At 31.9% G+C, this 40,598-nt stretch carries 38 protein-coding genes; 33 read left to right on the top strand and 5 right to left on the bottom strand.

Annotated elements, in window-relative coordinates:
* On the bottom strand, window positions 1-292 hold a 292-nt coding region (locus HALSAC_RS15930; protein ID WP_051412220.1), incomplete at its 3' end, for an FxsA family protein.
* Between the two features lie 250 nt (window positions 293-542).
* On the opposite strand from HALSAC_RS15930, the gene HALSAC_RS0112200 reads away from it, so the two are divergent.
* The 8 genes from HALSAC_RS0112200 (at window position 543) to HALSAC_RS0112165 (ending at window position 8,740) form a co-directional block, all read left to right on the top strand.
* The gene (locus HALSAC_RS0112200; RefSeq protein WP_027340485.1) at window positions 543-1,484 is read left to right on the top strand and encodes a hypothetical protein; all 942 of its coding nucleotides are present in this window, start codon (window positions 543-545) and stop codon (window positions 1,482-1,484) included.
* A gap of 38 nt (window positions 1,485-1,522) precedes the next feature.
* Window positions 1,523-1,789 carry a cupin domain-containing protein gene (locus tag HALSAC_RS0112195; RefSeq protein ID WP_027340484.1) on the top strand — a complete coding sequence of 89 codons (267 nt, stop codon included), beginning with the start codon at window positions 1,523-1,525 and terminating at the stop codon, window positions 1,787-1,789.
* A gap of 225 nt (window positions 1,790-2,014) precedes the next feature.
* On the top strand, window positions 2,015-2,833 hold the full coding sequence (locus HALSAC_RS15925; RefSeq protein ID WP_035571893.1) for a sigma-70 family RNA polymerase sigma factor: 819 nt from the start codon (window positions 2,015-2,017) through the stop codon (window positions 2,831-2,833).
* Window positions 2,834-3,021: 188 nt separating this feature from the next.
* The gene (locus tag HALSAC_RS16625; RefSeq protein WP_051412219.1) at window positions 3,022-3,516 is read left to right on the top strand and encodes a protease complex subunit PrcB family protein; all 495 of its coding nucleotides are present in this window, start codon (window positions 3,022-3,024) and stop codon (window positions 3,514-3,516) included.
* Window positions 3,517-3,604: 88 nt separating this feature from the next.
* The gene (locus tag HALSAC_RS0112180) at window positions 3,605-3,838 is read left to right on the top strand and encodes a hypothetical protein (protein ID WP_027340483.1); all 234 of its coding nucleotides are present in this window, start codon (window positions 3,605-3,607) and stop codon (window positions 3,836-3,838) included.
* A 193-nt stretch (window positions 3,839-4,031) separates the two neighbouring features.
* The gene (locus tag HALSAC_RS15915; protein ID WP_051412218.1) at window positions 4,032-4,763 is read left to right on the top strand and encodes a vWA domain-containing protein; all 732 of its coding nucleotides are present in this window, start codon (window positions 4,032-4,034) and stop codon (window positions 4,761-4,763) included.
* A gap of 73 nt (window positions 4,764-4,836) precedes the next feature.
* Window positions 4,837-7,587, top strand: coding sequence for a UPF0182 family membrane protein (locus HALSAC_RS0112170; protein WP_084804526.1), 2,751 nt, complete (start codon window positions 4,837-4,839; stop codon window positions 7,585-7,587).
* Between the two features lie 115 nt (window positions 7,588-7,702).
* Window positions 7,703-8,740, top strand: a complete 1,038-nt coding sequence (locus HALSAC_RS0112165; protein WP_027340481.1) for a hypothetical protein — start codon at window positions 7,703-7,705, stop codon at window positions 8,738-8,740.
* Window positions 8,741-8,784: 44 nt separating this feature from the next.
* Here HALSAC_RS0112165 and HALSAC_RS16620 read toward each other — a convergent pair whose 3' ends face one another.
* The gene (locus HALSAC_RS16620) at window positions 8,785-9,684 is read right to left on the bottom strand and encodes a VanW family protein (RefSeq protein ID WP_051412217.1); all 900 of its coding nucleotides are present in this window, start codon (window positions 9,682-9,684) and stop codon (window positions 8,785-8,787) included.
* Window positions 9,685-9,850: 166 nt separating this feature from the next.
* On the opposite strand from HALSAC_RS16620, the gene HALSAC_RS0112155 reads away from it, so the two are divergent.
* The 23 genes from HALSAC_RS0112155 (at window position 9,851) to HALSAC_RS0112045 (ending at window position 36,722) form a co-directional block, all read left to right on the top strand.
* Window positions 9,851-11,374, top strand: a complete 1,524-nt coding sequence (locus HALSAC_RS0112155) for a UDP-N-acetylmuramoyl-L-alanyl-D-glutamate--2,6-diaminopimelate ligase (protein WP_027340480.1) — start codon at window positions 9,851-9,853, stop codon at window positions 11,372-11,374.
* A 77-nt stretch (window positions 11,375-11,451) separates the two neighbouring features.
* Complete coding sequence (locus HALSAC_RS0112150) at window positions 11,452-12,504, top strand: M42 family metallopeptidase (protein ID WP_027340479.1); 1,053 nt, start codon at window positions 11,452-11,454, stop codon at window positions 12,502-12,504.
* Window positions 12,495-13,532, top strand: a complete 1,038-nt coding sequence (locus tag HALSAC_RS0112145; RefSeq protein ID WP_027340478.1) for a M42 family metallopeptidase — start codon at window positions 12,495-12,497, stop codon at window positions 13,530-13,532. Before HALSAC_RS0112150 ends, HALSAC_RS0112145 begins: the two co-directional genes overlap by 10 nt.
* Entirely contained in the window at window positions 13,516-14,523 is a 1,008-nt protein-coding gene (locus tag HALSAC_RS0112140; RefSeq protein ID WP_027340477.1) for a M42 family metallopeptidase, read from the top strand. The genes HALSAC_RS0112145 and HALSAC_RS0112140 overlap by 17 nt, the downstream gene beginning before the upstream one ends.
* A gap of 440 nt (window positions 14,524-14,963) precedes the next feature.
* Entirely contained in the window at window positions 14,964-16,922 is a 1,959-nt protein-coding gene (locus HALSAC_RS0112135; RefSeq protein ID WP_027340476.1) for a UvrD-helicase domain-containing protein, read from the top strand.
* Between the two features lie 232 nt (window positions 16,923-17,154).
* A complete protein-coding gene (locus tag HALSAC_RS0112130) occupies window positions 17,155-19,386 on the top strand; it encodes an ATP-dependent helicase (RefSeq protein WP_027340475.1) in 2,232 nt (743 codons plus the stop codon).
* 232 nt (window positions 19,387-19,618) lie between these two features.
* Window positions 19,619-20,428 (top strand): PD-(D/E)XK nuclease family protein, encoded by an 810-nt coding sequence (locus HALSAC_RS0112125; RefSeq protein WP_027340474.1) that lies wholly within the window; start codon window positions 19,619-19,621, stop codon window positions 20,426-20,428.
* A gap of 54 nt (window positions 20,429-20,482) precedes the next feature.
* Window positions 20,483-22,780 (top strand): single-stranded-DNA-specific exonuclease RecJ, encoded by a 2,298-nt coding sequence (gene recJ / locus HALSAC_RS0112120; RefSeq protein ID WP_027340473.1) that lies wholly within the window; start codon window positions 20,483-20,485, stop codon window positions 22,778-22,780.
* 152 nt (window positions 22,781-22,932) lie between these two features.
* Window positions 22,933-23,919, top strand: a complete 987-nt coding sequence (locus HALSAC_RS0112115; RefSeq protein ID WP_027340472.1) for an asparaginase — start codon at window positions 22,933-22,935, stop codon at window positions 23,917-23,919.
* 46 nt (window positions 23,920-23,965) lie between these two features.
* Window positions 23,966-24,238 carry a hypothetical protein gene (locus HALSAC_RS0112110; RefSeq protein ID WP_027340471.1) on the top strand — a complete coding sequence of 91 codons (273 nt, stop codon included), beginning with the start codon at window positions 23,966-23,968 and terminating at the stop codon, window positions 24,236-24,238.
* Between the two features lie 200 nt (window positions 24,239-24,438).
* Window positions 24,439-25,398 (top strand): sulfurtransferase, encoded by a 960-nt coding sequence (locus HALSAC_RS15905; protein WP_035571888.1) that lies wholly within the window; start codon window positions 24,439-24,441, stop codon window positions 25,396-25,398.
* 140 nt (window positions 25,399-25,538) lie between these two features.
* Window positions 25,539-26,831 carry a PucR family transcriptional regulator gene (locus HALSAC_RS0112100; RefSeq protein ID WP_084804501.1) on the top strand — a complete coding sequence of 431 codons (1,293 nt, stop codon included), beginning with the start codon at window positions 25,539-25,541 and terminating at the stop codon, window positions 26,829-26,831.
* Window positions 26,818-27,471 (top strand): YeeE/YedE thiosulfate transporter family protein, encoded by a 654-nt coding sequence (locus tag HALSAC_RS0112095; protein ID WP_035571887.1) that lies wholly within the window; start codon window positions 26,818-26,820, stop codon window positions 27,469-27,471. The genes HALSAC_RS0112100 and HALSAC_RS0112095 overlap by 14 nt, the downstream gene beginning before the upstream one ends.
* 22 nt (window positions 27,472-27,493) lie before the next feature.
* Window positions 27,494-27,712 carry a sulfurtransferase TusA family protein gene (locus HALSAC_RS0112090; protein ID WP_027340468.1) on the top strand — a complete coding sequence of 73 codons (219 nt, stop codon included), beginning with the start codon at window positions 27,494-27,496 and terminating at the stop codon, window positions 27,710-27,712.
* Window positions 27,681-28,232 (top strand): YeeE/YedE thiosulfate transporter family protein, encoded by a 552-nt coding sequence (locus HALSAC_RS0112085; RefSeq protein ID WP_051412216.1) that lies wholly within the window; start codon window positions 27,681-27,683, stop codon window positions 28,230-28,232. Before HALSAC_RS0112090 ends, HALSAC_RS0112085 begins: the two co-directional genes overlap by 32 nt.
* Window positions 28,233-28,449: 217 nt before the next feature.
* A complete protein-coding gene (locus HALSAC_RS0112080) occupies window positions 28,450-30,258 on the top strand; it encodes an FAD-dependent oxidoreductase (RefSeq protein WP_027340466.1) in 1,809 nt (602 codons plus the stop codon).
* A 1-nt stretch (window position 30,259) separates the two neighbouring features.
* Window positions 30,260-31,030 carry a heterodisulfide reductase-related iron-sulfur binding cluster gene (locus tag HALSAC_RS0112075; protein WP_027340465.1) on the top strand — a complete coding sequence of 257 codons (771 nt, stop codon included), beginning with the start codon at window positions 30,260-30,262 and terminating at the stop codon, window positions 31,028-31,030.
* Window positions 31,031-31,048: 18 nt separating this feature from the next.
* Window positions 31,049-31,756, top strand: a complete 708-nt coding sequence (locus tag HALSAC_RS0112070; protein WP_051412215.1) for a TVP38/TMEM64 family protein — start codon at window positions 31,049-31,051, stop codon at window positions 31,754-31,756.
* 93 nt (window positions 31,757-31,849) lie between these two features.
* The gene (locus HALSAC_RS0112065; protein WP_051412214.1) at window positions 31,850-33,094 is read left to right on the top strand and encodes an ABC transporter substrate-binding protein; all 1,245 of its coding nucleotides are present in this window, start codon (window positions 31,850-31,852) and stop codon (window positions 33,092-33,094) included.
* Window positions 33,095-33,186: 92 nt separating this feature from the next.
* A complete protein-coding gene (locus tag HALSAC_RS0112060; protein ID WP_051412213.1) occupies window positions 33,187-34,053 on the top strand; it encodes an ABC transporter permease in 867 nt (288 codons plus the stop codon).
* Between the two features lie 148 nt (window positions 34,054-34,201).
* Window positions 34,202-34,789 (top strand): CDP-alcohol phosphatidyltransferase family protein, encoded by a 588-nt coding sequence (locus tag HALSAC_RS0112055; protein WP_027340461.1) that lies wholly within the window; start codon window positions 34,202-34,204, stop codon window positions 34,787-34,789.
* A gap of 17 nt (window positions 34,790-34,806) precedes the next feature.
* Window positions 34,807-35,607, top strand: coding sequence for an ABC transporter permease (locus HALSAC_RS0112050; protein ID WP_035571883.1), 801 nt, complete (start codon window positions 34,807-34,809; stop codon window positions 35,605-35,607).
* 47 nt (window positions 35,608-35,654) lie between these two features.
* Window positions 35,655-36,722, top strand: a complete 1,068-nt coding sequence (locus HALSAC_RS0112045; protein ID WP_027340459.1) for an ABC transporter ATP-binding protein — start codon at window positions 35,655-35,657, stop codon at window positions 36,720-36,722.
* A 40-nt stretch (window positions 36,723-36,762) separates the two neighbouring features.
* On the opposite strand, the gene HALSAC_RS0112040 is transcribed toward HALSAC_RS0112045, so the two are convergent.
* The 3 genes from HALSAC_RS0112040 to HALSAC_RS0112030 are packed head-to-tail and all read right to left on the bottom strand — an operon-like array spanning window position 36,763 to window position 38,706.
* Window positions 36,763-37,329, bottom strand: coding sequence for a class I SAM-dependent methyltransferase (locus tag HALSAC_RS0112040; RefSeq protein ID WP_035571881.1), 567 nt, complete (start codon window positions 37,327-37,329; stop codon window positions 36,763-36,765).
* A gap of 24 nt (window positions 37,330-37,353) precedes the next feature.
* A complete protein-coding gene (locus HALSAC_RS0112035) occupies window positions 37,354-37,932 on the bottom strand; it encodes a 5' nucleotidase, NT5C type (RefSeq protein ID WP_245579474.1) in 579 nt (192 codons plus the stop codon).
* Between the two features lie 15 nt (window positions 37,933-37,947).
* Window positions 37,948-38,706 carry a DUF1385 domain-containing protein gene (locus tag HALSAC_RS0112030; RefSeq protein WP_027340456.1) on the bottom strand — a complete coding sequence of 253 codons (759 nt, stop codon included), beginning with the start codon at window positions 38,704-38,706 and terminating at the stop codon, window positions 37,948-37,950.
* 211 nt (window positions 38,707-38,917) lie between these two features.
* Here HALSAC_RS0112030 and HALSAC_RS0112025 point away from each other — a divergent pair, with 211 nt between their 5' ends.
* Window positions 38,918-39,988: an IS30 family transposase gene (locus tag HALSAC_RS0112025; RefSeq protein WP_027338586.1), complete on the top strand. Its 1,071-nt coding sequence runs from the start codon at window positions 38,918-38,920 to the stop codon at window positions 39,986-39,988.
* A 230-nt stretch (window positions 39,989-40,218) separates the two neighbouring features.
* Window positions 40,219-40,598: aminotransferase class V-fold PLP-dependent enzyme (locus tag HALSAC_RS15900; protein ID WP_035571875.1), on the top strand; the 380-nt coding region annotated here is incomplete at its 3' end.

Genomic DNA, 40,598 nt, shown 5'->3' with positions numbered 1-40,598 from the left:
AGGTAAAGCCTCCAATATCAGTTAAGACTCCTGGTGTAATCAGTAAAACACCACCAATTAACACCAATAAACCATTCATTAAATTATCTGCTGGCAATTGATTTTGAGCTAATGAATCATTAATTTTATTGATAGTCTCTTTACCTTGGTGTTTGGTAAGTGCTCCTCCTAAAAGACCTGTTATGGTTACTAAGGTTATTATAAAAGATAAGCCAAAGCTATTACTCATTTTTACTAATAGGGCCAACTCTATTAAAGGAATTATAGTGAAGATGAATATCAATTTAAACATACTATCCCTCCTATGTAATTGTAATAATATATATATATTCAAAAGAACAAGAAAATGTGAAAAATAAAATTACATTAATCAACTTTTAATAAGATACTTTAAAAAAATCATTTCTACTTAAATTATATCATATTAATCGTTATTATGGAAAAATAGAGGATAATTTTAGCTTATATTGAATTAAGATTATATAATATTTTAATTAACAATTAGTAAATAAGGAGAAATAGTAGATAAGAGGAGGGAATAAATGGAAGCAATCAAAGGAGAAGGTTTTCTTCAAGACTTACCCAAAGAAGGTTACTTGATTTTTAGGGGAAAATTATGCTATGGCAAGAAGAATAAAATATGTGGATTATTTGATTCTATTATTTCTATTGAAGAAAAAAGAGTTATTAGGTTAGAGGTTATATTTAGTAATAGGGATGAAGTCTATTATATTGACCCAGAAAATAAAGCTTTTAATCGAATTCTAGATAGAGCATCTAATAGCGAGAAGTTACAAGGGCGTAGATTTCGTTTAGATTTAGAGACCACTCTTGATGAAGAGTTTTGTTTGAAAATGATTAAATTTTATGATAATTCGAACCAAAATAGTCTTAAAGAGTTAGTTAAAGAGAAGATAGAAGATGTTATAAAAGAAGCTATATACTTAGATATACATATTGAAAAAAATAGTAAAGAAGAGTTAAAGGGTATATATCCAAAGTTATTTATAGATGAGGATCAGACTGATATTAAAGAAGATTTTTTAGAAGAAGAGGAGGTTAATTATAATCTATTAGAATGCCTTCCAATAATAGCCCCTATTAATGGTAAGAAGATAGGTCAGCTAAAAGAAGGAGAAAAGATTTTTGTTAAGGTTTCTTTAGACCATCTTCAAAAAACTACTGAAGAGGGTGAGGATAAGGGTAAAGAATTAAAAGAAGAAAGTTCTGAGCTTAAGTTAGTAGGAGAGATAAAAGAAATTAACTATGATAGTCAAAGTAGAGTATATAATATTTTAATTGATTTTGATGAAGAGTTTTATGGGATAATGTCCTTTGAAGGTAATGCAGAACTAAAATTGGCTATACCACAAGAAGATGGTGATATTTCTGAACTGTTAACTTCTAAGGATGATTTGTTAATGTATTTTTTTATTGGGCTCTTTATTATTACTTTCATAATTATAACTATTGTTTTAATATAATCTAGAGATTAATTAAAAATGAAGTGGAGGTAGTTTAGATGAAGATCAAGGTTGAAAGTGTAAGTGAAGAAAAGTTAAATACTTTGGGAGTAAAGGATTGGCCAATTTGGGAGAAGGAAAGATCAAGCTTTGATTGGCATTATAGCAAGGATGAAGTTTGTTATCTCCTAGAAGGAAGAGTGATTGTAAAGACAGAGGAAGAAGAAGTTGAATTTGGGGCTGGTGATTTGGTTACCTTTCCTGCTGGACTAAGTTGCCACTGGAAGATAGAAGAGGATGTTAAAAAGCATTATAAATTAGGATAATAGAATTAAGAGAATTCTTATTATTAGGATTCTCTTTTTTTACAGATACTAAGTATACTTAAAACCTAGTCACTTATGAATACACAATTTAAAATTTATTTAAATAAATTTTAAATTGTCATAATTTCGTAAAAATTAACCCTTATAATATATATATAAGCTAAAAACCATATTAAATTATTTCAAAAAACTAAATTATTCGATTATATAAAAGGAGATGAGGATATGAATTTAACAGATATATATTTCAAGGAAAGTAATCACGATCTTTTAACTAAAGTAGAAGAACAAAAGTTAGGTAAATTAATTATGGAAGGTGATCAAGAAGCTAGAGAAGAGTTGATTAATTCCAATTTAAGATTAGTAATAAGTATTGCTAAAAAATATACTGGGCAAGGTTTAGACTTTTTAGATCTAATTCAAGAAGGAAATATAGGTTTAATTATAGCAGTAGAAAAATTTGATTATACTAAAGGCTATAGATTTAGCACCTATGCCACTTGGTGGATAGAACAGAAGGTAAGAAGAGCAATCAAGCGTCAAGGTAGGACAATCAGATTATCTTTTCAAATTCAAAACAAAATTAATAAGCTAAAGAGAGTACAAGATTTTTTAAGAAAAGATTTACAAAGAGAAGCGACTAATGAAGAGTTGGCCCAGGAATTAGAGATGAGTTTAGATGAAGTTCATAATTTAGTAAAATTAAGCCAGGAGATATCTTCTCTAGATAATAAGATAGGTAGTGAACAAGAAGATGATTTATTTGCTTTAATTCCAAGTGATTTTGATTTGATGGATGAAATTTTAGAAGATGATTTAAGGTTATCTATTAACAAGTTATTAACCTACTTACCAGCTAGAGAAGAAATGATAGTTAGATTAAGATTTGGCTTAGAGGATGGTAGAGAGAGAACTTTTCAAGAGATTGCTAAGGTCTTAAATCTCTCACGTGAAAGAATTAGACAACTTCTTAATGTAGCATTAAATAAGTTGAAGAATATTAATTATAATAAGAACTTAGAGGGTTATCTAAGTATTGCTTAAAATGGTATGATTAATATTTTTGCTTTGTTGAAAGATTAATTTTTATATAATATAATAAAGGTAAAATAATAAGTATATAAAGCCTTATAAGATAAGCAGACTATAGTCTGCTTTTTTAACTGCACAGAATAAGGAGGATAATAGAATTTAATCTTAAAACTATAATAGAAGTAGAGAGGGTAATTAATATGAAGATGAAATTAATTTTTATTATTGGGTTAATGTTATTATTGTTAACAGCTTGCAAAGAAGATATCGTTAACCAAGGTGAGCTTCTTTATCGAAATTCTCAAGATTTAAGCGGAGAGTGGCATCAAGAGTCTTACCCAGAAAGAAGTAGGTTTATCTTAATTAATGAAGGGAATATCGATCAATTCAAAGGTGATTTAAGGGGTTTAAGGGACATTAATTTTGATGGGAAGTTAGGTGTTTACGTTACATTAGGAGAAAGACCAACTGGAGGTTATGCAATCAATATTAGGCAGATAAGAAGAAGGAAAGATGATTTAATAGTAGTTCTTAAAGCTGTTGGCCCTGGGCCTGATGATATGGTAACCCAAGCCATAACCAATCCACATCATATTGTTAAACTGTCAGAAGATATTATAGAAGGTGTAGATAGGGTAGTATTTGTTTCTGAAGAAGGGGATATTTTAAATGAAAAAGATTATAACTTATACTAATCTTTTAGTTTAATTAAAGAATTATATCTATTTAAGAGTATAAAATTTACCCATAAAGTAAATTCTAAAATAAAAAAGGGTGAAGAATATGAAACCAGAATATAGTATTGATCTATCCCAAGAAACTTACTCTTTATTAAAAGATCTTTCGTATCAAAATGATATGAGTATTGGTGATTTTATATCAGAAATGGTATTGGAAAAGGATGAGTTATTAGAGTTAGATGTTAATCTAAGCAAGTCTCCAGACCCATTTAAATTATTATACAAAGAGGGTATGCTAACTGAATCGGATGCTTTTAAAGAAGAATATAATGAATAATTAATATAAGTAATAAGAAAGGGCTTACAAGAGAGTTATTAATCTCCTTGGGAGTCCTTTTATTATTGCTATAATTTAACGAAAACAAGTCACTTTAAACTTGGTCATTTATGAACATAAATAAAAAATTAAAAATATATCATATAAAAAACTAATATCACATATTTATTATTAAAAAGCAAAGGAGGAAACAATGGGAATAAAACAAAATTTAACCCTAATAACTCTAATCATTATATTATTATCTATTATTTTTAGCATTAATACATTAAATATTATTTCTATACCTACCGAATCCAAATCTTTTAATAATGAAATTAAAGCAGATAAGATTCAATTACCACAAAACTATGAAAAAATTAACATAAATATTATACTAGATACATCTACAAGTATGTGGGAGGAAATAGACGGAAAACGCAAGATAGATATATCCAAAACAATAATAAAAAATATAATCAATAACTTACCGGACAGTATATACTTAGGTCTAAGATTGACTAATGAAAAAGGCCAACAAACTATCAATCAAAATAATAGTAATTATATAATTAAAAAAGTAAAAGAAGTAAAAGAGAGTGAAAAATTAAATTTAAGTCGTAACTTAGAGAAAGCTACAAAGGATATGATTAATATTAAAGGAAAAAAACATATTCTGTTGATAACTGATGGTCAAGACCAGGGAGATATAATGCCCTCAAAAGTAATTAATCAACTTAAAACTTTAGATATTAACCTTCATATAATTCAAGTTGGTGATATAAATAAATTTAATTATATACAATTAAAGACTTTAGCTGAGATTGGCGGAGGTAATTATTATACTTATTTTGAAAAAGATAGGATTGTTCCTACTATAAATATTAAAATAAATATTTATTTAATATTTCAAAGGATAACTAATATAAAATATAGAACTATTTAAAATAACAAAGAGACTATTATAATTAAATTTAATTATAATAGTCTCTTTTAAATTAGAAAGGGTTGAGATTATGATGATAAAATCCAAAATGATAATAATGATATTGTTTTTAATAGTATTAATTTTTAATGGTTTCTTTAGCTTCTTAACAAATTTTTATACTGAATTTTTATGGTTTAATAGCTTACATTTTTCAGAAGTATTTTTGAGTATCTTCAAGGCTAGAATTGGAATTGGAATTATAGGATGGATGTTTTTTGCATTATTTTTCTTTGTTAATTTAAATTTGAGTAAGAATGAGACTTTAAAATTGATTGATAAAATTAAAAGAAAAAAAGATAATAATGTTGTAGAGTTAAATTCTATTTATGATAATGGAATTTATAGTTTCTTTACTAAAAAGAGAATAAGTTTAACTTATTTTATTATAAGTGCTCTAGTGGCAATACCTTTAGCAAAATACCTTGCTAATAATTGGAGTTATATACTCAAATATTTTAATCATATCTCTTTTGCAGATAAAGATCCTTTATTTAATTTGGACTTAAGTTATTACATCTTTAGACTTCCAATATATAATCTTGTCAATCAAATATTAATAACTTCAGTAGCGATTTCTTTATTGTTAGTTGGTAGTCTATATATATTAACTAAAACAGGTAGTTCTATATTGAAAGAAATTTCAACAAATAATAAAGCATATGCCCATTTATCAATTTTATTAGCTTTATTCTTTGTTTTACGAGGTTATTCATATCATTTGAGTAAATATGACCTACTATATTCGTCACAGGGTGCTGTCTTTGGTGCTGGATACACTGATGTAACTGCCAATTTAATGGGATTAAGAATAATGACAGTAGCGATGATAATTTTTGCTATAACCATATTAATCAATATAATAATCAAAAAACCTAAAATAATAATTATTGGTTTTATTTCTTTAATAGCTTTAAATATAGGGGTTAATAATATCTATCCTCAAATCATTCAAAGGTATAGAGTAGAACCTAATGAGATAGCTATGGAGAGAGAATTTATAGGACATAACATTGAATTTACTAGAAAGGCATATAACCTTGATATAATAGAAGAGAGAGATTTTGAAATTAATAATGAACTTACTTATGAAAGTATATTAAAAAATCAAGGAACTATAGATAATATCAGATTATGGGACACTAGACCATTAATATCTACTTATGATCAGCTACAAGGTATTCGCTCTTACTATTCTTTTAATGATATTGATGTAGATAGATACCATATAAATGGAAAGTTAAGGCAAGTAATGTTAGGAGCTAGAGAATTGGATCAAAGCCGTTTATCTAGTCAAGCTCAAAGTTGGGTTAATAAGAGGTTAAATTATACTCATGGTTTTGGAATAGCAATGAATCCAGTAAATGAAGTAACTGAGGGTGGATTGCCAGAATTTATTATCAAAGATATACCGCCTAAGAGTGACTACTTTAATATAAGTCAGCCCAGAATATATTATGGAGAACTTACTAGCAACTATGTCATAGCAAATACTACAGCTAAAGAATTTGATTATCCACAAGGTGATACAAATCAACATTATAATTATACAGGTAACGGTGGGGTAGAACTGAGTTCTTTTATTAGAAAAAGTGCTTTTGCTTTAAAGTATAATACTTTAAAAATTATTTTAAATGATAATATTACAAGAGAGAGCAGAATATTATTTGATCGCAATATAAAAGAGAGGGCCAACAAAATAGCTCCTTTCTTAAGCTATGATCAAGATCCTTATTTAGTGATCAATGATGAGGGAAGGTTATTTTGGATTCAAGATGCTTATACTACTACCAATAGATACCCTTACTCTAAACCACAAAGGTGGGGTAACTATATTAGAAACTCTGTCAAAGTAGTAACAGATGCTTATAATGGCGATGTGAAATTCTATATAATAGATGAAGAAGATCCAATAGTAATGACTTACAATAATATTTTTCCAGACCTCTTTACATCTATTGAAGATATGCCTGATGATATAAGAAGTCATTTAAGATATCCTGTTGACTTATTTAAAATTCAAGCAGATATCTATACTCGATATCATATTACCAACCCTGAAATTTTTTACAATGAAGAAGATCTATGGGAATTACCACAAGAAAAATATGCAGGAACTTCCATTATAATGGAACCCTATTATACTTTGATGAATCTTCCAGGAGAAGAAGAGGAAAACTTTATTTTAATGCTTCCCTTTACTCCAATTAGAAGAAATAATATGATTGCTTGGTTAGCAGCTAGATCGGATCCAAATAATTATGGCGAATTGATACTTTATAACTTTCCAAAGCAAGAACTAGTATATGGGCCAATGCAAATAGAAACAAGGATAGACCAAGATGATAATATATCTCAACAATTAAGTCTCTGGAACCAAAGGGGGTCTAGAGTAATTCGTGGAAACCTTTTGGTAATACCAGTTGAAAGTTCTATACTTTATGTCGAGCCAATTTATTTACAAGCAGAGCAAAGTGAATTACCTGAATTAAGGAGAGTAATTGTTGCTTATGGAGAAAGGATTGCAATGGAAAGAACTCTAGAAGAAGCTTTAAAATCACTCTTTGATATTAAAATTAATGAAGAAATTAAGATAGCAGAAGATCGATTAGAAGAAAGTAAAGATAAAGTGAACATAATGACAGTAAAAGATTTAGTGGATGATATCAATAGATTATATTTAGAAACTCAAGAAGAATTAAGACGTGGAAATTGGCAAAGTTATGGTGAGTTACTAAGTGATTTTGAAGATAAATTAAATAGATTAAAAGACAAAGTTCAATAGATAAGAGAGGGTTTAACCCTCTCTTATCTATTGAATGAAGGTTTTTTTCAAGGAAAGTAGAATATATTTAGTAATGATTAGAATTTAACTGTAAACTAAAAAAGGGGGTTAATATATGGAAGATAAAGTTCAAGTTATCCAAGAAACATTAGACGTTGATAAAGAAAGTGCCCAAAAGGCACTTCGATTAGCTGAAGATGATTTAAAAGAAGCTTTACAAATGGGAGATTATATAGATAATAAGTATTTGATTGTGCATTTTAAATTTGAATATAAAGAGTATAGTAAAGATTATCTTATATTAAGTTTGATCTGGGAAGCAAAATCAGGAGATTTAATCAAGTCTGATATTGCATTATCTGATAAAAAAGAAGCAAAAGATATAGATTTAGATGTAAGTAATAAAGCATTTGTTAATGCTTTAGAAGTAATTTCTTCTAGAGAAGATCATAAACATATTTATTATAACTTTATCAAAAAATTTAAAGAGAAGTTTAATCCAACTATTGTCTTTAATATATATAAATTAGCTAAAGAAGATAAGATAGGAAAGATCAAGGTACTTATTGAAGAACATCTTCATAATATACTAGAAAATCCATTAGATTTAGAATTAGCTATTAAATTAATGACTAAAGTACAATTAGAAGCATTATATCCTGATATTTTTAAAGAATTAGAAGAAGATAATGAAACAGATGATAATCAAAATAATAGTGATAATAAGTTAAAGATGGATATAAATTTAAATGTTTCTCCTGTTATCTCACCACTTAAAGGAGTTAAAGCAACAAAGTTAGAGTTAGGAGATAAATTACTTGTCAAGATAAGCGATTCTAGGGAGATTGGGAGATATTTAGGAAAGCTTTTAAGCAATAGTAAAGGGGAAACAGTTGGGATTATAGATAAAATCGATTACAATTCAAACTTAAAGAGGTATTCAATAGTTGTAAAATTTGGACCAAATATCTACGGAAGTATGATTATAGAACCAGAAGTTAAAATAATTAATGTAAATGAAGAAAATTTAAATATGGACGATAAAGAAAAAAATATGAAAAATTTTAGAACTAAGAAGAATTACATTTATTTTGGTTTATTCACATTAATAATAATTTTATTAGGCGTAATAATAATGATGTATTATTATTAAATTATTAGTTGCTAAATATTTAGCAACTAATAATTTAATAAGTTTTAATCTAAAATTTCTAAGATATAAATTACAACATAATTATCAATTATATCGGTTAATATAGTTATTGGATGATTTTCTTTGTTTATAAATTTAAAATCTAATTTATCAGGTACTACGGTAGCATCTTCACCTTCAGGTACATAATTAACAGAAAGACTATGATGGTGCCGTTCTGTAATCTCTATATCTAATTCTTTTACTGCATTATAAAGAGTTGAAGATACTTGGCATATTCCTCCTCCGACCTGTGGTACATATCTTTTGTTAACTATAATTGGAGCTTCTTTATAACCTGCTTTAGAAGTTATTGGCCCTAATATATCATTAAAAGAAAATTCTTCTTGAGATTTAATAATAGCCTCTTCTAATCTTCTTAAAGATAAGGATATATTGTTTTTTCGATTTGTGGTACTATTACCTAAATAGGTAGTATAATGAGAGATAACTCTAGCTTTATCTTTGTTAATTTGGCTATCTGTTTCTAAGATGAATTTTTTTCTATTAAGCAACCTTTTTTTATCAATTAATGGTGGTATATCCTTATAAAAAATCTTCACCTTCTCTTCTTCTCTAAAGTTTAAATTCTCTTTTATACTTTTATTGATATTTATTTCTCTTCCTGGCTTCTCAGAGTATAATCTTCCTTTGAAAACAAAAGAATTTTTAGCTTTTTGCTTTTTTTCTTTTGCCAACTGAGTTATAATTTTATTGAGGCTTATGGAATTTAGGTCATCATTCTTTAAATTATCTAAAGTAATAATTTTGTTATTATAATTAACATTATTCGTTGGTTGATCTTTTTGTTCTTGCTCTCCTTTACTTTGATCTGTAAAGGAGTTGAAATTAAATACAACTATTAATAGCAGAAGCAATATTAAAATTAGAAGATTTCTTCTCATAGATTTTTATAACTCCTTTTTATTTTTAGTTTTAGGATAAGCGTGGGTTTATTATGTAAAAATATTAATGGAATAATTAAGAAAGTAAAAAGTTACTAATAGACAATTTGAAAAACTAATCACATTAATCAAAATGAGACATATTATATAAATAGGGGGGATGATAATGTGGATAAATCCATCTTTAGACCAAAAGTCCTTTTACCTAAGTGAATTATTAGATACTTTAGAGACTAAAAAGATAATTAACTTTCATGATTTTGAAATTTATAATATAAGCAATAATTCAAAAGAAGTTAGAGAGGGGAGTATTTTTGTAGCTATTAAAGGTTTTAAGACCGATGGTCATAAATATATAGTTGAGGCTATAAAAAGAGGTGCTACAGTAATTATTGGTGAAGAAGAGATTGAAGTACCAAAGAATATCACCTATATTATTGTTGATGATAGTAGGAAAGCTTTAGCCCAGTTGGCCCTTGAATTTTATGATAATCCAAGTCAAGCTTTGAGAATGATTGGAGTCACTGGAACTGTAGGCAAAACAACGATAACGGCAATGGTTGATGCAATAATTAATAATATAGTTGGTAAGACTGGGCTTATAGGTACCTTACATACTAAAATTGGTGATAAATATTATTTTGATCCTCAAAAATGTACGACTCCAAATTCCTTATTATTAAATGAAACTCTAAGACTAATGAAGAAGGAAAAAATAGATTATGTAAGTATGGAAGTTTCTTCTCATGCTTTAAAATTAGATCGAGTTTTAGGAATAGACTTTGACATAGCTATATTTACTAATCTTTCATATGATCATATGGAGTTTCATAAAACTATAGATGATTACTATAGTAGTAAAGAGAAATTATTTGTAAACTTAAGAGAAGATAAATATGGAGTAATTAATATAGATAGTGATTATGCTAATTCTATAATAGAGAATACTTCTGCTACAATTTATACCTATGGAATTAATAAGGATAGTGATATAAGTGCTAAGAATATAGTTGCAAATAAAAGTGGGATAGAATTTGATTTAGTAATTAATAATAAAATTTTGACTAATTTCACTAAAATAATTGAACCCAATTCAATTAGAATAAAACTTCCCTTACTAGGTATACATAATATCTATAACTCTTTAGCTTCTATTTTAGCTACCTTGTTATTAGGGTTTTCTCTGGAAGATATAAAAGGAGGGTTAGAGAAATTTAAAGGTATCAAAAGAAGAATGGAACTTGTTTATGATGGAGAATTTACAGTGATTGATGATTTTGCTCATAATCCAGTTGGATTAGAGGCTAACTTTAAAACGATTAAAGATTTTGATTATAATAACTTATATATCGTCCACTTTTTAAAGGGCCAACGTGGAATTGAAGCCAATAAAATTAATGCAGATATAATAGGGGACTGGGCAGATAAATTAAGAATAAAAGAACTTATAACAACTAAATGTGAAGATCAGGTTATTGAGAAGAATAGAGTCCTTGCTAAAGAGGAAGAAAGCTTTTTAAATACTATAATGGAGAAAGAAATAAAAACTCAATCCTATACTATGTTAGAACCTGCAATTAAAGAAACCTTATCTAAAGTAAAGAAAGATGATCTCTTATTATTATTAGGAGGTCCGGGGTTGGATAAGGGAGCAGATATTGTTAAAGAGCATATAATAGGTAATAGATAATAAATATTTATTCATTATTAATTTGTGTATACTTATTTAGTTGAAAGAAGATAATAATTTTAGAAGGAGGTAATTAAATGGAGGACAAGATGTTTTTAAAGAAGTTATCTGAAGAGTTAGGTGTTTCAGGTTATGAAGAAGATATTGCTAAGACAATATCCTCTAGCTTTGAGACTTATGTAGATGATATAAGATATGATACTATGGGAAATTTAATTGCTTATAAGAAGGGTCAAGGAGAGAATAGACCTAAGATAATGTTAGCCGCACATATGGATGAGATAGGGCTAATGGTAACAAAGATTGAAGAAGGTGGTTTCTTACGTTTTACAACTGTAGGTGGTGTAGACCAAAGGACTTTAGTAGGCCAAGAGATAGTTATTTATGGCAAAGAATCCTTAATAGGGATTATAGGAGCTAAACCTCCTCATATCCAAAGTAAAGAAGAGCAAAAGAAAGCTTTTAAGGTTAAAGATATGTACATAGACTTAGGTTTGAGTGAGGAGGAGGTCAAATCTTTAGTCCAGATAGGTGACACTATTACTGTAAAAAGAGAGTTCTCTTCATTAAGAAATGATAGAGTAACAGGAAAGGCCTTAGATGATAGGGCTGGAGTATTAATGATTTTAGAGATAATTAAGTTGCTGAGTAAGTTAAAGCATAGAGCTGATATTTATGCAGTAGCTACAGTACAAGAAGAGGTAGGTGTTAGAGGGGCAATCACTAGTACCTATGGTATAGTCCCTGATGTAGGAATAGCAATTGATGTTTGTCATGCTACTATGCCTGGCGTCTCTAAAGAAGATGCTTCTGAGTTAGGAGAAGGACCTGCTATAGGCTTTGGCCCTCATGTTCATCCTCAGATATTTAATCGCTTTAAAGATCTGGCAGACAAATTAGATATCCCTTACCAGGTAGAACCATCAACTAGACCTGGAGGTACTGATGCTTATTCTATTCAAGTAAGCCGTTGTGGAGTTGCTACAGGGCTTATCTCTATCCCTTTGAGGTATATGCATACTTCAGTAGAGACAGTCAGTATGGAGGATATTAGAAGAGGGGCAAGGTTGTTGACCCACTTTATTGGTGATTTAAATGGAGAATTTGTGGAGGGGTTAAGATGCTTTTAAAGAGATTAAGTGAAGCTGTTGGGGTTTCAGGCTGTGAGAATGAGGTTAGAAATATAATTAGAGAAGAGATTAAAGATTATGTTGATGAAATTAGAACTGATGCTTTGGGGAATTTAATAGTTTACAAGAAGGGTAATAAGGACAAGCCAAAGTTAATGTTAGCAGCACATATGGATGAAATTGGATTAATGATTAGCGATATAACTGAAGATGGACTTTTAAGCTTTAAGCCTGTGGGTGGGATAGATAAGAGAATTTTAGTATCTAAAAGGGTACTAGTTGGTAAAAAAAAGATTAAAGGAGTTATTGGGGCCAAAGCTATACACTTACAGAAACCTGATGAAAGAAAGAAGCCTTTAGATTATAAAGAGTTATATATAGATATAGGTAGCAAGTCTAAAGAAGAGAGTGAAAAACTGATAAACTTAGGCGATATGGCAACCTTCGATACTAAATATAAAGAAATAGGTTCTAATATTGCTAAGGGAAAAGCCTTTGATGATAGGATAGGCTGCCTTTCATTAATTAGGATATTGAAGGAAGATTATGATTTTCCTCTTTATGGAGTCTTTACTGTTCAAGAGGAGGTAGGAACTAGGGGAGCAAAGGTTGCTTCATGGGATATAAACCCAGATTTAGCTTTGGTTTTAGAAGGAACTACTGCTGCTGATCTACCTGATGCTAAAGAAGAAGGGTATTCTACAGTCTTAGGTGATGGCCCTGCTCTAACAATAATGGATGGATCAACAATTGTTGATAAGAGAATATTAAATAAGTTAATAGAGATCTGTGAGAAGAAGGAGCTTAAATACCAATTTAGAAGATTTACTAAAGCAGGAACTGATGCAGGGGCTATTCATTTAAGTAGAGAAGGGATTCCTACTGCAATAATCTCTGTTCCCTGTCGTTATATTCATTCACCAGTATCTTTGGTAAATTTAGATGATTATAAGACTGCTACTAAATTGGTTCATAATTTCTGCCAAGAGATTGAAAGGGGAGGTTTTAGCAATGAAAAAATTAATTAAAGATTTAGTGGAAGCCTTTGGCCCGTCAGGAAGTGAAGATAAGATTAGAGAAGTTATAAGGGCAAAGATTGCAGAGAAGGTAGACCAGATAAAGGTAGATAATATGGGAAACTTAATCGCTCTTAAAAAGGGTGAAAGCTCAAAAAAGAGTGTAATGTTAGCAGCTCATATGGATGAAATTGGTTTCATAGCTACCCACATAGATGATGAAGGATTCATAAGGTTCTCTAATATCGGTGGTCTTCCAACCCATACTTTACTGGGAGAGAGAGTAATATTTAATGATAAAACAGTAGGTGTAATCGATAAGGAAGCCAAACTAGATGATATATCTAAATTGAAGTTGGATAAAATGTATATAGATATAGGGGCCAAAAATAAAGAAGAAGCTCTAAAAAAGGTTAAGGTTGGGGATACTGCTTCTTATTATAGAAGAATGGATGAGTTAGGAGATAGAATAGTTGCCAAATCATTAGATGATAGAATAGGAGTAGCCTTCTTAATTGAAGCCTTAAATAAATTAAAGGGCCAACCTACCTATGATACTTACTTTGTCTTTACAGTACAAGAGGAGGTAGGTATAAGAGGGGCCAAAACATCAGCTTATGGTATAGAGCCTGATTTCGGAATTGCAGTCGATGTTACTAGGACCGGTGATACACCTGAAGCCAAGAGGATGGAAGTATCCTTAGGTGAAGGGCCAACAATTAAGGTTAAAGATAGTTCAGTTTTAGTACCACCTAAGGTAAAGGGAATGATGGTTGAGATAGCTAAAGAGAAGGGTATACCCTATCAGCTAGAGGTGTTAGAAGCAGGTGGTTCAGATACAAGTGGAATACAGCTTAGTCGTGATGGAGTCTTAGCAGGAGCTATATCGATACCGTGCCGTTATATTCACTCTCCTTCAGAGATGATCGATATCAATGATGTTCAAAATGGAGTCGAGTTGTTAGTAAGTATCTTAGAGAGCGATTATAAAGGAGTTATTTAAGTACTGATAATAGATAATAGTAAACAAACAAGAGGGCCCTTGGCCCTCTTGTTTGTTTAGGTAGTAGCAAGTAGCTATTTATTAGGTGAAAAGCCCATTAAAAAAATATTTGAAGTTGTTTTTAAAAGCCAGCAGTTAGAAAATACTAGCTAATAAAACTAAGCTTTATTACTTGAATGAAGGATTTTATTATGTCGATATGCAAATATATAAAGGGAAATAATTAATGTATGAAGATCAAATAACAAGGAATAATACTAGTTCTGTAATAGTTAATATCGGAAAGTGTTATTATAATATGTTGTGCTAATTAAGTAGTACTATCGTGCCACTAGCTACTTGCTACTAGCTATTAGTTAAACCTTCTGCGTTAAAAGTAGGGTTTAAAGCTTTTAGCTAAAAAGTAGCTAGAGACTAGAAGCTAATAAAGGAGGGCTATTATGTCTTACATATATACCGGGTCAACAGGATCAGGTAAGAGTACAAAATTACAAGAGAAGTATGAAAAACTTGCTAGAGAAGTAAGAACTGAAGAAATTCTTGTCTTTACTAATGACTCAAATAGTGTAAGAAGGTGGAGAAATGATCTTGATCTAAACAAGATGGGTTCTTTACATATTTATAGTTACTTTGGGTTTTTGCAACGGGAAATTCAAAAGTACTGGGATTTAATCGAAGAAGATCTTGGCGAAAGAAAGGCTTTGGCCCCTATCTTTATGACTGTAGAGCCTGCTCACTATCTAATGACTCAATTAGTAGAAAAAGAGCGAGAAAAGGGTTCTTTTAAGGATGTAAGATCTACCTCATCTCAAATTGGGGTACAACTAATAGATAATCTTAACTACAGTGAGTTAAATGGATTGAGTATAGAGGAGGTTGGAGATAGATTAGTATCTTTAGCAGATAATGGTGAAAAAAAATTTACTTATAAGATAGGTTTGAAGGTAATGAAAGGCTTTCGTAAACTCTGCTTAGAAAGGCGCTGTATTGATTATTCACTTCTCTTACACCTATATAATAAATATTTAGTTAAAAGAAAGGGTTATTTAGAAGAATTAAAGGGAAGATATAAATATTTAATTATAGACGATTTAGAGAAGATGGTTCCTGTAGCCCAAGATTTAATAGATGTAATTATGCAAGGGGTTGAGGAAACCTACATTTCATTTAATGAAGAAGGTGATTTTGCTAAATTTTTTGGTTCTGCTCCTCAATTGGCTAAAGAGAGGTTTGTTAACGGTGAAAAGATAATTGAATTAGAAGAGTCATATACCTCTTCTAAAGAGGGACGTGAGTTGGCCCAAAAACTTGGGGATAGAATATTGGACGGAAGAGAGGTTACTCCTACTCCCTTTATTAAAAAGATAATCAAAGAAGAGTTAAGAGGAGAGATGATCTTTAAGATTGGAGAAGAGATATCCTCATTATTAGCAGGAGGTATAAACCCTAAAGAAATTGCTATCATTACTCCTTTTCCAGATAAGGTATTGGAATTTAACTTAGAAAGTTATTTAAAGGAAAATGGACATCAGTTGATAAGCCTAAGTAAGAATCGACTTCTATTAGATAACTCTTTTGCCCAAGGGTTGATAGTTTTAACTTTATTAGTTAAGCGAGAATGGGAGATTGAAATCAGTACTACTGCTATAACCCAAGTTTTAAATCTAATATTAGATTTAGATCCTATTAGATCTTCTCTGTTGGCCCAAAAGGTTAAGGAGAACAAGATGGTATTGCCCAATTTAGACCATATCGGAATCAGAGGGGAGATTGGATTTAGTTTAAGTGAAAAGTATGATAAATTTAGAGAATGGGTTGAAGATAGAAGGGAAGAAGAATTAGAATTAGAGTACTTCTTTCGTTCAGCTTTTGGAGGGATATTATCACCTCTACATCCCCAAGCTGAAGATATCTTATCCTGTCGTCAATTAATTAATTCTTTTGTAAAGTTTAAGAAGGTTATGAAAGAGTTTAAGGACTTTGAGGAAAGAGATTTGGGTCATAGGTTTATTCAGATGATTAACGAAGGGACTTTGGCAGCTGATCTATTGGTTGACTCTCAAGCTATAGAAGAGAAGGTTATATTGGCTACACCATATAGTTTTCTAGCCTTCCCTTATATTGAAAGTGTCAAATATTTATTTTTGCTAGATACTTCTAGCGAATTATGGTACCTAGGGGCTAGTAAAGAGTTGAGTAATCCTTATATATTGGCCCGAGAGAATGAAGAAGGAGAATGGAATGACCTTTATGATAGAAAGGCCAAAGAGGAACAATTAGTATCTTATTTAAAAGGCATTCTAGCAAAGGTGACCCATGGCTTATACCTAGGTGATAGCAAATTAGATAGTAGAGGTTGGGAACAGACTGGAGAGCTGGCTGAAGTGTTTAATATTTAAAAGTGAAATAATTTAAGAAGGTCAAAATCAAAAGCTTAGACTCTGACAAAACCCTGATAAGAGCCGACAAGTTCGCGACAAGAACATAAAAAAAAAAGATCTAGTCAGATTTAAGTCAAAGGTTTAGTCGCTGGTGTTGTCAGAGTTGATGACTTGGATTTAAAGGTTTTGAATATTATTAAGTTGAAAGATTACAATTTATAAATATACAAGTAATTTCGGAGGTGAAGATATGGACTTTAGTAAGATTAAGCTTAGAGATGGACAGACAGAGGTAGCTAAGTATGAAGGAGGTATGATGGCTGTTCCGGCAGTTCCAGGAGCTGGTAAGACCTTTACCCTAGCTTATTTGGCTGCTAAATTAATCGAAGAGAAGAGAATTGAAGATGGTAGAATCTTAATTGTAACTTATATGAATTCAGCCGTCTCTAACTTTAGAAGTAGGATTGAAAACTTTTTAGAGGCTAAGGGAATAGAAGGTAGAGGTAGCTTTGAGGTTAAGACACTCCATTCTTTAGCTATGACAATTTTGAAAGAAAGACCTGATCATCTAATGATAAATAGCGATTTTAAGGTTTTAGATGAGAGTGAAGAATGGAAGATTATTAATAGAATAATATATAAGTGGCTGAAAGAAAATACAGACCAATGGGAGCATATCATTGATTGTTCTAAAGGAAGTAAGTGGCATGATATAGCCTTTGAGAATTGGTCAACTAGAGTTTTTCCAGGCTTAGTAAAATCTATGATTGGTCACCTTAAAGGCCACGGGATGGATATACATAAGGTAGGGAAACTTCATGGAAAGGTCAGTGACTATTCCTATTTAGCTTGGGCTTGTGAAATCTTTATAGAGTATTCAAAGGAGCTAGCTAGAAATGGATGGCTTGATTTTAATGATCTTCTCTTGAATTCTTGGAAACTTTTAAAAGAAGATAAGGAGTTAAGAAAGCGTTTAGGGAAAAGATGGACTTTTATCTTTGAAGATGAGGCACAGGATTCTAATATATTACAAGAACAGATTCTCTTTTTACTCTCTAAGGAGAAAGGTAATCTAATTAGAGTAGGTGATTCTAATCAATCTATTATGGGTTCTTTTACTCTAGCAGAGCCTGAAGTCTTTAGATCCTTTGCTAAGAGAGAAGATGTTAAGAAAGGTGCTATATTATCTTCAAGTAGGAGTACTTTAAGTATAATTGATCTTGCCAATTATTTAGTAACTTGGGCAAACAAAGAACATCCGGTAAAAAAATGCCAAGACGCTTTGGAAAAACAATTCATTGATCCAGTCGATAATAATGACCCTTTTCCAAATCCTAAAATTGATGAGTACGGGATTAAGACAAGAAGGTTTACAACTAGAGAAGAGGAGCTAGAGGGAATAGTTGAAGAGGCAATAAATTATTCTAAAGAACATAGTGAAGATACAGTTGCTATCTTAGTTCCTAATAACTATACTCAAAAAGAAGTGATAGAATTACTTAAGAAGAAGGGGGCTTCTTTTGAAGAGGTAGGGAATATTTCATCTAAGCAAGAAATTACCATATCTACTTTAGAAGACATTATTTACTACCTTGCTACCCCTTATAAAAAGGGCCAACTATTAAAGGTTTTAGATAGTGTACTCTTAGAATCTTTTGGCGGAGAAGAGTTAGCTGGAGTTGAACGACTTCTTGAAAAACGATCAGTAGCAGAGTTAATCTATCCGATCTCTGGTGAGTTATCTCCTTTAGAACTACCAGATGAGGTTTTTGCTAGAGCTAAGCTTTTAAGTGAATTTAAAGGTGCTTTAGAGAAGCTTCGTCAGTGGCTAAAGGCTAGTATGAAATTATCAGCTGATGAATTAATTCTTCATCTAGCCCAAGAGTTAGAGCTACAAGATGATATATTAGCCTTGGCCCAAGGTATGGCACTTTATGTCAAAGATAAATTAAGAGAGAACCCCAGTTGGAAGCTTAAAGAAGTTGTTGATGAGATAAAAGAATTAGAGCCTTCTTTTATCTCTTTAGCTAAGAAGTTATATGATGCTAAAGGGTTTGAACCACAAAAAGGAGTAATTACTGTTTTAACAGCACATAAATCTAAAGGTTTAGAGTGGGATGGAGTCTTTATAATTTCCCTTGTATCTGATGAATATCCATCTACTTTAGAAGATAAATTCAAAGGTGAAGCCTGGTATTTAAAAGATGATAAATCTAATCCAGTGGCAATAGCTAAAGCAGATTTTGACAAGAACTTCAGAGGTAAAATTGTAGGTGATTCTATTAAAGAGTCCAAGATAGAGATAATAAGCGAACGCCTACGTTTACTTTATGTGGGGATAACTAGGGCCAAGAAAAGGTTGACTCTAAGTGGTTATGACAAGAGGAAAAATTGGGATGGAAGCAAGCTAAATGATATCGGTGTCAGCTATATATTCCATGTCTTAGAGCGTTATATAAAGGAAAAGAGTGAAGTTATATAGTAATAAAGCGTAGCTTTATTACTGGTGATGAGTAATCAGTAATGAGTAATGGGTAAAACCTTAAGAAAACAGAAACCCCTTTGTTACCTAAGACTTATAAGAGGTTTTGAGATTTTGACTTTACTCATTACTCTTCACTCATTACCCATTACTAGTGGCACGAAACTGCCACTTTATTACTACAAAGTGTCACTTCTAAAAAATCATACATATAAATAAGGGTGTGAGAAGGATGTTAAAGGGAAATTTAGAGGATATGTACTTTAGTGCTTCGGCTTTGAAGACCTATGAAACTTGTAGGTTGAAGTTTAAACGTCGCTATTTAGATGGCTTATACTGGCCTAGCGATTGGGTTCAAAGCCCTGAAGATAAGAATATATTCAAAGAGGGGCAAGATTTTCATACTTTGGCTCAAAGGTATTATGAGCGTGGTCGGATTGTAGATCCTACCAATCTAATCTCACTTCAAATCGAGAAATGGCTAGAGAATTTAATATCTTTTAGACCTTATAATGATAATGCTAAATTCTACCCAGAGCAAGAGATCAGGGTTAATGAGAGTGGGATTAAATTAATGGCTAAATATGATCTGCTTTATCTTGGCCAAGAAGGACAAGGGATAATTTATGATTGGAAGACTTATAAGAAACAGCCTAAATTAGAATACTGGGAGAACAATTTACAGACTATAGTTTATAGATATCTTTTGGTTAAAGGTGGAGGTAATTATCACCAAAAAGGTAGTTGGCCCTTAGAGGATATAATTTTAATCTATTGGAATCCTCGTTACCCTAAAGATTATCAACCTCTTAATTATACACAATGGCAATTTGAACGTGATGAAGATAGAATTAAGAAATTAATTAAAGAGATAAAAAATTTAGAAATTGATGAGTTTTATCCTACTGATAACAATAAAGCTTGTCTTTATTGTGAATATCGCCCCCTTTGTCATGGTGAGGAAGCATTAAAGGTTGATGTGGAAGAAGAAGATTTGAATTTAGATTTAGATTGGGATCAAATTGAAGAATTTGATTTTTAAATTAGTTTAATTGATTTACCCTGAGAAAACAATGAAAAAAAGGGGAGGTAGAAGATGGATTTAAAAGTGAATTATAAGAAGGATCTAGAGATTCCTAAGTGGCTATTAAATAAGGTTGACGATGATCACCTTTTAGCAAGGGTTATATTAAATAGAGGGATAGATACAATTAAAAAATTAGATGAATTCCTAAATCCAGAAGAACACCTTGGTATAAAACCTTCTTATTTTCCAAGACTAGAAGAAGGTGTTGAGATTATACTTGATGCTATAGCTAAGGATAGATCAATTCTTGTCTATGGTGATTATGATGTAGATGGGGTAAGCTCTACTGCAATTTTGATAAAGACTTTGAGAACCTTAGGGGCCAACGTCTCTTACCACCTTCCTGACCGTTTTACAGAAGGATATGGTATGAATAGGGGGGTAATTAAAAAATTAGCTAAAAAAGGAATTGATTTGATAATAACCTGTGATTGTGGTATCTCTAACTATGAAGAGGTGGAGTTAGCCAATGATTTAGGGCTGGATGTAATCATTACTGACCACCACGGTTTGCCAGATAAGTTACCACCTGCTCGTCTAATATTGTCACCTAAGCTTTTAGAAGAGGATGATTCTGCTTATCACTTACCTGGAGCTGGGATGGCTTACTTTTTAGCTAAAGGATTGCTCAATAAGGAGTCTAAAGAAGATAAAAGCGAGGTTCTTTTAGAGTTTTTAGCTTTAGCTATAGTAGCAGATGTGGTTCCTCTTTATGGTGAAAATCGTTACTTATTACAAAAGGGTCTAAAGGCTTTAAAATCAGCTAAATCAGTTGGTATTCAAGAACTTTGTAAGGTAAGTGGCATTGATCCCTTCAATTTATCTGAAATTGATATTGGTTTTAGACTAGGGCCAAGGATTAATGCAGCTGGGAGATTATTTAATGCCAGTTTAGCCTTAAAATTACTTTTAAGTGAAGATAGAAGTGAAGCTAAGAAGTTGGCCCAAAGGTTAGACTCTATTAATAGCAAAAGAAAAGAGTTGACTCAGCAGATGGAGGATGAGGCTAGGAGTCTTTTGAGTAAAGAAGATGAACTGACCTCAATTATCTTATATAAAAAAGAATGGAATCAAGGAATTATTGGTATTGGTGCAGGAAGATTATGTGAAAATTTTAAGTTGCCTACAGTCTTTTTGGCCAACAAAAGAGGAGAAGAAGGAGTAATAGTAGGGTCAGCTCGATCCATACCTCAAATACATATTAGAGAAGCTTTAAAGGAGTGTGACGATTTACTATTAGGATTTGGTGGTCATGCTGGAGCAGCAGGGTTATCTTTGAAAAGAGATAACTTAGAGGAATTTAAGGCTAGGTTGAATGGAGTGTTGGCTCGGGAAATGAAAAAGGTAGGAAAAGTGCGAAAAATTGAGGTTGATGCTAAGTTACCATTGTCAAAGCTTAACTTAGACCTTTATCACAAACTTGAATTGTTGGCCCCTTTTGGAGAAGGAAATCCTCGTCCAAGTTTTTATAGTCAAGGTCTAGAGTTGATTAATTATCGTAAGGTAGGAGATGGTAAACATTTAAAGTTAACCTTAGGAAAAGGTGAAAAGAAAATATCTGCCTTATGGTGGAGTGGAGATGAAGAGACTTTAAAGGATAAAATGGATTTAACTTACTCTTTAGATATAAACGAGTGGAGAGGTAGAGTAAATCTTCAAATGATTATAGAAGAGGTAATAGGTACTTCTATAGAAGGAGTTCGCAAAGAGAAGGAGATCGAAATAAATTTTGAAGATTATAGGAATTGGCGCGAATTAGGAGAAGAATTGCCGCCTTTAAATAATCCACTTTATTATTATGAAGGCACTAAAGATATTTCATTTACTCCAATAATTAATCGTTATCAAGATGATAAGGCTAAAGATTTAGTCCTTCTTTCTACTCCTCCAACTTTAGGTGTCTTTAAAGATATATTAAAAAATATCCAACCCCAAAGAGTACTATTAGCTTATTCTAAGATTCAATTGAAGTCGGATAAAGATTTTTTAAGAGAGCTAATGCAGATTATTAAAGGAATAATAGAACAGGAAAAAGGAATTACTAAAATTGAAGAATTAGCCTCTTTAACTGGTGAAGAAGAAGGAAATATAATTTTAGCATTACGTTATTTGCAGGAGGAAGGTTTAATTGAGTTAGAATTTATAGAAAGAAGGAGTATCTTTATTAAAAAGGGAAGAGAAGGAAAAAGTAAAGAAGTAAGATATAAGAGTAAGTTACGCAAAGCTTTAGAAGAGAGTAGAGCTTTTAAGAGATATTTATTAAAAAAAGACTTAGATGAGATCCAAGCTTTAGTTAAAATTCATTAATATAATTATTATATCTTTCTCTACCCCCACACCTAAAATAATTAATTTGATAAAAGATGAATTTTGTTTCTATAAGATACATAATCTATTACTAGCAACTAATAGCAAGTAAATATTAATAAGGTAAAATAATTTTAAGGTGGGGGTGTTTTATGAAAAAGATTAAAATAATAACTACTGGTGGGACTATAGCTATGGGCCAAGATAATAAAAGCAATCAAATAGTCCCTAAATTATCAGGATCTGACCTTTTAGATTATGTTCCTGAATTGAAAAATATTGCTCAATTAGATCTATTACAATACTCTAATCTAGACAGTTCGCAGTTAAGTCCCAATATGATCTTAGGGTTGGCTAAGAAGGTAGAAGAGGCTTTAGCAGATGAAAGCATTAGCGGGGTATTAATTACTCATGGTACAGATACCGTAGAAGAGACGGCCTACTTATTAGATTTAATATTAGATGTACAGAAACCGGTTGTAATTACAGGAGCTCTTCGTAGTTTTAATCAATTAAGCTCTGATGGAGAAGCTAACCTTGTTCATTCTTTGCAGACTATTTTAGACCCACGTAGTAAAAATAAAGGTGTATTAATAGCTATTAATAATCAAATACATGCTGCTAGATTTATTTATAAGGTACATACTAATAAATTAACATCTTTTGCTTCTTTAAATGCAGGGCCAATTGGTTATATTGATCACTGTGGGGTACATTATTTTTATGATCTTGCACCTCAAATAACCGTTAAGACAGATAAGCTTAAAAATAGGGTAGATATAATAAAGTTATCTATTGGAACTGATGACACGTTAATTCAGGCTGCTTTAGATTCTGGTACAGAAGGTATTGTTTTAGAAGCTTTTGGTGTAGGAACTATACCCAAAAGGGTTACTAAAGGTTTATTTAGGGCCAAAGAAGAAGGTATCCCAGTAGTTTTAACTTCTCGATGCTTAGAGGGAAGGGTTTATAATCTCTATGGTGCATCGGCAGGCGGAGTTGATATCTCTGAGCTTGACCTTATTTTTGCTAGAACCTTAAATAGTACTAAAGCTAGGTTATTACTTATGCTTTTGCTCAGTAGAGGCCTTTCTAAAGGAGAGATAAGAAAGTACTTTGCTTTAAAGTTAAAGATGTAAATTGATATTTTTTTCAATTTTAATACAACAAGTTAGGAGAGATATAATGAATGAAAATTATAAAACTTTAAGAGCTGTTGCTTTTGCATTGAAAATATTAGCTTTTATAGGTTTTGCTGGTATTTTCTTTATAACTATAATAAATATTTTTACTGCCAGAGGATCAATGGGTCATGGGAATATTGGGTATCTTATCTTTAATAATTTGTTCCCGATATTTTTTGCTGTTTTTCAAGCCTTATTTTTATATGCTTTTAGTGAATTGATATTATTATTTATTGATATAAAAGAAGATTTAAATCAAATTAAAAAAACTTAAAGAAGAAGGTATCGTAGCGATACCTTCTTCTTTAAGTTTTACAACAATTTAGCCTTTGTTAAAAAAACACAAAAAAAGGCCTATATATTGTTTCTTTAAAACAATGACATTAGCTTGAAAAAAGATTAGTATATTTATGAAGGATAAAATTTTTCGCTTTTTTGTGAAAAAAAACTCAATATATTATAGGGAGGGTACTTATGAAATTTAACAAGAAGTCTGTTTTTGCAATTTTATTGGCTGTTATTATTGTTGGAGTTTTTACATTTGTAAGAATTAGTACACGTACTACATTAAAGGTTGATGAAGAAAATTATATTCCGATTGAAGAGAGGGGTTATGATAATTCTAGTGTTTTAATTAGTGCTCAAGAATTAAAAGAGGTTAAAGATCAAGATGACGTAGCTGTAATTGATTTTAGGAGGAATGATCAGTATGTTCTTGGTCATATACCAGGTGCGATCCAAGTATGGCGTAGCGATGTTACAGACCCAGACCACGAGTATGCAGGTATGAGAATATCTCATGAAGGTTTGGCTAACTGGTTAGGTGAAAATGGTATTAGTAATAACGATACCGTTGTTATCTACACTTCAGGTGGTGGTCATGACGCGGCTAGAATGTGGTGGATGATGACTATGATCGGTCATAAAGATGTTAGACTATTGGATGGAGGTTTAGATTACTGGAGAGCAATTGGCTATAACACTACTATGTCCAGTCCTAGTAGAGATGCTGTAGAGTACAGATTAGGCGATGTTAATGAGTCTATGTTAGCATCACTAGATGATGTTTTAGCAGCTATTGAGGATCAAGAGACTGTTGTTTTATGTACTCGTTCTCAAGATGAAAATACTGGTACAAATCAATTGGGTGGGGCAAATCGAGCTGGGAGAATCCCGTCAACATATTTTATTGAGTGGACTGAAGTCTTAAATGAAGAGAATCTATTTAAAACTGCTGATGAATTAAGAGACCTTTATGAAGCAAATGGGATAATTTCTGATAAAGGGGTTATTAATTATTGTCAATCTGGTGTTCGTTCAGCTCATACTACCTTTGTTTTAAGCCAACTGCTAGGTTATGAGGATGTTAAGAACTATGATGGATCATGGATTGAATGGAGCCACAGAGAAGATTTACCTATAGAAAAAGATTAAGTGATTTAGAAGGAGGGGAAATTACCCTCCTTCTTTTTAGTTTTTAACCCTTTCTTTTCTTTCTTAATTATCATATAATAAAAATTGTTAGGATATAATCGAAGTGTCTGATAAATTTAGACTTATAAAGGGGAGAGAAGATGATAAATAAAGATAAATTATTCTCTTTGCAGGAAAGATACCAAAATATCTTGTTAAATGATGGTGGGCTAAGAAGCTTATGTAATCTATTGCGCAGTGAAATTGATAATAAAATATTTATCTTAGATAAATATCGTGAAAATCCACTGTATGTGGATAGAGACTTAAAAAGAGGATTAAATTTTTATTCTTATCTTGATAATAGAAAGTTTATAAAAAAAGAGGTAGTATATAAAAAGGGCAATAATAAAATTGAAAGGGTTAAATACCTTTGGGAGAAAAATGAGTTTAGCGAAATTCAAATTAGGCTTGGTAATAATAATGATTTTTTAGGGGTTTTAGTTATAGCCGAAACTAAAGAACTTAAGAAAGTTGATTATCCATTAGTCCTACAAGGGGTTTATGCTATAACTTTGAAATTACATCAAAATTCTTTAATTCAAAGGTTGGCCCAAAAATGTAGTAATGAGTTGATTGAAAACTTATTGCAAGGAAAGATAGATAATAAAGAAGAATTAATTAAAAGCGGCGAATTAGCAGGATGGGATTTAACAGTTCCTTATCAGTTATTTCTAATAAGGGCCAACTCCTCTAAAGATTCTAAAGGAGAAAAAGGAAATTTTCTTTATAATTATGAATTAGAAGATAAAATCGTTCAAAGCTTACATCGAATTATTAGGTCTAATATATCTAGAAAGTATATAATATTTTCTTATAATAAACATATCCTCTTATTAATTAATTATGATAAACCTTCAAAAGAGATCGGAGATGACTTAGGTTATATATATAAACTCTTACAAAAACGATTTAAAAAGTTAATTATCTCTATTGGCGGTGGGGCATTTTTATATGATTGCTCTAATATATCTTTTAGCTATAAACAAGGGCTTTATGCCTTGGATTTTTTAGATATATCTAATAAAGAAAAAAGAACCTTGCTTTATGAAGAACTGGGTATATTGAAGTTGCTTTGGAAGGTTAATTGCTCTGATTTAATCAACTTCAAAGATGATTTATTATCTGATTTAATAGAATATGATAAAAAGAATAATAGTGACCTTGTTAATACCCTAGGAGTTCTTTTAAAGAAAGATGGGAGCATAAAAGAAGGAGCGAATGCCTTGCATATTCACCCAAACACCATGAGATATAGAATTAAAAAGATTGAAGATATACTAAAGCTAGATCTCTCAGATTTTGAAGTTAAATTAAATTTAGCTACAGCATATAAAATTAATAAATTCATTATTTGTGAAGATGGGGAGTGCTTTAAGTATGATCAATGCTAAATTGAAGAAAAGCTTAGAAATTAACTTCCCTAAACAGAGAAGGATGTCTTTTCTCATAGCGCTTTTTTCTTTGCTGATATATATTTGCCTTTATAGTTATATTGATTCAACTTTAGCATATTCCTGGATCTTTGGACTATTGGTAGGATTTACATTACAAAGATCTAGAATCTGCTTTACAGCAGCTTTACGTGATCCTATCTTATTTGGGATGACAGAGTTAGCTAGAGCAATTATATTATCATTATTTATTATGACAATTGGATATTTTTTGATTCAAATATACCAACTCTCTCAAGGCTTACCCCTTCCAGGAAGATTTGTTACTTTAGGATGGCATATACCTATTGGAGCATTGATCTTTGGAATAGGTGCTGCTTTAAGTGGAGGTTGTGCTTCGGGAACCCTAGTTAGAATCGGTGAAGGTTTTAGATTACAGTGGATTGCTTTATTAGGCTTTATTTTTGGGTCAACCCATGGTGCTTATGATGGTGATAGATGGTATAGATTGTTTACTGATATTGATTTTCCACATCTACCTAATCTTATTGGTTGGAGATGGGCTATTTTAATTCAGTTACTACTACTAATTATTCTATATGTCTTAGCTTACTTATGGGAAAAGTATAAGTTTGGATAATAATTGTATAAGGGGGAAGAAGATGAATATACTTGACTGTATTGGAGAACCATGTCCATTGCCTCTAATGAAGGTGGAAAAAAGGATTAAAGATTTAAATAGAGGTGATAAAATTTATATAGAGGTAGATCATACTTGTGCTATGACCAATGTCCCTGAATGGGCTAGAAAGAGAGGGTATGATGTTGAAGTGGAAGAGGTGAGCTTTGGTGAGTGGAAGATTACAGTCACTAAAAGATGATAAGACCTTTTATCAGTTAGTGATATCTCAGGCAATTGATAGGCCTTGGCCTTATTGGTTTGGCGGGATATTGTTGGCCCTATTTAATCTTCTTTATGTTATAATAACAGGGCATTACTGGGGGATAAGTAACAACTTGGCCCGTTGGGGAGCTTGGGTTTTAGAGAAAGTCGGCGTTAATTCTAGTCAATGGATTGTTTGGACTTATTACGATTACTATACAGAACCTTGGCTTGATAAGCAGACTTGGTCAAATTTAGGGATTATAATAGGGGCTTTAATCGCTATTTTATTAACTCAAAATTTTAAATTGAAGGGAATAAAAGATAAAAAACAGTTCATAATGGTATTAGTAGGTGGGTGGTTAATGGGATATGGATCTAGAATAGCAATTGGTTGCAATATTGGAGGTCTTTATTCTTCTATATCATCTTTAGCTTTAAATGGATGGATATATCTTCCCTTTGCTATAACTGGTGTCTATTTCGGGAATAAGATAATAATGAAGTTATTATTATAGTTTCCTTAGTCTTTTCAAACAAAAATAAGCCTTGATTTAAAGAGATAAGCATATTAATATGCTTATCTCTTTGTTGTTTACCTACAAAAAGCAGTTTATAAATTATAACTATATACTAAAGACAAATAGTCTGATTAGAGGTTATAATATTCTTGAGAGTCTTTTTTTAGATATAATTGTGAAAAATATATCTTTCACTAATCAAGGAGGGAATTTTATGTTACCAGAAAGGTTACCAGAAGACTTAGTAACTAAGATGAATGAAATAGTTGAAGATTGTATGGGGGATGCACCTCCATACTGCGAAGCAACTTGTCCATTACATATTGATGTACAAGGCTATGTTAAATTGATTGGGGAAGGCGAGTATAAAAAAGCTTTAGATTTAATTAGAGAGACAACTCCTTTTCCAGGGATATTAGGGAGAGTATGTGCTCACCCTTGTGAAGAAAAGTGCAAAAGAGAAGAGATTGATAATGCTTTATCTGTTAAAAACTTAAAACGTTTTGTAGCAGATAAGTGTGATGATCCTAAGGATTGGGATCTAAATGTGAAAGAAGAAAGTGAAAAGAAGGTAGCAATTATTGGATCAGGTCCTGCAGGTGCTTTAGCTGCTTATGATTTAAGAAAGATGGGCCATCAGGTTACTATCTTTGAAGCCTTGCCAGTTGTAGGAGGAATGCTAAGAGTAGGTATTCCTGAATACCGATTACCACATAATGTAATAGATAAAGAGTATAGCATTTTAGAAAAATTAGGTGTAGATATCAAATTAAATACTAAGGTTGGTGAAGATATTTCTTTTAAAAAGCTTGAAGAAGATTATGATGCTATCTTTATCGGTGTAGGAGCACATAAAAGCTTTATCTTACCGATAGAAGGGTCTGATTTAGCAGGTGTTCAACCTGGTGTAGATATCTTAAGAAAAGCAGGTTTAGAAAAGCATGATAAAGTTGAAATAGGTGAAAGAGTTCTTGTTATTGGCGGTGGAAATGTAGCAATGGATGTAGCTAGAACTGCTTGGCGTGAAGGGGCCAAAGAGGTTCATATAGCTTGTGTTGAAAGTAGAGATCAGATGCCAGCCCATTCATGGGAGATAGATGATGCTTTAGAAGAAGAAATCACTCTCCATGACGGATGGGGGCCAATGAAGATTAATGGGGAAGATAAGGTGGAAAGTATAACCTTAAAAAAATGTACTCAAGTCTTTGATCAAGATGGCAGCTTTAACCCGGCTTATGATGTCTGTAATCTAAAAGATATCGAAGTTGATAATGTTATCTTTGCTATCGGTCAATCATCTGAAGCTGACTTTTTAGCTGGTGATGATTCCATTGAATTGATGCGAGGAAATAAGATTAAGGTTGACCCAGTAACATTACAAACTACTAAGGAGAAGGTTTTTGCAGGTGGTGATGGGGCAGGAAGACCTTTATTGGCTATTGAGGCTATGGCCCATGGGAGAAAGGTTGCAACTTCAATAGATAGGTATTTAAAAGGTGAAAATTTATATGAAAATAGAGATTATGAGGGTACTTATCAAAGTTGGTTGAAGAAGGAATTAGCTGAAGATGAACCAAGAAGAGAGAGAATCTCTATTAAAATGCTACCTGTAGATGAGAGGAGAGGAAACTTTAAAGAGGTTGAGTTTGCTTATACTCCATCAGAGGCAAGGGGAGAAGCCCTTAGATGTTTGGAGTGTCAATGTAAGCTATGTATGCAAGAGTGTGAGATGTTAAATGACTTCTGTATCTCACCTAAAGATCTCTTTAAAGATATTATTAAAGGTGAGGTTGCTCCATTAATTCATTATTCTTGTAACATGTGTAGTCAATGTACAATAGTTTGCCCACATGAATTTGAATTGAAGAATCACTTTATGGAGATGAGAAAGTTATTGGTTAAAAATAATGATGGTAAATCACCTATGAAAGGTCATAATGCTATAGAATGGCATCAAAAGCTAGGATTTTCAGGTATATTCACTACAACTGTAGGCGCTAGTAAAGATAAGGAGGGTGCATAAGATGGGGAAAGCAAAGAGAGTATTTATACCAGGGTGTAGTTTATCTTCATATAATCCTGATTTAGTAGAGAAGACTTTAGAACATTTACAGAATAAGTTGCCTGGAACAGGTGCTATACTTAAGTGTTGTGGTAAACCTACAAAGGCTTTAGGCCAATATGATAAATTTAAAGAGAGATATAGCCAGTTACAAGAAGACATTGATAACCTAGGTGCAGAGGAGATAATAGTTGCTTGCCAATCTTGTTATCTAACTATGTCAGCAAGTAGTCCGAAGCAAAAGGTTACTTCACTATGGGAGTTATTACCTAAGATTGGCTTGCCAGAAGAGATGGTAGGTATAGCTAAGGGTAGTGATATTACCTTTGCTGTCCATGATTCTTGTTCTACTAGAGATAGAAAGGATATTCATGATGGGATAAGATGGATAATTAGAGAACTTGGCTATAAAATTGAAGAACCTAAGAGCACTAAAGAGAAGACTCGCTGCTGTGGTTTTGGTGGTATGGTTGTTCCAGCCAATCCAGAGTTAGCCCAAAGGGTAATGAAGAGAAGAACTTCAGAGGTTAAATCAGATTATATGGTTACTTACTGTGCGGCTTGTAGGGCTTCAATGGTACAAGGTGGAAAAAATGCAGTTCATATCTTAGATCTTATCTTTGGCGGTCTTTGGACTTCAGAATCTGATTTCCCTACTCTACCTAAGACTCCAATATCAGGTTGGGTTAACAGGTATAAATGTAAGAAAAAGATTGTCAAAGTATTATCATAACTTCAAGGAGGGGTTTAAATGTCTAATAATAACGAGAAAAAAGGAAGTAAGAAGAAATTAATTATAACAGTAATTGTAATTGCTGTAGCAGCTTTTTTGGCCCATAGACTGGGATTAGCAGATCATATTAGTATGGATAATCTTAATCGCTTACAGACTTGGATACAAGGGTTTGGAGCTATTGCACCTGTAGTTTATATTCTTTTATGGGTTGCAGCTTGTGTATTTTTCTTGCCAGGACTTCCGATTGCTATTTTAGGAGGTGTTGCTTTCGATCCAATTCCTGCTATAATCTATGCTTCTGTAGGTTCTACTCTAGGAGCAACTGCAGCATTCTTAATTGGAAGATATGCAGCTAGAGGTATGGTTGAGGGTTGGATAGAAGGCAATGATCAGGTTAAGAAGATTGATGAAGGTGTTAAGAAGAATGGTTGGAGAATGTTGATGATTACTCGAATGGTTCCAGTGTTCCCTTTTAACTTACAAAATTATGTTTATGGGCTAACAGATATTAAAGTATTAACTTATGCACTTGTTTCTTGGATATGTATGTTACCTGGTACAATTGCTTATATCATGGCAGCTTCAGCACTTGCCAGAGGTGAAGGTGACTTAGGTACTACATTTATGTACTTAGGAGTTGCAGCCTTATTCTTTGTATTATTATCAATGATTCCTAAGTTTTTGGCTAAGAAACATGGTAATATGGTAGAAGATATTAAATAGTAATAAAGTGTAACTTTCAGTTACACTTCTATATTCTTAAATTATTAAATTGAATTAATTTCAAATTATATCTATTAATCAAGGAGGAGAAGGATGATTTATAATAGAAAGAGTTTAGTATTACTAACTGTCATCTTATTGTTAATACTACCCCTTATGGGATGTAGTTCTGATGAAGAGGTTGTTAGTGGAGACCTATTCTCTATGGAGTGGTCAGAGATTGAATCAGCTTCTGAAGGCACTCAAGTTAATTTTTATATGTGGGGTGGAGACGAGAGAATAAATAATTGGATAGATACCTTTGCTGCATCCAACTTAAAAAAAGATTATGGTATAGAGTTAAATAGAGTTCCTATGGGGCCAAATGATTACTTGAATCAACTTTTAGGTGAAAAACAGGTTGGATTAGAAGAGGGGAGTATTGATCTGCTCTGGATCAATGGAGAGAACTTTCAGGTTGCTAAGGAGAGTGGACTATTATTTGGCCCATTTGTCGATATAGTTCCTAATTACGAAGCTTATATGGATACAGAGTCTTTAGAGATTATTACAGACTTTGGTTATCCAACAGAAGGTTATGAACTACCTTATGGTAAAGCTCAATTCACCTTTACCTATGACCAGGCAAGAACAGAAGACCCTCCATATACCTTTGATGAGCTTATCCAATGGATAAAGGATAACCCAGGGAAGTTTACTTATCCAGATCCGGTATCTAATTTTACAGGTAGCGTCTTTGTAAGACATATAATTTATGAAATGACTGGTGGATATGAAGCTTACCATCAAATTGAAGATGAAGAAGAGATTAGAGAAATGATTAGACCTGCTATGGAGCTGCTTAGAGATTTAAAACCTTATCTATGGAGAGAGGGCCAAACATATCCAGCTACTACAGCACAATTAAATAATATGTTTGTCGATGGAGAGTTAATGGCTACTATGGCTTATAGTTCAATTCTAACTTCAGGTGAAATTGCAAGTGGTAATTTTCCTGAAACTGCTAGAACCTTTGTTTTAGAGAATGGTACTATTGCAAATACCCACTTCTTAGCTATTCCTTTTAACTCACCGAATAAGGCTGGAGCTTTGGTAGCAGCTAACTTCTTAGCTGGATTTGAAGCTCAAGTATCTAAATTTGATCCGCAAATTTGGGGAGATATGCCTATCTTTAGCTATGAGAAGTTATCTGATGAAGAGAAGGCTATAGTGGATAGTATTGATACAGGTATAGCTACCTTATCTCAAGAAACTTTAGATAGCCATAGTGTTCCAGAGATGCCAGCACGTTTTGTTCCGATCATTGAAGAAGAATGGGATCGTATAGTAAATAGATAATTTATAAGCTTAAATTTAGGAGAGAATTTATTCTCTCCTAAATCAGGTTAATGGACTTTTAATATAACATTTTATTAATTGGAGGGTAAAAAATGAATACTAAAATCAAGAAAAAATTAATACCCTATATACTCCTATTACCCTCTTTGTCTATCATAGTTTTATTATTTTTAGGAGGGTTAATAATAGCTTTGACACAAAGTTTAGGTTATTTCCCTCTGATAGGATTAAATAATATAAGCCTTGAGTATTTTCGCGGAATATTTAATGATGAGCAGTTTATTTCATCTTTAGGATATACCCTTTATATTTCTGTAGTATCTTCGACTCTTTCGGTAATTATAGGTGTTCTATTAGCTTATCAATTATTAAAATTGCCAAAAGAGAATAAGTTTATTTCAACCATCTATAAGCTACCAATTATTGTCCCACATGCTGTTGGGTCATTGATTATATTTATTATCTTTACTCAAAGTGGATCTCTATCTAGAATCTTTTATAGTTTTGGGTTTATAGAGGATATCTCAAGTTTTCCTCGGATGGTCTTTGACCCTTGGGGAATAGGTATTATCCTAGTTTACCTTTGGAAACAGATTCCCTTTGTAGCTTTGATGGTATATACAATACTACGGGGTATAAATTCTTCTTGGGAAGGAGCAGCTCTTAATCTAGGGGCCAACAAAAGGCAGATATTTTGGAATATCTATCTTCCTTTATCTATGCCGACGATATTGTCTTCCTTTATAATTATATTTGCTTTTTCCTTTGGGGCCTTTGAAATCCCATTTCTTCTAGGGCCAACAAATCCTAGAACCTTACCTGTCCTTGCTTATCATCGGTATACAAGCCTTAATATACAACAAAGGCCCTATGCCATGGCAATATTGATAACAATAGCTGTTATATCAACCTTTTTAATTATTCTTTATAAGAAGGTTGTGGATCTATCTAGGATATGAATAGTGATGAGTGATTAGTAATCGGTAATGAGTAAAACCTTAAAATTCCAAAAACCCTTTATTCTTAGGTTTTGACCTTACTGATTACCAGTTGCACAAAGTGCAACTATATTATTAATTTTAATCAAACTTATAGGAGGTATTTTTTATGTTAGATTCTAAAGGACGTAAGTATGTTGAGCCTTTAATTGAAAGAACTGCTAGTATTTTATTAAGTTTTGGTCTTAGTGCTAACTTTATAACTTGGGTCGCTTTTTTAATTGGTGCTTTAACAGGACTCTTTGTTTATTTTAATTACTCTATAACTGCAATTATACTACTATGGTTGTCTGGCTTTTTAGATGCTGTGGATGGGTCGATGGCTCGCAAGAGTAAGAATACAACCTCTTGGGGGACAGTAATGGATGTAACTTTTGATAGGGTGGTAGAGTTATCTTTAATTATTGGTTTGGCTCTTAAATACCCTTTGGCTCAGTTTCCATTAATACTATTGTTAGGGGCTATAATTTTATCTATGACCATCTTCTTAACGGTAGGGGCTGTTTCTAAAAATGAAGGAATAAAGTCTTTTCACTATCAAGCTGGAGTAGCAGAGAGGACAGAAGGTTTTATATTCCTAACTCTTATGACTTTAATACCTAATAAGATTACTTTAATTACTTTGATCTTTGCTGCTACAGTTTTATTTACAGCTTTACAGAGGATGGCTGAAGCAAAGAGGATTTTAAGCAAATAGAAAAAGAGGTGAAGGTGATGGACTTGATTAATACAATAAGATATACTATAGTTTATACCATAGTTGCACTTTTAATATTACCATTAATTATTTTATTAATGTGGTCTTTTAGTGGGAGTTGGCCTTGGCCACACCTATTACCTATTGAATTTACTTTAGATAGTTGGGCATACTTTTTTAATCCAATCAGCGGTACTGGCAGGGCTCTCTTGACTAGCCTTATTATCGCTATAGCTGTTACAGTTATATCTATTGGAGTTAGCATACCTGCTTCTAAGGCCTTGGCCCTTTATAGTTTTTGGGGGAAGGATATGATTAAACTATTATTGTTGGCCCCAATCATTGTACCACCATTAGCAGCAACTATGGGAATTCATATGAATTTTATTAAATATGGTTTAAGTGGTCAAATTATAGGAGTTATATTGGTTCATTTAATCCCATCCTTACCTTACTCTATTATGATCTTAAATCATACCTTTGAAGGTGTAGGAAATAAGATTGAAGAGCAGGCTGCAGTTTTAGGGGCCAACTGGTGGCAGACTTTTGTTTATATAACCCTCCCTTTAATTAAAAGAGGAATTTTTTCTGCTTCTATTATGGTCTTTATAATCTCTTTTAGTCAATATTTTTTAACCTTTTTAATTGGTGGTGGAAGGGTAGTGACCTTTACCATGCTTCTATTTCCTTTAGTAGAAAGAGGTAATAGATCTTTAGCAGCCGTTTATAGTATTGTCTTTATTATATCTATATTGATCTTTATTGTTATTTTAGAGTCTATACTCAAAAAGGATAAGATATTTAAAGCAGGTATTTAAAATTTCATGTATAATTAAATTATTATAATTTAAGGAGCAATATAATTATGGTTGAAATTTCTATAAAGAACTTAAAGAAGACTTTTAAAAATGATACCGTTTTAAAAGGAATAAATTTAAAGGTAAATAAAGGAGAGATGGTCGCTTTACTTGGCCCGTCAGGTTGTGGGAAGACTACAACTCTTAAGATAATTGCTGGTCTTGAAGGGGAAGATTCTGGAGAAGTTTACTTTGATAAAGATCCAGTCCTTAATATACCTACTCAAAAGCGTGGGGCTGTTATGGTATTTCAAGATTACCTCCTCTTTCCTCATATGACTGTTGAAGAGAATATAGGCTTTGGTCTAAAAATGGCTGGTTATAATAAAAGATACAGAAGAGAAAGGGTCGATGAACTACTATCTATGATTGGTTTATCTAAATATAAGTCTAATTATCCCAAAGAGTTATCAGGTGGACAGAAACAGAGGGTTGCCTTAGCAAGGGCTTTAGCAATCAAACCCAAAGTTCTCCTTTTAGATGAGCCCTTATCCAATTTAGATGCTAATCTTAGAAAAGATATGCAAAAGCTAATTAAGAAGTTGCATCAAAAAGAAGGGATGACTACAATTTTTGTAACCCATGACAGAGAAGAAGCAATGCTGATGGGGGATAAGATTGCTATTATGAATAAGGGTATGGTTCTCCAATACGGCAGTGGAGAGGATTTATATTTAAAACCTAATTCCAAGTTTGTAGCAGATTTCTTAGGAGAAGCAAATTATTTAAACGCTACTTTAAAAGGAGATAATATCTTATTAAAAGACTTAGATAAAGAGGTGCCTTCTACAGAAGATAAGCCTATAGCTAAAGAAGATTTAATTGCTATGATTAGACCTGAAATGGTTGAGATCCTATCTAGTAATGAGGATTTAAGTGATAATAAGGAATATATCTATTTGAATAGTAGGGTAAAGAGTAAAGAATTTGCCGGGGAAAGAACCTATTATCAACTGGCTATAAATAATAACCTAACAATTAAGGCTATATCCTTGCTAAAGAAGTCTTTTGCTTTAGAGGAGGAGGTTAAGGCTAGGGTAGAGGTAAAAAACATCTCTTTTCTAGAAAGAGATTAGAAAAAGATAAAAAGGATTGGAGCCTAGGCTCCAATCCTTTTTATCTTTCTAAATAGTAAGTGTTCTGTTTAAAATAAAATAAAGCTCTTTCTTCACTAGTACTTTTTAAAGTTAACCCTAATTTTTTAAAGGTGTCCTTCCACTCTTTATCTTTCATATTTGTATGTGGGTGACCACTAAATTGCCAGTTTAAAAGGCTATCCATAAACCAGGTTGCATATTTTTCGAAGTTATTATTATAAACATCTTCGATAATAATAACTCTTTTTGCTACTCGTTTAGCTTCTTTGATAATCTTTTCTGGATCAGGTGTATGATGAAGTACTGTTATAAGTAAAGCTACATCAAATTTATCATCTTCAAAGGGGATCCTTTCTCCATCATAGATCAATGGATTAACCATCTCTGAATAGCTTAAGTCTTTAACATCAACAGGTGTAATATCATAACCATCTTCCATTAAAGACCAAGATAAAGCCCCTTTTCCTGCTCCTATATCTATTATCTTATCTCCATCTTTAATAAAGGGTTTTATTCTTCTTCTTTTTTCTTTTGCCCAACTTTTAGATGTAGTATTGAAGATTAATTTTTTCAACATACTTTTCATATTAGAAATTCTCCTCTCAACAAATTAATCTGCGAAAGATCTTCTGATCTCTTCTTCAATTTCTCCCCAATTATCGACTCTTTTAATTTTACCCTCATAGTCAAAATTATGGTCCATATCCATCAAAAGAAGGTCCATATCTAAATCTAACATAGGTATAAGATGTTTTAGATGGTCATCAATAAAGAATTTAATTTTTTCCTTTTGGCAGATGAGGTGCTTTTCATCACTGTGAAAAAGCTTATCGTAAGGAATCTTATTCTTTTTCAACCATTCTAAGGTTACCTTGTTATCTTTGGAAGGACGAGCAGTAACTAGAATTATCTTATAACCTTCTTCCTTTAACCGGGCCAACACCTCTTTACACTTTGGTCTTGGAGGGACACTCAGGTATATATCATCTCCACGATCTTCCACAAACTTCTCAACCTCTGCAAGGCTTAATCCATAAGCCTCACAGAAGTCATATTTATTATTCTTTCTCCCATCAAGTCCAAAGTAATCGCAGATATTCCGATGCCAGATATTATCTTCACCTTTACCTTCATCGGTCAATACTGCATCTATATCTACACCAATAACCTTTTTCATTTTCTCACTCATTTTCTCACTCCTTAATTAATTGATCTTTCCTTCATTCTCTTTCCAAATTAAGATATCTAAAGCCTTTTGAGCAGCTTTAATATGTCTCTTCTCCGGTTCAACAGTCGTATATCTTTGACCTAAGAAAGGAATTAATAATAATAACTTAGGAGAATAGAGTATAAGTTCATAAGCTAAACCTAAAGCCAATAATGCTTCTAAATAAAAGTTGATCTGGACATCTAAGTAGCCAGTTATAGTAATTATAATGAAATAAAAGACTACTAAATTGGTCCCACATCTCTTAGCTAGACGCGAATGGGACTCTAAAGATCCTTTATAATCAGACTCATAATAGTTTACTGCTTTATGCTCAGCTCCGTGAAACTTAAATATCTCATTTAATACTGTCCTCCTTAAGGTATAAGCTATTACACCAAATAACGTTATATAAAAGTAAGGGCCAAAGTTGAGCTTACTAATCAACCACCCACTAGAAGGATGAAAGATAAAGTAGATCTCAATTAAAGTTCCTACTACTAAGATGCTTATTATTGGCCAAAACTTCTTTGGACTATTAGAAGCCTCCTTAAATAAGAAGATAATAGAGGAGAAGAGAGAAATCAACCCTCTTAAGACAGGTATCTTCTTAGCAAATAAAAACCATCTGCTTTTTCTCTTCAAACTCTTTCCAACTTGATATTTTAATTTATCACCATCGTAATAAGCTTTAACGGAGTACTTTTCTCCAAAAAGCCTAACACCATTTTTATATGCTCTACCACCAATCTTCATAATCGGCAATACACCTCCTACTTTAATATAGTTTATTATTTATAATCCAATCTGTCAATATATTAACGAATAAATAATAAAGAATAGAGAATAGTTAAAATTGGAACATTGTATAATTAAATGCACGGATAGTGCAAAAAATAAATGACACATATGAATACCTCATATATAATGTTAAATAACCACAAATAACATAAAGTGAGGTATTGATATGTGCCAAGATAATTATAACACAAATGAGAACAAAGGTGAACACTTAAAATGGGAAGATAGAAAAGTAATAGAACACTTGTATAATCAACAAAACAAGTCTCCCAAAGAGATTGCACAAGAGTTAGGTAGACATAGAACTACAATAAGCAGAGAGGTTAAAAAAGGCAAAATAGAGCTATTAAATTGGGACTATACAATTAGAATAGAATATGATGCATTAAAGGCTCAAAAGGTATATGATCAAAATGCTACAGCTAAAGGAGCTAAAATAAAAATAGGTAAAGATCACAGGTTAGCTGAGTTTATAGAGGAAAAAATCAAAGATAAGTATTCTCCAGAAGTAATTGCAGATATGATAAAAAATAGTGAAGATTTTGAAATAGAATTACATTGGAAGACTATCTATAATTATATAGATAAAGGCATCCTATTTGTAAGTAGAGAAGAGTTGACCTATGGTAATTATAAAAAGTCTAAAAAGACAAAGAAGAAAGAAAAAGAATCAACTAAAAGACGTAAAGAAGGTAGAAGAATATCAGATAGGCCTAAAGCAGCTGATGAGAGGTTAGAAGTAGGTCATTGGGAAATGGATCTAGTAGAGGGTAGAAAGGGAAAAGGAGAGCCTTTCTTATTAGTTCTAACGGAGAGGTATAGTAGAAAAGAAATAATAGAGATTATACCTAATAAGACGCAGGAAGCTGTAATAAGAGGTCTGGATCGAATAGAAAGAAGAATAGGAGTAAAGAAGTTTAGAGAATTGTTCAAGACTATTACAACTGATAATGGGAAAGAATTTTATAACTATACAGGAATAGAGACTTCTTTTACAAGAAGTAAAATTCCAAGGACAAAGCAATATTATGCTGATGCTTACTCTTCTTGGCAAAGAGGGAGTAATGAGAACTTAAATAAAATGATTAGAAGGTTTTTGCCAAAAGGAAGTAGCTTTAAGAATCTTAGTAGAAATCAAATTAAAAGAATTGAAAAATGGATTAATAATTATCCTAGGAAGATGTTTGGTTTTAAAAGTTCTAATAATATATTTGAAATAGGTTTAAATGTAGCATAAATAAACACATCATATGAGGTGTTTTTTTCCATAAAGGCTGTGCATTTTATATTGCAATTTTCAGAATAGTTAAAATTCCTATAATTACTTTTATTTTTACCGCCTAATTGATATAATAAAAATGTTATGCTGATATTAATTAACTAGTAATGGGTTATGAGTGATGAGTAATCAGTAAGTTCAAATATCAGTAAAGGATACATTAAATAGCTAGAAGAGGATGATATGAGATGAAAGAGATCTATTTAGATAATGCAGCAACTACAAAGCCTTATGATAAGGTAGTAAATAGGGTAACAGAAGTTTTAAAAAACTATTATGGCAATCCTTCTTCACTACATAGAAAAGGGATAGAAGCTGAAAAGATAATTAAAGAAGCTAGAAGGGAGATTGCTAAGAAGCTTAAGGTAAAACCTAATGAGATATACTTCACCTCTGGAGGGACTGAAGGCAATAATATGCTCATCAAGGGAGGGGTAAAGGCTCTTAAAAGATACGGTAATAGAATAATTACCTCCTCTATAGAACACCCTTCAGTCTTAGAGGTCTTTAATAGGCTAGAAGAGGAAGGTTTTGATGTTATACGTTTAAGTGTAGATAAAGAAGGTAT

It is taken from the genome of Halonatronum saccharophilum DSM 13868 (assembly GCF_000517025.1).
Classification (GTDB): domain Bacteria; phylum Bacillota; class Halanaerobiia; order Halobacteroidales; family Halobacteroidaceae; genus Halonatronum; species Halonatronum saccharophilum.
This window is presented reverse-complemented; position numbering and strand designations above follow the sequence as displayed.

Coding starts and splice junctions, on each gene's coding strand:
- HALSAC_RS0112200 (WP_027340485.1), top strand. CDS start 543: ATGGAAGCAATCAAAGGAGAAGGTTTTCTTCAAGACTTACCCAAAGAA.
- HALSAC_RS0112195 (WP_027340484.1), top strand. CDS start 1,523: ATGAAGATCAAGGTTGAAAGTGTAAGTGAAGAAAAGTTAAATACTTTG.
- HALSAC_RS15925 (WP_035571893.1), top strand. CDS start 2,015: ATGAATTTAACAGATATATATTTCAAGGAAAGTAATCACGATCTTTTA.
- HALSAC_RS16625 (WP_051412219.1), top strand. CDS start 3,022: ATGAAGATGAAATTAATTTTTATTATTGGGTTAATGTTATTATTGTTA.
- HALSAC_RS0112180 (WP_027340483.1), top strand. CDS start 3,605: ATGAAACCAGAATATAGTATTGATCTATCCCAAGAAACTTACTCTTTA.
- HALSAC_RS15915 (WP_051412218.1), top strand. CDS start 4,032: ATGGGAATAAAACAAAATTTAACCCTAATAACTCTAATCATTATATTA.
- HALSAC_RS0112170 (WP_084804526.1), top strand. CDS start 4,837: ATGATAAAATCCAAAATGATAATAATGATATTGTTTTTAATAGTATTA.
- HALSAC_RS0112165 (WP_027340481.1), top strand. CDS start 7,703: ATGGAAGATAAAGTTCAAGTTATCCAAGAAACATTAGACGTTGATAAA.
- HALSAC_RS16620 (WP_051412217.1), bottom strand. CDS start 9,684: ATGAGAAGAAATCTTCTAATTTTAATATTGCTTCTGCTATTAATAGTT.
- HALSAC_RS0112155 (WP_027340480.1), top strand. CDS start 9,851: ATGTGGATAAATCCATCTTTAGACCAAAAGTCCTTTTACCTAAGTGAA.
- HALSAC_RS0112150 (WP_027340479.1), top strand. CDS start 11,452: ATGGAGGACAAGATGTTTTTAAAGAAGTTATCTGAAGAGTTAGGTGTT.
- HALSAC_RS0112145 (WP_027340478.1), top strand. CDS start 12,495: ATGCTTTTAAAGAGATTAAGTGAAGCTGTTGGGGTTTCAGGCTGTGAG.
- HALSAC_RS0112140 (WP_027340477.1), top strand. CDS start 13,516: ATGAAAAAATTAATTAAAGATTTAGTGGAAGCCTTTGGCCCGTCAGGA.
- HALSAC_RS0112135 (WP_027340476.1), top strand. CDS start 14,964: ATGTCTTACATATATACCGGGTCAACAGGATCAGGTAAGAGTACAAAA.
- HALSAC_RS0112130 (WP_027340475.1), top strand. CDS start 17,155: ATGGACTTTAGTAAGATTAAGCTTAGAGATGGACAGACAGAGGTAGCT.
- HALSAC_RS0112125 (WP_027340474.1), top strand. CDS start 19,619: ATGTTAAAGGGAAATTTAGAGGATATGTACTTTAGTGCTTCGGCTTTG.
- recJ (WP_027340473.1), top strand. CDS start 20,483: ATGGATTTAAAAGTGAATTATAAGAAGGATCTAGAGATTCCTAAGTGG.
- HALSAC_RS0112115 (WP_027340472.1), top strand. CDS start 22,933: ATGAAAAAGATTAAAATAATAACTACTGGTGGGACTATAGCTATGGGC.
- HALSAC_RS0112110 (WP_027340471.1), top strand. CDS start 23,966: ATGAATGAAAATTATAAAACTTTAAGAGCTGTTGCTTTTGCATTGAAA.
- HALSAC_RS15905 (WP_035571888.1), top strand. CDS start 24,439: ATGAAATTTAACAAGAAGTCTGTTTTTGCAATTTTATTGGCTGTTATT.
- HALSAC_RS0112100 (WP_084804501.1), top strand. CDS start 25,539: ATGATAAATAAAGATAAATTATTCTCTTTGCAGGAAAGATACCAAAAT.
- HALSAC_RS0112095 (WP_035571887.1), top strand. CDS start 26,818: ATGATCAATGCTAAATTGAAGAAAAGCTTAGAAATTAACTTCCCTAAA.
- HALSAC_RS0112090 (WP_027340468.1), top strand. CDS start 27,494: ATGAATATACTTGACTGTATTGGAGAACCATGTCCATTGCCTCTAATG.
- HALSAC_RS0112080 (WP_027340466.1), top strand. CDS start 28,450: ATGTTACCAGAAAGGTTACCAGAAGACTTAGTAACTAAGATGAATGAA.
- HALSAC_RS0112075 (WP_027340465.1), top strand. CDS start 30,260: ATGGGGAAAGCAAAGAGAGTATTTATACCAGGGTGTAGTTTATCTTCA.
- HALSAC_RS0112070 (WP_051412215.1), top strand. CDS start 31,049: ATGTCTAATAATAACGAGAAAAAAGGAAGTAAGAAGAAATTAATTATA.
- HALSAC_RS0112065 (WP_051412214.1), top strand. CDS start 31,850: ATGATTTATAATAGAAAGAGTTTAGTATTACTAACTGTCATCTTATTG.
- HALSAC_RS0112060 (WP_051412213.1), top strand. CDS start 33,187: ATGAATACTAAAATCAAGAAAAAATTAATACCCTATATACTCCTATTA.
- HALSAC_RS0112055 (WP_027340461.1), top strand. CDS start 34,202: ATGTTAGATTCTAAAGGACGTAAGTATGTTGAGCCTTTAATTGAAAGA.
- HALSAC_RS0112050 (WP_035571883.1), top strand. CDS start 34,807: ATGGACTTGATTAATACAATAAGATATACTATAGTTTATACCATAGTT.
- HALSAC_RS0112045 (WP_027340459.1), top strand. CDS start 35,655: ATGGTTGAAATTTCTATAAAGAACTTAAAGAAGACTTTTAAAAATGAT.
- HALSAC_RS0112040 (WP_035571881.1), bottom strand. CDS start 37,329: ATGAAAAGTATGTTGAAAAAATTAATCTTCAATACTACATCTAAAAGT.
- HALSAC_RS0112035 (WP_245579474.1), bottom strand. CDS start 37,932: ATGAGTGAGAAAATGAAAAAGGTTATTGGTGTAGATATAGATGCAGTA.
- HALSAC_RS0112030 (WP_027340456.1), bottom strand. CDS start 38,706: ATGAAGATTGGTGGTAGAGCATATAAAAATGGTGTTAGGCTTTTTGGA.
- HALSAC_RS0112025 (WP_027338586.1), top strand. CDS start 38,918: ATGTGCCAAGATAATTATAACACAAATGAGAACAAAGGTGAACACTTA.